This window comes from Flavobacterium sp., from assembly GCF_041911335.1.
Taxonomy (GTDB): Bacteria; Bacteroidota; Bacteroidia; order Flavobacteriales; family Flavobacteriaceae; genus Flavobacterium.
Window position 1 is genome coordinate 1 of record NZ_JAYRPD010000036.1, and the last position, 43560, is coordinate 43560.

At 32.7% G+C, this 43560-nt stretch carries 45 protein-coding genes, 4 tRNA genes and 1 riboswitch; of the genes, 32 read left to right on the forward strand and 17 right to left on the reverse strand.

The window, feature by feature from the left end; translation table 11 throughout:
* Positions 1-307 precede the first annotated feature (307 nt).
* The 4 genes from ACE3PD_RS05165 to ACE3PD_RS05180 all read left to right on the forward strand — a co-directional run bounded on the left by ACE3PD_RS05165 (position 308) and on the right by ACE3PD_RS05180 (position 4521).
* Positions 308-2773, forward strand: a complete 2466-nt coding sequence (locus tag ACE3PD_RS05165; protein ID WP_374400216.1) for a DUF5686 and carboxypeptidase regulatory-like domain-containing protein — start codon at positions 308-310, stop codon at positions 2771-2773.
* A gap of 74 nt (positions 2774-2847) precedes the next feature.
* On the forward strand, positions 2848-3066 hold the full coding sequence (locus ACE3PD_RS05170; RefSeq protein WP_026724783.1) for a DUF2281 domain-containing protein: 219 nt from the start codon (positions 2848-2850) through the stop codon (positions 3064-3066).
* Between the two features lie 47 nt (positions 3067-3113).
* Positions 3114-3365, forward strand: a complete 252-nt coding sequence (locus ACE3PD_RS05175) for a type II toxin-antitoxin system RelE/ParE family toxin (RefSeq protein ID WP_374400219.1) — start codon at positions 3114-3116, stop codon at positions 3363-3365.
* Between the two features lie 409 nt (positions 3366-3774).
* Entirely contained in the window at positions 3775-4521 is a 747-nt protein-coding gene (locus tag ACE3PD_RS05180) for a hypothetical protein (RefSeq protein WP_374400221.1), read from the forward strand.
* A 58-nt stretch (positions 4522-4579) separates the two neighbouring features.
* Here the strand turns inward: ACE3PD_RS05180 and ACE3PD_RS05185 are convergent, their stop codons facing one another.
* Positions 4580-6361 carry a tetratricopeptide repeat protein gene (locus ACE3PD_RS05185; RefSeq protein WP_374400224.1) on the reverse strand — a complete coding sequence of 594 codons (1782 nt, stop codon included), beginning with the start codon at positions 6359-6361 and terminating at the stop codon, positions 4580-4582.
* Positions 6362-6691: 330 nt separating this feature from the next.
* Between ACE3PD_RS05185 and ACE3PD_RS05190 the strand changes: the two genes are divergently transcribed.
* From ACE3PD_RS05190 to ACE3PD_RS05200, 3 genes are all read left to right on the forward strand, one after another.
* Positions 6692-9367: a hypothetical protein gene (locus ACE3PD_RS05190; RefSeq protein ID WP_374400226.1), complete on the forward strand. Its 2676-nt coding sequence runs from the start codon at positions 6692-6694 to the stop codon at positions 9365-9367.
* A gap of 104 nt (positions 9368-9471) precedes the next feature.
* Positions 9472-10458, forward strand: coding sequence for a LamG-like jellyroll fold domain-containing protein (locus ACE3PD_RS05195; protein WP_374400229.1), 987 nt, complete (start codon positions 9472-9474; stop codon positions 10456-10458).
* 1014 nt (positions 10459-11472) lie between these two features.
* Positions 11473-11757, forward strand: a complete 285-nt coding sequence (locus ACE3PD_RS05200) for a hypothetical protein (protein ID WP_374400231.1) — start codon at positions 11473-11475, stop codon at positions 11755-11757.
* A 115-nt stretch (positions 11758-11872) separates the two neighbouring features.
* Here ACE3PD_RS05200 and ACE3PD_RS05205 read toward each other — a convergent pair whose 3' ends face one another.
* The 3 genes from ACE3PD_RS05205 to ACE3PD_RS05215 form a co-directional block, all read right to left on the reverse strand.
* Positions 11873-12145, reverse strand: a complete 273-nt coding sequence (locus ACE3PD_RS05205) for a type II toxin-antitoxin system YafQ family toxin (protein ID WP_231843407.1) — start codon at positions 12143-12145, stop codon at positions 11873-11875.
* Positions 12145-12330: a hypothetical protein gene (locus ACE3PD_RS05210; protein WP_073584122.1), complete on the reverse strand. Its 186-nt coding sequence runs from the start codon at positions 12328-12330 to the stop codon at positions 12145-12147. The genes ACE3PD_RS05205 and ACE3PD_RS05210 overlap by 1 nt, the downstream gene beginning before the upstream one ends.
* A gap of 251 nt (positions 12331-12581) precedes the next feature.
* Positions 12582-12655, reverse strand: a tRNA-Met gene (locus ACE3PD_RS05215).
* A 155-nt stretch (positions 12656-12810) separates the two neighbouring features.
* On the opposite strand from ACE3PD_RS05215, the gene ACE3PD_RS05220 reads away from it, so the two are divergent.
* Positions 12811-13203 carry an START-like domain-containing protein gene (locus ACE3PD_RS05220; protein WP_374400235.1) on the forward strand — a complete coding sequence of 131 codons (393 nt, stop codon included), beginning with the start codon at positions 12811-12813 and terminating at the stop codon, positions 13201-13203.
* Positions 13204-13254: 51 nt separating this feature from the next.
* A complete protein-coding gene (locus tag ACE3PD_RS05225) occupies positions 13255-14097 on the forward strand; it encodes an aminotransferase class IV (protein WP_374400237.1) in 843 nt (280 codons plus the stop codon).
* On the opposite strand, the gene ACE3PD_RS05230 is transcribed toward ACE3PD_RS05225, so the two are convergent.
* From ACE3PD_RS05230 to ACE3PD_RS05250, 5 genes are all read right to left on the reverse strand, one after another.
* Complete coding sequence (locus ACE3PD_RS05230; protein WP_374400240.1) at positions 14086-14646, reverse strand: YqgE/AlgH family protein; 561 nt, start codon at positions 14644-14646, stop codon at positions 14086-14088. The genes ACE3PD_RS05225 and ACE3PD_RS05230 overlap by 12 nt on opposite strands.
* A gap of 124 nt (positions 14647-14770) precedes the next feature.
* Positions 14771-15046, reverse strand: coding sequence for an HU family DNA-binding protein (locus ACE3PD_RS05235; RefSeq protein WP_008256752.1), 276 nt, complete (start codon positions 15044-15046; stop codon positions 14771-14773).
* Between the two features lie 176 nt (positions 15047-15222).
* Complete coding sequence (gene fmt / locus ACE3PD_RS05240; RefSeq protein ID WP_374400242.1) at positions 15223-16170, reverse strand: methionyl-tRNA formyltransferase; 948 nt, start codon at positions 16168-16170, stop codon at positions 15223-15225.
* The gene (locus tag ACE3PD_RS05245) at positions 16170-18056 is read right to left on the reverse strand and encodes an ATP-dependent DNA helicase RecQ (protein WP_374400244.1); all 1887 of its coding nucleotides are present in this window, start codon (positions 18054-18056) and stop codon (positions 16170-16172) included. The genes fmt and ACE3PD_RS05245 overlap by 1 nt, the downstream gene beginning before the upstream one ends.
* A 38-nt stretch (positions 18057-18094) precedes the next feature.
* Positions 18095-18634, reverse strand: coding sequence for an AAA family ATPase (locus tag ACE3PD_RS05250; RefSeq protein WP_374400246.1), 540 nt, complete (start codon positions 18632-18634; stop codon positions 18095-18097).
* Positions 18635-18937: 303 nt separating this feature from the next.
* Here ACE3PD_RS05250 and ACE3PD_RS05255 point away from each other — a divergent pair, with 303 nt between their 5' ends.
* The 5 genes from ACE3PD_RS05255 to ACE3PD_RS05275 all read left to right on the forward strand — a co-directional run bounded on the left by ACE3PD_RS05255 (position 18938) and on the right by ACE3PD_RS05275 (position 22827).
* Entirely contained in the window at positions 18938-19222 is a 285-nt protein-coding gene (locus ACE3PD_RS05255) for a DUF493 family protein (protein WP_194097364.1), read from the forward strand.
* Between the two features lie 7 nt (positions 19223-19229).
* Complete coding sequence (locus ACE3PD_RS05260; protein ID WP_374400249.1) at positions 19230-19931, forward strand: DUF4290 domain-containing protein; 702 nt, start codon at positions 19230-19232, stop codon at positions 19929-19931.
* Between the two features lie 8 nt (positions 19932-19939).
* Entirely contained in the window at positions 19940-21250 is a 1311-nt protein-coding gene (gene murA / locus ACE3PD_RS05265; RefSeq protein WP_374400251.1) for a UDP-N-acetylglucosamine 1-carboxyvinyltransferase, read from the forward strand.
* Positions 21251-21303: 53 nt separating this feature from the next.
* Positions 21304-21747: a hypothetical protein gene (locus ACE3PD_RS05270; RefSeq protein ID WP_374400253.1), complete on the forward strand. Its 444-nt coding sequence runs from the start codon at positions 21304-21306 to the stop codon at positions 21745-21747.
* A 312-nt stretch (positions 21748-22059) separates the two neighbouring features.
* Complete coding sequence (locus ACE3PD_RS05275; RefSeq protein ID WP_374400256.1) at positions 22060-22827, forward strand: sulfite exporter TauE/SafE family protein; 768 nt, start codon at positions 22060-22062, stop codon at positions 22825-22827.
* Between the two features lie 182 nt (positions 22828-23009).
* Here the strand turns inward: ACE3PD_RS05275 and ACE3PD_RS05280 are convergent, their stop codons facing one another.
* Complete coding sequence (locus tag ACE3PD_RS05280; protein ID WP_374400258.1) at positions 23010-24068, reverse strand: FKBP-type peptidyl-prolyl cis-trans isomerase; 1059 nt, start codon at positions 24066-24068, stop codon at positions 23010-23012.
* An 80-nt stretch (positions 24069-24148) separates the two neighbouring features.
* Between ACE3PD_RS05280 and ACE3PD_RS05285 the strand changes: the two genes are divergently transcribed.
* The 3 genes from ACE3PD_RS05285 to ACE3PD_RS05295 are packed head-to-tail and all read left to right on the forward strand — an operon-like array spanning position 24149 to position 25609.
* On the forward strand, positions 24149-24538 hold the full coding sequence (locus ACE3PD_RS05285; protein WP_374400261.1) for an RNA-binding S4 domain-containing protein: 390 nt from the start codon (positions 24149-24151) through the stop codon (positions 24536-24538).
* Between the two features lies 1 nt (position 24539).
* Positions 24540-25106: a methyltransferase domain-containing protein gene (locus ACE3PD_RS05290; protein ID WP_374400264.1), complete on the forward strand. Its 567-nt coding sequence runs from the start codon at positions 24540-24542 to the stop codon at positions 25104-25106.
* A gap of 8 nt (positions 25107-25114) precedes the next feature.
* A complete protein-coding gene (locus tag ACE3PD_RS05295) occupies positions 25115-25609 on the forward strand; it encodes a phosphoribosyltransferase family protein (RefSeq protein ID WP_374400266.1) in 495 nt (164 codons plus the stop codon).
* On the opposite strand, the gene ACE3PD_RS05300 is transcribed toward ACE3PD_RS05295, so the two are convergent.
* Entirely contained in the window at positions 25601-26116 is a 516-nt protein-coding gene (locus tag ACE3PD_RS05300; RefSeq protein ID WP_374400268.1) for a shikimate kinase, read from the reverse strand. The genes ACE3PD_RS05295 and ACE3PD_RS05300 overlap by 9 nt on opposite strands.
* 125 nt (positions 26117-26241) lie before the next feature.
* On the opposite strand from ACE3PD_RS05300, the gene ACE3PD_RS05305 reads away from it, so the two are divergent.
* The 7 genes from ACE3PD_RS05305 to ACE3PD_RS05335 all read left to right on the forward strand — a co-directional run bounded on the left by ACE3PD_RS05305 (position 26242) and on the right by ACE3PD_RS05335 (position 30452).
* Positions 26242-26314: transfer RNA gene (locus ACE3PD_RS05305), tRNA-Lys, on the forward strand.
* A gap of 29 nt (positions 26315-26343) precedes the next feature.
* Positions 26344-26416 (forward strand) — tRNA-Lys (locus ACE3PD_RS05310).
* Positions 26417-26459: 43 nt separating this feature from the next.
* Positions 26460-26542: transfer RNA gene (locus ACE3PD_RS05315), tRNA-Leu, on the forward strand.
* Positions 26543-26684: 142 nt separating this feature from the next.
* The gene (locus tag ACE3PD_RS05320) at positions 26685-27584 is read left to right on the forward strand and encodes a MerR family transcriptional regulator (RefSeq protein WP_374400270.1); all 900 of its coding nucleotides are present in this window, start codon (positions 26685-26687) and stop codon (positions 27582-27584) included.
* A 55-nt stretch (positions 27585-27639) separates the two neighbouring features.
* On the forward strand, positions 27640-29100 hold the full coding sequence (locus ACE3PD_RS05325) for a phytoene desaturase family protein (RefSeq protein ID WP_374400272.1): 1461 nt from the start codon (positions 27640-27642) through the stop codon (positions 29098-29100).
* A gap of 1 nt (position 29101) precedes the next feature.
* Positions 29102-29941 carry a phytoene/squalene synthase family protein gene (locus ACE3PD_RS05330; RefSeq protein WP_374400274.1) on the forward strand — a complete coding sequence of 280 codons (840 nt, stop codon included), beginning with the start codon at positions 29102-29104 and terminating at the stop codon, positions 29939-29941.
* A 67-nt stretch (positions 29942-30008) separates the two neighbouring features.
* On the forward strand, positions 30009-30452 hold the full coding sequence (locus ACE3PD_RS05335; RefSeq protein ID WP_374400276.1) for a beta-carotene hydroxylase: 444 nt from the start codon (positions 30009-30011) through the stop codon (positions 30450-30452).
* A gap of 27 nt (positions 30453-30479) precedes the next feature.
* Here the strand turns inward: ACE3PD_RS05335 and ACE3PD_RS05340 are convergent, their stop codons facing one another.
* From ACE3PD_RS05340 to ACE3PD_RS05360, 5 genes are all read right to left on the reverse strand, one after another.
* A complete protein-coding gene (locus ACE3PD_RS05340; RefSeq protein ID WP_374400279.1) occupies positions 30480-31013 on the reverse strand; it encodes a DUF4252 domain-containing protein in 534 nt (177 codons plus the stop codon).
* A gap of 3 nt (positions 31014-31016) precedes the next feature.
* The gene (locus ACE3PD_RS05345; RefSeq protein WP_374400281.1) at positions 31017-31547 is read right to left on the reverse strand and encodes a DUF4252 domain-containing protein; all 531 of its coding nucleotides are present in this window, start codon (positions 31545-31547) and stop codon (positions 31017-31019) included.
* 8 nt (positions 31548-31555) lie between these two features.
* A complete protein-coding gene (locus tag ACE3PD_RS05350; RefSeq protein WP_374400283.1) occupies positions 31556-31999 on the reverse strand; it encodes a hypothetical protein in 444 nt (147 codons plus the stop codon).
* Positions 31980-32495 (reverse strand): RNA polymerase sigma factor, encoded by a 516-nt coding sequence (locus ACE3PD_RS05355; RefSeq protein ID WP_374400286.1) that lies wholly within the window; start codon positions 32493-32495, stop codon positions 31980-31982. Before ACE3PD_RS05355 ends, ACE3PD_RS05350 begins: the two co-directional genes overlap by 20 nt.
* Positions 32496-32609: 114 nt before the next feature.
* Entirely contained in the window at positions 32610-34550 is a 1941-nt protein-coding gene (locus tag ACE3PD_RS05360) for a TonB-dependent receptor plug domain-containing protein (protein ID WP_374400288.1), read from the reverse strand.
* Positions 34551-34629: 79 nt separating this feature from the next.
* Positions 34630-34889: riboswitch (cobalamin riboswitch) on the reverse strand.
* Positions 34890-35215: 326 nt separating this feature from the next.
* Between ACE3PD_RS05360 and ACE3PD_RS05365 the strand changes: the two genes are divergently transcribed.
* From ACE3PD_RS05365 to ACE3PD_RS05380, 4 genes are all read left to right on the forward strand, one after another.
* Positions 35216-36346, forward strand: a complete 1131-nt coding sequence (locus ACE3PD_RS05365) for an ABC transporter substrate-binding protein (RefSeq protein WP_374400290.1) — start codon at positions 35216-35218, stop codon at positions 36344-36346.
* Positions 36347-36458: 112 nt separating this feature from the next.
* Entirely contained in the window at positions 36459-37484 is a 1026-nt protein-coding gene (locus tag ACE3PD_RS05370; RefSeq protein WP_374400291.1) for a FecCD family ABC transporter permease, read from the forward strand.
* A 2-nt stretch (positions 37485-37486) separates the two neighbouring features.
* Positions 37487-38272, forward strand: a complete 786-nt coding sequence (locus ACE3PD_RS05375; protein WP_374400294.1) for an ABC transporter ATP-binding protein — start codon at positions 37487-37489, stop codon at positions 38270-38272.
* 69 nt (positions 38273-38341) lie between these two features.
* On the forward strand, positions 38342-39103 hold the full coding sequence (locus ACE3PD_RS05380; protein ID WP_374400296.1) for a dienelactone hydrolase family protein: 762 nt from the start codon (positions 38342-38344) through the stop codon (positions 39101-39103).
* Between the two features lie 59 nt (positions 39104-39162).
* Here the strand turns inward: ACE3PD_RS05380 and ACE3PD_RS05385 are convergent, their stop codons facing one another.
* Complete coding sequence (locus ACE3PD_RS05385) at positions 39163-39729, reverse strand: pseudouridine synthase (RefSeq protein ID WP_374400300.1); 567 nt, start codon at positions 39727-39729, stop codon at positions 39163-39165.
* 397 nt (positions 39730-40126) lie between these two features.
* Here ACE3PD_RS05385 and rmuC point away from each other — a divergent pair, with 397 nt between their 5' ends.
* The 4 genes from rmuC (at position 40127) to ACE3PD_RS05405 (ending at position 43387) form a co-directional block, all read left to right on the forward strand.
* Positions 40127-41515 (forward strand): DNA recombination protein RmuC, encoded by a 1389-nt coding sequence (gene rmuC / locus ACE3PD_RS05390; protein ID WP_374400303.1) that lies wholly within the window; start codon positions 40127-40129, stop codon positions 41513-41515.
* A gap of 11 nt (positions 41516-41526) precedes the next feature.
* Positions 41527-41877 (forward strand): 6-phosphogluconate dehydrogenase, encoded by a 351-nt coding sequence (locus tag ACE3PD_RS05395; protein WP_374400306.1) that lies wholly within the window; start codon positions 41527-41529, stop codon positions 41875-41877.
* Between the two features lie 5 nt (positions 41878-41882).
* Positions 41883-42434 carry an acyl-CoA thioesterase gene (locus ACE3PD_RS05400; protein WP_374400309.1) on the forward strand — a complete coding sequence of 184 codons (552 nt, stop codon included), beginning with the start codon at positions 41883-41885 and terminating at the stop codon, positions 42432-42434.
* Positions 42435-42712: 278 nt separating this feature from the next.
* Positions 42713-43387 (forward strand): hypothetical protein, encoded by a 675-nt coding sequence (locus tag ACE3PD_RS05405; RefSeq protein WP_374400311.1) that lies wholly within the window; start codon positions 42713-42715, stop codon positions 43385-43387.
* Positions 43388-43560 lie beyond the last annotated feature (173 nt).

Sequence of the window (43560 nt, forward strand, 5' to 3'; positions counted from 1 at the left end):
AAATCAAAAAAAGCTCTGTGAAGCTCTGTGCTAAAAACAAGTGAAACGCCTCGGTGTAGCTCTATAAAGACAAAGAAAATCAAAAAAAGCTCTGTGAAGCTCTGTGCTAAAAACAAGTGAAACGCCTCGGTGTAGCTCTATAAAGACAAAGAAAATCAAAAAAAGCTCTGTGAAGCTCTGTGTAATTAACTAGCTCGCAAAGTCGCTAAGACGCAAATTAAAATAATTTAAAAAAGAAACATCCTAAGCTACAAACTCAGTGTAACGCTAAAATCAAAAAAAGCTCTGTGTAATAAAACCAAACAACATGAAACAACAAATTACCCTACTCCTATTATTCTTAACTTTTATCTCATTTGCTCAAATAAAAGGAACCGTCAAAGATAAAGATGGAAATCCACTTCCTTTTGTAAATATTTATATTGAGAACACCTATATAGGTACCACTTCTAATGAATTAGGGAAGTATGAACTGAATACTACTGAGCAAAAGAATGTCCATTTGATATTTCAGTATTTGGGATTTAAAACTCAAAAGCATGTCTTAAACATTACGAGCTTTCCTTATGAGTTTGATGTTACTTTATATGAAGAAGATTTTCAATTGAAGGAAGTTGTTGTTATGAATGGCGAAAATCCTGCTAATGAAATTATTCGAAATGCGATTAAATCCAAAAAGAAAAATGCTGCCAAAACGGATAAGTTTGAAGCTGATTTTTATTCGAGAGGAATTTTTAAAGCCAAAGATATTCCTAAAAAATTCATGGGTGTTGAAATTGGTGATTTAGAAGGCAACTTAGATTCTACAAGAAGCGGTATTATTTACCAATCGGAAACCGTTTCAAAAATAAAATTTCAAAAACCAAATGATTTAAAAGAAGAAATTATTGCTTCTAAAATTGCTGGAGACGACAATGGTTTTAGTTACAACACGGCATTGAACACTAATTATGATTTTTACGAAAACTATGTTGATTTTGGTATTAACATGGTTTCGCCAATTGCAGACAATGCATTTAACTATTACAGATACAAATTAGAAAGTACTTTTTACGACGATAAAAACCAGTTAATCAATAAGATTTTGGTAACGCCGAAGCGCGATAAAGAGCCCGTTTTTGAAGGTTACTTATATATTGTTGAAGACAGTTGGGCTATTTACGGAATTAATCTAGATATCAAAGGTTATCGCATGCAACAGCCTATTTTAGAAACGATGAAGCTTACACAAAATTTCAGTTATAATAGTGAGAATAAGATTTGGGCTAAAAACATACAATCATTAGATTTTAGTGCTGGAATTTTCGGAATGAAGTTTACAGGTAAGTTTACTCATGTTTTCACAAATTACAACTTTAAGGATGCTTTCGAGAAGAAAACTTTTGGGAAAGAAATTGTCACCTTTGCTGAAAATGCCAATAAAAAAGAAATCTCTTTTTGGGAAGAAAATCGTCCGGTTCCTTTAACTGAAGAGGAAACTAGTAATTATGTAAAGAAAGACAGCATACAAACTATAAGAAAATCACAGGTGTATTTAGATTCGATTGATGCAAAAGGAAATAAGTTTAAGATTTATAAAATTCTTACGGGTTATACGTTTAAAAACACCTTTAAAAATTGGAGTTTTAACTATCAAGGATTAACCAATTTATCATCACTAAGTTACAATACTGTACAAGGTTACAATTTAGATAGTGGTTTTTCATTCAGAAAATGGAATGAAGAAACAGGAAAATTCACTTTAATTTCTTCCACCTTTAATTATGGTTTTGCCGAAGATAGATTGCGTGTAAATGGTCGTTTTTATCACCGATTTAACAATAAAAATAACGCTTACATTAGTTTAAGTGGTGGTAGCGCTATTAGTCAATTCAACCCAAATGAACCGATTAGTAATATAGTGAACTCGGTGGCGACTTTATTCTTTAAAAACAATTACATGAAATTGTATAACAAAGAATATGCTGAGATTAACTACGGTAGAGAAGTTACCAATGGCATTTTTGTTAATGGAAAAGTGTTGTACGAAAACCGTCATGCGTTATTCAATAATACCGATTATACTTTTATTAAAAATGATGATTTGTACTTTTCAAATGATCCGTTGCAACCTTATAATTATACTTCGGTTCCGTTTGAAAAGCATCATATTATGAAAGCGAGTTTAGGTACACGCATTCGTTTTGGTCAAAAATACATTTCACGCCCTAACGGAAAGATTAACATTCAGAACGATAATTATCCTATATTGAGTTTTTACTATGAAAAAGCATTTGGTGCTTCAAATAGTAACTACCATTACGATTTAATTAGTGGAACGATTGATTACAACAAAACTATTGGCAACAAAGGTGATTTTGGACTTCGTTTTAAAGCGGGTAAATTCTTTAATGCCGATAATATTTCGTTTGTAGATTATAAACACTTTAACGGAAATCAAACGCATGTGAACTTATTGAATAATTCTTTGAATGCGTTTAATTTGTTACCTTATTATAGTCATTCAACGAATGACGCGTATTTAGAAACGCATATTGAGCACAATTTCAAAGGCTATATTATGAATAAAATTCCGTTGTTGAACAAATTGCAATGGAATTTAATTGGAGGATTTCATCAATTGAACATTCCAAACATGAAACCGTATCAAGAGTTTACTGTAGGATTTGATAATATCGGTTGGGGTAAATTTAGATTCTTGCGTGTTGATTATGTAAGAAGTTACCAAAATGGTTATCAAGGTGATGGTGTGATGTTTGGGGTGAAGTTTTAAATCTTAAAGTTCCTTAATTAGAGGAAGTTGAATTGAATATTTATTATATTTGTATTCTGTAATTCTAATTTATTATGACAACATCAGCAATCAAACACGTAAATTCCAAACTCAAAAATTTACCTGATGCTTTGGTAGAAGAAGTGGAAAAATACATTGATTTTCTTGCATTTAAGTACTCCCAAGAAAGTCAAGATGTGCCTCAGTGGCACAAAGATGTTGTATTACAACGTATTGAAAATCAAGAACCTCCTGTTGATGCTTTTAAAATGATAGAAGAATTAGAAGGCTAACCATAATTAAGTACCAAATAGTTGCTGACCCAAGAGTTGCCAATGATTTGAAAGAAGCTCGTGATTTCTTAAATTCAAGAAGAAAAGGATTGGGAAGTAAATTTTTAAAAGAATACAAAGTGCTTTTAAAAACCTTACAAAGTAATCCAGATTTCCAAGTAAGATATAAGAACATCCATTGTTTAACACTGAAAACATTCAAGTATATGGTTCATTTTACTATTGATATCCCTAGCAAAACAGTTCACTTATACGCTGTACTTTCAACTCACCAAAATCCTAATAAACATTGGTTGTAAATTATTAAAGACATTTCTAAACGAAATGTCTTTTTTTATTGGTGTACTTTCCACTTTACTTTAATTAGATACTTCTTGTTTTAAATTTAATTTTATCCTTTGAGTATACTACAACAAATTGTAATTGTGGTAATTAAAATTACGTTTCTACGGTTCTCGATACATTTTACCTTTATAAATCTGAGGCTTTATAAAGGTAAAACACTTGAAGTGACGACGGTAGAATTACTTTTTGTAAAACATTAGAAATGTAGTGTTATTCCTTTTAAGTTATGCTTAACGCTACTTAAAGCTTTTATTTTTATTTTGTTTGTATTAATAAATAGTGCTATATTAGTGCTATATCTGTGCTATATCAGTGCTATATATATAAATAAAATTGTGAGTAACTATTTATAATGGATTGTTCATGGGAAAATTAAAAGGGATTATACAGTTAACTGGAAAATTTGATGGTTTATCATTTTATGAGATGAATGGTAAAATAGTAGTACGGAAAACAGGTGGTTTTGATGGCGAGAAAATTAAGAATAATGCTAATTATACTCGTGTTAGAGAAAACAGTTCTGAATTTGCGCATTGTGCTAAAGTGGGGAAATATTTTAGAAGCGCTTTTAGTTCTTGTTTGATGCCGCTACGTATACCTTATGTACACAACCATATTGTAAGTTTGTTTCAAGGGATTTTAAAATTAGATAGGATACAAAAAAGAGGAAATAGAACTGTTAAAAATGGTTTGCTTACCTCTGAAGGTAAAAAGGCACTTTTGGCTTTTGAATTTGATAAAACTCAAAAGTTTAGTCGTTACTTTCCTTTTAAAATGGAGGTTGATTTTACTGCCGGTAGTTTAAAGGTTTTAGATTTTTGCGCTTCTACTCTTATTGCCCCAAAGGGAGCTGACCAAGTACAATTACAATTACATGTTGCAAAATTAGATTTTGAACAATTTACAACACCAATAACTCAGACAAGTTCAATGACTTTAATTAACTTGAATGACGCCACTACATACGATTTAGTTTTATCCTATACCCCCACTCTACAGGATTCGAATATTCCTATAGCTGTATTGGAGGTAGTTTTTTTTCAAAAAGTAAACGGAAGTTTTGTACCACTTAAAGGCGGAGGAATGAAAATTGTGGGGATTGATAGCTAATTCGTTCTACTAGTTTTAGCTTGAGAATTGAAAAAAACACCTCTTTAAAAGAAGGTTTTTAGGTTTTCGTTTTTGTTGTTTCTTTTTGGGTAAAAAGGAGCAGGAGATCTTGATGGCCTCCGAGTTTTTTCTTTAAACGTTGTTTTGCTTTTTTAACGGCATCTGTAGTGATTCCTAGGGATTGAGAAATTTCGATATTGCTAAATCCTAATTTTTGTAAAAAAATAATTCTCTTATTGGAGTCAGTAAGTTCTGGAAAATTGGTTATTAGGTTTTGAGAAAAATCTGGGAATTCTTTTTCAAATTCTCGCTTAAATCTAATCCAATTGCTTTCGGTCATTAGATGTGATTCGAGAAGTGCATGGAGTTTTCCATTTTTCTTTTCTAAGTAAGAAGAGGAGGAAGTTTCAACGGTTTCAATTTCTTTCTTTAGTAGGTTTATTTGAACGTTTTTATTTTTAAGGTATTCCACTTGACTGCTAAGACTTTCATTTGAAGATTTGAATTTTTCTTCCATTTTTCGTTTCTGATCTTCCAGCGCTGCCACTTTAAGTTCATAAACTTTATGGCGTTTTTTATGCTTCTTTTTTTGATAAAAGAATAGCCCTATGGCTCCAAAAACTGATAATCCAATTAGAACCGCCAAAATATTTTTCACAACGATTTCCTTCTGATATTGTGTGTTAGCTTGAGTAATTTTTTGTTGGTATTTGTCTTTTTGTACTTGCCATTTAACTTGTAGAATTTGTTCATCACCATCTGTTGCTTTTAACGAATCTAGTAAGACCATCATGCGTCTGGTAGTGATCAATTCTTGATTGGCATTGGGTATTCTTTTTAGTAATTCGAGTTTTAACTTAATGATTTCCAGTTCTGATTTTCGAAAATAAGATTTCGAAACTGCAATTTTTTCTGCTTCCGTTAGTATTGCTTGTGCATCGGATAAATTATTATTTTTTAAATAAATTCGGGCTAGAGCAATAGAGGCAAACATTTTATTTTTAGACTCTTTTAACCGTTCCGATAAAGCAATGTCTTCTTTTAAAAGTTGTATGGCTTCAGCGTACTTATTTTGTTCTTCATAAACAAGGGCTTTGTTGCCTAATGTTTTAGCATATCGGAGACTATCATTAATTTTTAAGGCGATTAAACCCGATTTATGAAACTGTTTTAGGGCTTCCTGATAACGACGGGTTTTGTATAAATTTATTCCATAATTGTCCAGTATCGCAGCATAATTTACACTGTCTGATTTACAATATTTTAAAGCCCGTTTCAGATAGTAATCCGCTTCTGTATAATCGGAGAGCGTTTGCATGATCCAGCCGATAGTTTTATAGGTTTCTAAAGGATTGATTATTTCTGATTCCTTTGTTTGGCGAATGACTTTCATCAACTCTAACAAAACGGGTTGCATTTCTTGATAGTATCCATAATGATAAAGACGTTTTACATAGTTGAGTCGGGTCCAAATGATCAAATAGTTGTTGTTTGCTTGGTTGGCTTGTTCTATAGATTTTTGATAAAGTGCCTTACTTTTTTTTGAAATATTGTCATAAGCGCTTGCGTAGCCATTGGCTAACAAAGCATTATAAATGGGCAAATGAGATTCTGATTTTATTAGAGGTTGTAGGTATTTTTGTAGCGCAATAGTGTCCTTATCAAAATTTCTTTCCTGTTGAATGAGCTGTGTTGTTATTTGAAAATTGGTTCCATTATTAGGTATCTTAATGGTTTGAGCCTTAAGACTTGTAAAAATGCATACTAAAAGCAAATGAAAAAAATGAGATACATTCATGTGGGTGTTCTGCCTTTGGAGTGCTAAAGTAAGAAATCTCATTTGTTTTTTTATATAAAATGACTTGGATTTGTTATTTAATTTAGGAATAAAAAAAATATAATACGTTTCTATTTAAAAAACTTCAGTTTTGATTTTTTTTCTTAAATAAAAAGAAATGGTCGTTTAAGGTGTTCATTTCCGAAACGTTTTGCATCCATTTATTCATAATTTAAATTAAAACATTAATAATCAATATATTAAAATTTTAATTGTCCCCCATTTGTCCCCCTATCGGCAAGCGGAATTTCTAAACAATTCAGATAATTTTGTGCTAACCTGAAATCTTTTATTTGTAACCAATTATGTAACTCTTGTTGTTAGAAAAAAATTATGAATGTAAAAAAACTATTCTTTGTAGCCTGTCATTTATTCGGAGTGCTTTCCTTTGCACAAGTGGGCATTAACACCACCACTCCGAATGCCCAATTGGATATACGTGCTACCAGTGCAACTGCCCCAACCAACACCGACGGACTTTTAATACCGAAGGTAGATGTTTTTCCAGCCACCAACCCAACCGCTGCCCAACAAGGGATGTTGTTGTACCTAACCACCACTTCAGGAAGCAACGCACCGGGGTTTTATTATTGGGACAATCCTACTACCACATGGATTGGTTTAGGAAAAGATGTAAAAGCGTGGCAATTGAACGGCAATACCGTAAATGCTACCACCGATTTCATGGGTTCTACTAACGATGCTGATGTGATTTTTAAACGCAATAACGTTCGTGCCGGGCGTATCGGTGCCACCAATACTTCGTTTGGGGTTGATGCTTTGAATCCTGCTTCCACAGGTTCTCGAAACACTGCTACTGGAGTTAGTTCATTGTCATCAAATACCTCAGGTACTGATAACACTGCTACTGGAGCTTTATCATTGCGATCTAATACCACAGGTTATCAAAATACTGCTTCTGGAAGTGCTTCATTGTTGTATAATACCACAGGTTATCAAAACACTGCTTCCGGAACTGCTTCATTGTATTCTAATACCACAGGTTATCAAAATACTGCTTCTGGAAGTGCTTCATTGTATTCTAATACCACAGGTTATCTAAATACTGCTTCTGGAAGTGCTTCATTGCGAGCTAATACCACAGGTTCCAATAACACTGCTAGTGGAGTTTTTTCATTGTTTTCTAATACCACAGGTTATCAAAACACTGCTTCCGGAACTTCTTCATTGTATTCTAATACCACAGGTAGTAACAACACCGGCTTAGGCTATAACACCCAAACCGGAACTAATTTAACCAATGCCTCCGCAATAGGTGCCAACGCCTCAGCAACCACCTCCAACAGCTTGGTTTTGGGGAGTATCAATGGCGTAAATGGAGCAACAGCTTCCGCCAATGTAGGTATCGGCACGACAGCACCCAATGCTGCTTTAGAGGTAAAAGCTGTTAACCCTGCGGCTCCTACGAACACCGAGGGCTTATTGATTCCGAGAATAAATGTTTTTCCGGCCACTAACCCAACTGCGGCTCAACAAGGGATGTTAGTGTACTTAACCACCACTGTTGGTAGCAATACTCCCGGTTTTTATTATTGGGATAATCCTACCACTAGCTGGGTGGGCATAGGAGGCAGTGCCTCAGGCAACAATTGGGCGTTAGCGGGCAATACCGTAAATGCTACCACCGATTTCATGGGCTCGACCAACAATGCCGATGTGATTTTTAAACGCAATAACGTTCGTGCCGGGCGTATCGGTGCCAACAATACTTCGTTTGGGGTGTATGCTTTAAATCCTGCTTCCACAGGTTCTCTAAACACTGCTACTGGAGTTAGTTCATTGTCATCAAATACCTCAGGTACTAGTAACACTGCTACTGGAGCTTTATCATTGCGATCTAATACCACAGGGAGTAATAATACTGCTTCCGGAGCTTCTTCATTGAATTTTAATACCACAGGTACTAGTAACACTGCTACTGGAGCTTTATCATTGCGATCTAATACCACAGGGAGTAATAACACTGCTTCCGGAGCTTCTTCATTGAATTTTAATACCACAGGTTTTAATAACACTGCTTCCGGAGCTTCTTCATTGTATTTTAATACCACAGGTTTTAGTAACACTGCTTCCGGAACTTCTTCATTGTATTTTAATACCACAGGTTCTCAAAACACTGCTTCCGGAGCTTATTCATTGCGAGATAATACCACAGGTTATCAAAATACTGCTTCCGGAAATTCTTCATTGTTGTTTAATACCACAGGGAATTTTAACTCTGCTTTTGGAAATACTTCATTACCTTTTAATACCACAGGTATTAGTAACAGTGCTTCCGGAGCTTATTCATTGTATTCTAATACCACAGGGAATAATAACACTGCTTCCGGAACTTCTTCATTGTATGCTAATACCACAGGTTCTCAAAACACTGCTATAGGGTACTATGCCTTTTTTTCAGGAGCAAGTTTTTCAAACTCAACCGCTCTTGGGGCTAATACCGTTATCTCCGACAGCAACCAAGTGCGCTTAGGCAACAATGCCGTAACCAGCATTGGCGGGCAAGTGGATTGGACGACCTTATCCGATTCGCGTTTTAAAACGGAAAATGCTGCAAAAGTGCCGGGTATCGATTTTATCAAGAAACTGCGTCCGGTAACGTATTATGTAAACCACGAGGCAATGAATACCTATTTGAATGTTGGTAAAGAAAATGGAGATCAAAATAATGGTGATAAAGCTCCTTCTTCAGGAAGCAACGCTTATAAACCAACCTACACCAAAACCTTAGAATCCGGTTTCATGGCGCAGGAAGTAGAGCAAGCTGCTAAAGAACTAGGTTACGAATTCAACGGTGTAGATGCGCCTAAAAACGATAAAGATTACTACGGTTTGCGTTACGGTCAATTCGTGGTACCGTTGGTCAAAGCGGTACAGGAGCTCAATGAAAAGTTAGAGCAAAAACAAGCCGAAAACGATCAACTGAAAGCGATGTTGCTGGAACTGGAAAAACGTATCGCTAAACTTGAAAAAAATGCTTCTAATTAAATAATTAAATTTTATCATGTTAAAAAAGTACCTTTTTGTGTTGCCTTTTACTTTGGCAGGATTAGTATCGAATGCTCAGACTATTTTGGAAAATAAAACTGTCAATGCTGTGGCCGGCAACGCATTTGGATTTTGACGGTATTAACGATTATGTGAACTGTGGTAATGCTCCTGCGGTGCAAATTTCAGGGAATGCCATCACATTAGAAGCCAGAGTTAAGTTCAAATCTTTTGCAGGTTCTTTTAATGACGGAAGTATCATTAATAAAGAACAAAACAGTCCTGATTATGGTTACATGTTGCGTGCCGGATCGTCTGGAATTGTGAATTTTAATTTAGGTAATGGTTGGTGGAATGAATTGTCTTCCCCTAGCTATTCGGTAACTACAGGAGTGTGGCATCATATTGCGGCAACTTATGATGGGTCGACCATGAAAATTTATGTAGATGGGGTGTTAGTAGCTTCTCAAGTAAGAGCCAATATTTATTTTAGTAGTACAAACCAAAATCTAATGATTGGCTCTTGGAGTAATATTGGTAGGTATTTAAATGCAGCGGTAGACGAAGTGCGTGTTTGGAATGTGTCTCGTACAGCAGCAGAAATACAGCATTATATGAATTGTGAATTAAGTAATCCGACTTCTCAAACCGGTTTGGTTGCGTATTACCAATTTAACCAAGGCATTGATAGTGCAGATAACACAGCTCTGACTACTTTAGCGGATAGTTCTGCAACGGCATACACAGCAACATTAAATAATTTTACCTTAAACGGAACAACTTCGAACTGGTTGTCTGGCTCAAGTGTGGTAACTGGCAGTACTTGTTCCATTTTAAGTTCGAATGATTTTGCATTCAATTTTGAGAATGTAAAAGTATATCCTAATCCTTCATCTGGTATTTTTCAACTACAAATTCAAGAAGAAGTACAGCTAGAAGTATATGATTTAATGGGGAAAATGGTTTTACAAAAAAACGTACAAGCTGGTGCCGCTTTTTTTGATCTTTCACAATATGCTTCTGGAGTATATATATTGAAGGCTACGAATGTTTTTGGAGATACAATTGTTTCAAAAATAGTGAAAGAATAATTCAATAAACTATTTTAAAATTAGAATTTGAATGTGTTTTTTAAATAGAATGATTTATTCGTTGTCATTGACGATGAGTAAACTTCTCATAAGTATTACTTTAATTAAGTAATCTTATTACCGTTTTTTTTAGTTTTTCTTTGTGACATCGTAAAGGCAGTTACAATTATACTGCTTTTACGCTTGTCTTTTTTTTTGTTTTATTGTTCTTCTAATTGTGTTGACTATGAAGTTTTAAAATCTATTCTTTTCTAAGGATTGATCTTTTAGATGACGCTAGTTTTTTTTATAAATAGAAAGATTCACCTTACTCTAATAATCAACTAGTAATCAATGTGTTGTTTTTTTTGTCCCCTATTTGTCCCCCCTTTGTTTTTCGTTTTTTTAGTTAAAAAAGTAATTTTGACTTTCTTCAATTATTGTTTTAACAAAAGCCAATGTTGTGTTATTTAGATTAAAAACTTAGATTTAATATGGAAAATAAAATAAAATATAGTTTTGCGGTGGTAATTCTTATGGCTTTTGCCTTGGTTGGTATTGTATTAAACGTATATGCCTTACTATTGACATAGAGATTGAAATTTGAATACGATGATAGGCAGTAAATACTTAATGTAATTTCTATAAACCTTCTATATTATCTATTATCATATTTGATAATTAAGACATTAAGTTCTTGTTTTTGAGTTAATTTCACATCAAAATACATTATACCACATCAAATACCCTCTTTAAACTTTGAATAAATAACGAAATACTTTCTTAGCAAAAGTCCAATTTGGTTTTGAGACGTAAATTTTGGATATCTATTTTGTATGTAATTGAAATTTATTTGAGATTAAAAATATTGAACGATAGTCCAGAATAATATCCAAAGTCGTATACATTTTTAGTAAAGCTGTTCACATTGTTTAAATTCGTATGATCACCCACTTGTAAACCATTTGTTATTTATTACCTTATATAGAATCTGCTATGATTTATTGAGAAGGAAAGCCTTATAACATTTGTATTGTGATACCTGACAAAGCCATTTTACAAAAAACGGCTGAAATACTTGACGTAAAAACAGATGTTGACATGTTAATTCATTCTCCTATTGTACAAGAGTTTGTAGCCATTGAGATTAGAAAAAGTCTGAAAGAGAAATATGGAGGTTATGAAATACCAAAGAAATTTATTTTCTTTGACACTCCTTTTACTGTAGAAAATGGTTTTTTAACCCAAACTTTAAAATTAAAAAGACGATTGGCTGTTGAGAAATTTAAAAATCAGATCGATGGTTTATATCAAGGGTAATTTTGATATAAAATTTGAAAAAATACTTACAAGAAGCACTTCGGTTAAATGAAGTGCTTCTTTTATTTAAAAAACACATCATATCCAAAACGAAGCATCAGAATATGTAAAAAAACTAAAACAAATCGCTATGCGTACCTGTATCTAAAAGAAGTAGTATGAGTTCCGTATCGTTTTGTTTCCAAACTAAAAGCCAATCTGGCTTTATGTGACATTCCCAACAATCCTTGTAATTTCCTGATAATTTGTGTGGTTTGTATTTTTGTGGTAGCTTACCTTCTTTTTGAAGTAAATCAATTACTACTTGTAACAAAGACAAATCATAATTTCTCTTTTTACAAAGTTTTAAACTTTTGTCAAATTTGTTGGTTGTAGTTATTGTGTACATTAACCCAATACTTTTTTGAACAAATCCTCGCTATTTTTATATTTTTTCACTTTACCTTTCTTTTCATCTTCAAGCGCTTGATCTAAGCCTGAAACTTTTTTAAAAACTCCAAGTGAAAGAACATAATCTATCGTTTTTTTTGCAATTGGGTTTCTTGCATCGAATTTTAATGTTATTTCTGCCATGATTATATTATTTAAATACAAATATACAAAAATCGTGCTAGTTAAATTAATTCTTTATTAAATGATAAATTATTTAAAAAACACATCATATCCAAAACGAAGTAATGCTAATGCTATTACAATTAAAAAGAATAGGTAATGTTTTAGAGTGTGTTCAAAAAAGTGTTTATTTTTCAAATATCGTAATTTTTTGACATAAAAAAACGGATTAATAAACACTAATCCGTTGATTTTAAAAAAATTAATTTTCGTAGCGAAGACGGGAGTTGAACCCGTGACCTCAGGGTTATGAATCCTGCGCTCTAACCAACTGAGCTACCTCGCCAAATGTTGGTCTCACATCCTTGCTGAATGCGGGTGCAAATATAAAACTAATTCTTTTGTTTGCAAATATTTTTTGACTAAAATAAATTAAAATATTTTTTTTGTTTATTCGATTAATTCTATATATATTTCCAAACTGAAAAATAAAAACGAACTATGAGTGTAAAAGTAAAATACGAATTAGAATTTCCCATACAATCTTCGCCACAATTACTATATCAATATATTTCTACTCCTTCTGGATTATCGGAATGGTTTGCAGATAATGTTAATTCGAGAGGAGAGTTTTTTACTTTTATTTGGGATGATTCCGAAGAAAAAGCAAGATTAGCGTCAAAAAAATCAGGTGAAAGAATTAAATTCAAATGGTTAGATGAAGAGGGTAATGAAACAGATTATTTTTTCGAAATGAAAATAATGGAAGATGAAATCACTAAAGATGTCTCTATCGTAATTTCTGATTTTGCTCATTCAGATGAAATTGAAGAGTCAAAGTTATTGTGGGAAAATCAAATCTCAGACCTAAAACATGTGTTGGGTTCCGTTTAAAAACTCAATAATATCAACTATATTTGTCCCGATTTAAAGTCGGGATTTTTTATGGTAAATTTTAACGGAAATATTCAGGAAAACAGTTCAATTTTGATTGAAAACAATAGAGGATTTTTATTTGGAGATAGCATTTTTGAGACCATCAAAGTATTAGACAATAAAGTGATATTTCTTGAAGATCACTATTTTAGATTGATGGCTTCGATGCGTATTTGTAGAATGGAAATTCCTATGAATTTTACGATGGATTATTTCGAATCTCAAATTTTAAATCTAATTCAATCCTTAAAGAATTCAAATTCTTTTCGCGTTCGTTTTACGGTTTATAGAGATTCGGAAGGATTTTATTTACCAAAATCGAGAAATGTACAATTTATAGTAACGGCATCTTCATTAGATTCGAATTTGTATGTTTTTGGAAAAGAAAACTATGAAGTGGAATTGTACAAGGATTTTTATGTTACCAAACAATTGCTTTCTACTTTAAAAACCAATAATAAAATGCTTCAAATTACTGGAAGTATTTTTGCAAACGAAAACGGTTACGACAACTGCTTGGTTTTAAATGATGAAAAAAATGTAGTGGAGGCATTACAAAGTAATATATTCATGAAAACAGGGAATGTTGTGGTTACTCCACCAGTTTCAGATGGTTGCTTAAACGGAATTATGCGCAAACAAGTACTTGAAATCCTAAAAAAAATGGAAGATATTGAGGTGAAAGAAACTTCAATTTCTCCTTTCGATTTACAAAAAGCAGATGAATTGTTCTTAACGAACGTAATTTCAGGAATTCAACCGATTACCAAATACCGCAAGAAAGAATACTCTACGAATTTCGCCGCAGATGTATTAAAAAGATTAAATGCTAAATCCGCCTTAGTTAAGTAAAGGGTTTTCAGGTGCGTTTGAAAATAAAACATATTCGCCACCTTGTTCTATGATTTTTTCTTTCCAAAATAAGGGACTCGCTTTTGAAAGTAACTTATTTTTAAGCGTATTTTCGGTAACAATCCACGCGTTCTCTTGAAGTTCCATTTCTAGTTGATTAACACCCCATCCGCTGTATCCTAAAAAGAAACGAATCTGATTTTTCGAAATTTTACCCTCATTTATAAGTTGCTTGGTAGTTTCAAAATCGCCTCCCCAATAAATTCCATTAGAAATTTCAACACTATTTGGTATTACATCTGGAATGGTATGAATAAAATATAAATTATCCTGTTCTACCGGACCTCCATTATAAATTTTAAAAGAAGCTTCGATTTCGGGAAGCAAATCATTGATGGTATAGTTCAAAGGTTTGTTTAAGATAAAACCTAAGGAACCTTCATCGTTATGCTCTGCTAATAATACCACAGAGCGATTAAAAGAAACATCGCCTAAAATCGAAGGCTCTGCAATTAGCAAATGACCTTTTTTGGGTAAAGTTGATATCATAATTTCTGTAGTTTATTAACTAAAGTTATTAAAAAAAAAGTAAAGAATCAAAAAAATATCGATAAAGTGCAAAAAAAAGTCCCGAAATACATCGGGACTCTCTTATTTTGATATAAACAAAATATTATTTGTTTACTGCTCCTTCTAATTCAGCACCAGCTTTGAATTTTACTACGTTTTTAGCAGCAATTTTGATAGTTTTACCAGTTTGTGGGTTTCTTCCATCTCTTGCAGCTCTTTTAGATACTGACCAAGAACCAAAACCTACTAAAGATACTCTTCCACCTTTGTTTAAAGTTCCTTCAACATTGCTTAAAAATGATTCTAAAGCTAATTTAGCAGCTGCTTTTGTAATACCAGCAGAAGCTGCCATTGCATCGATTAATTCTGATTTGTTCATGATTAAAGTTATTTATAATTGGTTAAACTTAATTATTTATCACAAATTTAGCGGTATTATTGAGCTATGCAAGTATTCGTCTTATTTTTCGACTAAAATGTTAATAAATTAGACTAAATGTTAATAACATTGTTTGTTTTTTTGAATTTCACGCTCAAATATAGTGTTTTCAAGGCTTACAGCACAATCGCGTTTTCAGTTAGCTTAACACCATTTAATAATTCATGTGCCAACATCCTTTTCTTTCCCGGAAATTGTAAACTTTCTATTTTTAAAACACCATCTTTTACCATCACGAAAATCTCTTTCTTAGTTGTCGTAATTTTTCCAACAGCATCAGTATGTGCTTTTTCTTCAAAATTAGCCAAATAGATTTTAACATTCCATTCGTTTTCACCATCTTTTATAAACGTCCAAGCGGCTGGATAAGGCGATAATCCTCTTATTAAATTAAAAATTGTTTGTCCTGATTGCGACCAATCAATTTTACAATTTTCTTTATTTAATTTATATGCCGTTTTAACATCTGGATTGTTTTCCTGTATTGTTGTTGTGGCTTTTCCGGATTCAATTAATTGTAAAGTTTCTAAAACAGTTTCGCTTCCTAAATGCATCAAACGATCATGTAACTCACCAGCAGTTTCGTTGGCTCCGATTTCCGTTTCTTTACTTAAAATCATCGCACCGGTATCAATTTTATCATCAATAAAGAAAGAAGTAACCCCTGTTTTAGTTTCGCCATTAATGATAGCCCAATTAATAGGAGCAGCCCCACGATATTCTGGTAATAAAGAAGCATGTAAATTGAACGTTCCTAACTTTGGCATTTTCCAAACCACTTCAGGCAACATTCTAAAAGCTACAACTACTTGTAAATTCGCCTCTAAACTTTTTAATTCAGCTAAAAATTCTTCCGATTTTAAATTGGTAGGTTGCAACAAACGCAAGTTTTTTTCTAACGCATATTCTTTAACTGCACTCATGCTTACTTTTTGTCCACGACCTGCTGGTTTGTCGGGTGCGGTGATAACACCAACAATGTCATAGTTGTTTTTGTAAATAGTATCCAAAATCCCAACAGCAAAATCGGGTGTTCCCATGAATACAATTCGTAATTTTTCCATTATATAAGGTAATATTGATTGTTTGAATTGATTTTGATTCGATTGTTCTCTAACAACAATTGAATCGCAAAGATAGTCGCTTCTGAAGAAATGTGAAGTTGGTTTTCAATTTCTCTTGAAGTTAATGGACTTTTTGTTAATAATTGAAGAACCGATTGCGTTATTTCAACAGGCTGGACTTTTTTTTTAGAAGTACAGTGCGAGCAAATACCACAATCCTCTTTCGCAATTTCATCAAAATAGGCTAATAGCATTTTATTTTTGCAAGTATCTTCATTCGTAATATAGTTCACCACGCTTTGAAATTGCTCTTCTTTCAACTGGTTTTGATGTTCTAAAAACTTCGCCACGCGATTAATAGTTAAATCATCTTCTCGAGCTTCGTTAAACGTGATGGAACTGTCATTGTTTTTCGCATGTAAAATGATACACTGGCTTTCGGCTAGTTTATCAATTACTTCTTCTACATGTTTTTCTGATGTGTTTGCTTTTTTGGCAACCAGATGCGGATTAATTGTGGTTTCTACATCAAAAATTCCAGAATAGGTTCTTAATATAGTAGTAATTACAGGTTCGTCATGCGGATGCAAACTGATATAACGAATCACTTCTTTACTAGGAATAATAAATTGCAAACTTATTTTTTCTGTCGATTCACTTTGGAAAGTAATGATTCCTTGACGGTCTAAAAATTGCAAACTATTAAAAGCTTTAATTACTGGAAAATGGTAATGCGCACAAAACTGATTCAAATTGAATGCAAAACTTTCGTTGTAACCTTCTCCGTAAGCAATTTGAAAGTAATTGTTCAATTTGATGTAAATGTCTTTTACGAATTTCTTATCGGGTAAAACATCAATAAATTGAGCTTTGGTGTAAGCAATATCAGAAGGATTGGTAACGATGATTCCAAATGCTTTTTCACCATTTCGACCCGCTCTTCCAGCTTCTTGATAGTAATTTTCTAGATTTTCGGGAAGTTGAATATGAATTACGGTTTTTACATCAGGCTTATCAATTCCCATTCCAAAAGCATTGGTGGCTACCATGACTTGTGATTTATTCTCTAACCACGATTGCATGTTTTTCTCTTTCTCTTTTGTAGGCAAACCACCATGGTAAATTGTTGACGTAAATCCCAATTGATTCAATTGTTGCGAAGTTTCAATACACGATTTACGATTACGGACATAAATAATAGAAGATTGCGGATTTTTTGTTAAAATCTGCTGTATTTTGAAAAGCTTATCTTCGGTTTTTATGACATGATAGGCTAAGTTTTCTCGAGTAAATGACTTTGTAAATACTTTCGGATTAACCAAAGCTAAATTCGTACAAATATCTTCTTGAACTCTCTTATTGGCAGTAGCCGTCAAAGCTAGAAAAGGAGTTGTTGGGAAATGCTCTTTTAAAGCCGAAATTTTCAAATAAGCCGGTCTAAAATCATGACCCCATTGGCTCACACAATGCGCTTCGTCAATAGCGATAAGGTTGATGGGTAATTGTTTCAAACGTTCCACAATCCAATCGTGTTGTAAACGTTCGGGAGAAAGATATAAGAATTTGTAATTTCCGAATTGGCAATTGTCTAAAATATCAATTACATCATCTTGGGAAACGCCACCAGTTAAAGCAATCGCTTTGATATTTTTGCTTTGTAAATTCTGAACTTGGTCTTTCATTAAAGCAATCAAAGGCGAAATCACCAAGCAAATACCATTCAACATCATCGCCGGAATTTGAAAACACACAGATTTTCCTCCTCCTGTTGGTAATAGCGCAAACGTATCATTTCCACTTAAAACCGACTGAATGATTTCTTCTTGAGGTTCCCTAAAACTATCGTGTTTCCAATATTTTTGAAGAATTTGTAAGGCTTCCGACATGTGAATTGGCTTTTAGAAACACTAAATTACAAAAAAAATTATTTAACAAGATGTTTCATAATAAAATCCACACGATTTTCAACCGTATCTTTTGGGACTTCTGTTATAGAGTAACCGTATTTCTTGTAGGTTTCCATCAAATGTTCATGAATTAAAACGGCCTGTTCGTAAGTTTCATAGCGCTCTGCATCACTCACATAGATTTCTTTCCAAGGAGGTAAAACAAAAATGGCTGAATATTTATGATCATGACAAGCTTTATCAAAAAAAGCAGGATAGGAATCACCAATATAATGCATGTAGGCTAAAACATCTGGAATACCTCGGTCTAAAAAAACGATATTCGCTTCTTCATCCAAAGCTTCTTTGTATTGTCTTTTTCTGCCTTCAAGCAGCAATTCACTGAATAAAAGTGGTTTTTCAAGAAACAATTGTTCAATGCCTTGTTCTTGCGCTTCACGAATAACTTCGCGCGAAACCTCAGGGTAACAAGTGTGTCCTTTTTCTTTTAATGCTTCGATTAAGGTGGTTTTTCCAGAGCTTGGACCACCAATTAAAACCACAATTTCTTTATTCATATTGGAAATACTAAGGCGCAAAAGTAAGTTTTTTTCAAAATCTAATCAACTTTAAACCTAGAATCCGTATTGGACTTCGTAGCGAAACTGAATTATTCAATAAAATCAAGAGCTCACGGACTATTTTTAAAGATGTAATACTAATGTATTTTGAATTTAAAAATGGGAGTAAGTTCTTGTTTTTGAAGAAGAATTTAGTTGGAGTAGATTTCTAATGCGGAATCTAGGTTGAAAATTATAAGTTACTACAATACAATTCTAAAGAGAATAAAGTATATTTGCTTTTCCTAATACGAAATGATGATGGATAAGAAAACAGAAGATTTTTACGCAAGATTAAAAGAAGAATTAACAAACTCAACGCTTTGGCCTTCAGAGTATTTGTATAAATTTATTATGCCGTCTGATGTGCATAGTATTGCAAAAGTAGAAGCGGCTTTTAATAATATGGGAGCGGTTATCACAACGCAACAATCGAAAACAGGTAAGTTTACGAGTGTTTCTGTAAGTGTAAATATGCCAAATCCTCAAAGTGTAATTGATAAATACATTGAGGTTTCGGACATTGAAGGCATCATTTCATTATAAAATAAACATGCAAGAAGAAGTAAGTTATTTAGAATATAATTCGCAACGTCCGCATTTGATTATTCCGGAATACGGAAGACATTTGCAGAAATTAATCGATCAAGCTACATCAATAGAAGATCGTGAGGAGCGAAACAAGGCGGCAAAATACATTATTTCGGTGATGGGTTCGTTGAATCCGCATTTACGAGATGTGTTGGATTTCCAGCATAAATTGTGGGATCAGTTGTTTATAATGTCCGATTTTAAATTGGATGTCGATTCGCCTTATCCAATTCCATCAAAAGATATTTTGACTCAAAAGCCAGAACGATTAAAATATCCGCAAAATTTCCCGAAATATCGTTTTTACGGAAATAACATCAAATACATGATTGATGTAGCGAACAGTTGGGAAGAAAGCGAACTCAAAAACGCTTTAGTTCTAGTAATCGCAAATCACATGAAAAAGTGTTATTTGAGTTGGAACAAAGACACGGTAACGGATGAAGTTATTTTCGAGCATTTATTAGAGCTTTCAGGAGGAAAATTAAATCTTTCGAAATCCAATGAAGAACTTTCGAATACACACGATTTAATGAAAGTGAACAAGAAAGTTTCGAATAAAACCCAATTTGGTACAAGTAAACCTGGGATTGTTAAGAAAAACGGTAACAACAAAGGACATATGAATAAAAACAATCAAAATAAAAATACATTTAAAAAATAAGTAGTTGCATGGGAACATTTAAAATTGAAGGAGGAAAAGCATTAAAAGGAGAAATTACACCACAAGGCGCTAAAAATGAGGCGTTACAAGTGTTATGTCCTGTTTTGTTAACTTCTGAAAAAGTTAGAGTAACGAATATTCCAGATATTATTGATGTTAACAAATTGATTACGCTTTTAGGTAATTTAGGAGTTAAAATTCAAAAAAATGGACCTGGCGATTATACGTTTCAAGCAGATGAAGTAAATGTAAACTACTTAAAAACGGAAGCGTTCAAAAAAGAAGGGGGAAGTTTGAGAGGTTCTATTATGATTGTGGGACCTTTATTAGCGCGTTTTGGTTGCGGATATATTCCAAAACCAGGAGGAGATAAAATTGGGCGTCGTCGTTTAGATACACACTTTGAAGGTTTTATTAACCTTGGAGCAAAATTCAGATACGAAAGAGAAGACCATTTCTACGGAGTGGAAATCGACGGAAGATTACAAGGTTCTTATATGTTGTTAGACGAAGCTTCGGTAACCGGAACTGCAAATATTGTTATGGCAGCCGTTTTAGCAGAAGGAACAACAACAATTTATAACGCAGCTTGCGAACCATACTTACAGCAATTGTGTAAAATGTTAAACTCTATGGGTGCGAAAATCACCGGTGTTGGGTCAAACTTATTAACGATTGAAGGAGTAGAAAGTTTAGGTGGTTGTGAACACCGTATTTTACCTGACATGATTGAAATCGGTTCTTGGATTGGTCTTGCAGCTATGACAAGAAGCGAAATTACAATTAAAAATGTGAGTTGGGAGAACTTAGGACAAATTCCAAACGTGTTTAGAAAATTAGGAATTACGTTAGAAAGAAAAGGCGATGATATTTACATTCCTGCTCACAAAGATGGATACGAAATCAAGACCGATATCGATGGTTCTATCTTAACCGTTTCTGATGCTCCATGGCCAGGATTTACACCAGATTTATTGAGTATCGTTTTAGTAGTTTGTACACAAGCAAAAGGCGATGTGTTAATTCACCAAAAGATGTTTGAAAGCCGTTTGTTCTTCGTAGATAAATTAATTGATATGGGTGCAAAAATTATGTTATGTGATCCGCACAGAGCTGTGGTTATGGGGCATAATTTCCAATCGCAACTAAAAGCTACAACTATGAGTTCGCCAGACATTCGTGCCGGAATCTCATTGTTAATTGCAGCTTTAACAGCTAAAGGTACTTCAACTATCCAAAATATCGAACAAATCGACAGAGGTTACGAAAGAATTGATGAAAGGTTAAGAGTTATCGGAGCTAATATCGTAAGAGTATAATTTAGTGTTCAGTTTGTAAATATTAGTATCTTTTTTTAATACCATATCTTTTAATGAAAAATGTTTTATTATTAGTGTTTGTTGTTTTGCTAACTTCTTGTAAAACAACTTATCCAAAATTATCATTAAATGCTGTTTCGGAAAATGAAAAGCAAAGAGTTTATGATTTTGGGAAAAGAATTTTAGAAACATGTATTACTAGAGAGTTTATTCAGTTAAGTACAAAAGAAGTTTCAGAGGGTTTAGCGAAACTCTCATTAGCTGAAATGCAAAAAGCTTGTGATCATTTAGATAAAAATCATGGTAAGTTTATTGATATGAAGCTTATTGAAATTATAGACAATACTTACAGAGATAATTGTTTAATTTATAGATATAAAGCTAATTTTGAGAAAAATGTACCGTTAAAAGAAATACGAATCTGGGTTCAAAAAAATGGTAAATTTGCTGGAATAGTTTATAAAAATTGGCAAGATCAATACATAACTTATAAATAATAATTAAAATCCCAATTAATAATAAAATTGGGATTTTTTATTGTAATCAAATAAACTACTACTTGTCAAGCTGAACTTATTTCAGCTTCTCATTAAACCATATAAGTCATATAATTTTTAAGTTGAATGGTTTACTTTTAAAAGTTCATAAAAGAATTATATCTGTCAACTTTATAATAATTCCGTTAGGAATCTCTTCAACACTTGATTTATTAATTTAAAAATAATATAGAGATTTTTTCAATTTCTCCAATCAGTGTTCCTATTTTTGCAATTGAATTTGATTTTTGCCCTTGAACTTGATATTTTAAAATGGAAACCTTCATCATTATTTTTCTCTGCACAGCATCCTTCTTAGCGGGTTTTATCGATGCTATTGTAGGTGGAGGAGGTTTGATTCAAACTCCAGCAGCTTTAATTTTATTGCCTAATGTACCTGTTGCTTCCATTATTGGAACGCTAAAAATACCAGGGTTTAGTGGAACAAGTATGGCAACCTATCACTATTTGAAATCGGCAAAAGTGAATTGGAAGTTGTTTTTTGTATTAGCAATTGTTTCTTTCATATTTGCTTATTTAGGTTCGAGTTTACTCAACGTAATGCAAAACGATTTCATGAAACCCTTACTGTTTGTAGTTTTGATTTTGCTATTGCTTTATACTTATTTTAAAAAAGATTTTGGACAATTTCAAATTAATAAACTGACTCAAAAGCAAACCTATATTTACGGAATTATAATTTCAATTTTTTTAGGTTTCTACGATGGATTCATTGGTCCAGGAACAGGAAGTTTACTAATTATGGCGTTTATTGCTATTCTAGGGTTCGATTTTTTAAAAGCGAATATCTATGCGAAATTAGTCAATTTGGCGACCAACATTGGTTCCATAACTTTATTCGTTTTAAAAGGAAAAATCATTTGGACAATTGCAATTCCAATGGCAATTTGCAACGTTACAGGTTCTTGGTTAGGAGCCCGATTAGCCATTTCAAAAGGCAACGGATTTATTCGCGTTTTCTTTTTGATTGTGGTAGGATTGGCGTTGTTGCGTTTTGGTTATGATGTGTTTTTGAAATAGCAATAGAGTTTGTCTTTTCTCTCGCTTTATTTCATTTATTACACAAAATTTATCCGTTTTACTTGATAGTTTATAATTAAAACATATCTCTGATACTTTTTATTTAAAAAAAGAGAGGTAATAAAAAAAGCAACTCCTAAAAGTTGCTTTTTTTATTTTCAAACTAATTTGTTTGAATATTTTTAATTTTGATAAGGTGGCTTGCACGTCTTATCTAAATGTCTTCTCAATCTAGCAACATCCGTAAAATCGGCTTCAATAGGTGAAGGTAATGTTGAAGGTGAAACAATTGGACCCGTGAATTTTCTTGGTATGCCTCTTCTATCATCATATGGCGTTGATGGATCATCTGTTGTTGCTCCTTGAAATGGATAATAACTAGTTATTGTCTGACCTCCATCTACATACGTAAACCTAACTTCAGTCTTCGTTAAATAACCATCTCCATCGTCATCAATGTCTAAATAGTCTGGCCTTCCATCACCATCAGTATCAATTGCATCTTTTTTAAATCTATCTTCATCCAAAGGATTACCATACTCATGCATTGACAAAATACCATCCTGATCATGATCTCTTCGTCTTAAATTATGAAGTTTAAAAGTAAAAATGGTTGGTGTATAGGAAGGAATTGTTAAAGTACCAGTACTAAAATAAGCTAAACCTGAAGGAATAAACATCACTCCTGCACCATAATTATTATATGAAATTGAACCATCTGTTTGCGTTGTAAAATCGCCTGTTTTAAACAAAGGAATAATTTCAGACCATCCTCTGATTACTTCATCTAAAGATAACCAAATTGGAGTTTGCTTATTATCAAAAACAGTCTGATTATAGGTTACTTCATCATCAGTGGTAGTTTTGTTAAAAATAACTCCCTTGTATGAAACAAATGAAGAATCTACCCTTGTTATATTTTCGCCTGTACCTTCTCTTAATTTTAAATAATAGATAACATAGGTAATATCATGTATTTTTCTTTGAATAGTATCCAATTCATTCATTTCTGAAATAGGGGTTTGAGTTCCTCCATCTGGAATTTGAGTAAAAGTAACATTATAATCAGAATCATACGTAATATAATGACTATTCATAAAATCTCTAATCTTAGTACTATCTTCTACAAAGACCTCATCATAGGGTCTAACCGGAGTCAAAGAAACACCATCATCTTCTTCACACGAAAAAAGACTAACAATTAGTGCAAAAGTCAAAAGTGTTTTTAAAAGGCTTTTCATTATTATAAAATTTATAGGGCGCAAGATACAATTTTCATTTATTTTTGTAGAAATATTAACAAGGTTTTTTGATTTATATTATGCGTATAGATAAACTTTTATGGTGCTTACGATATTACAAAACCCGAAGCATTGCAGCAGAAGCAGTAAAAAAAGGTCATGTAACTGTGAACGGTCAAGTTGCAAAAGCATCTCGAGAAATATTCCCAACCGATAAAATTACATTAAGAAAAGACCAAATCAATTATAAATTAACCATTTTAGATGTCCCTCAAAATCGTTTGGGAGCTAAATTGTTAGACATATATCGAAAAGACGAAACTCCGAAAGAAGCTTTTGAACATTTGGAATTACTAAAATTATCAAAAGAACACTACCGAGCAAATGGAACGGGTCGTCCTACTAAAAAAGAACGTAGAGATATCGACGACTATTTAGATGACAATATCGAGACTGAAGAATTTGAATAAGATGAATTACTGGGAAGAACGCTATCAAAAAGGAGAAACGGGTTGGGATGCTGGAGCCATCACTACTCCAATAAAGGAATATATCGACCAATTGACCGATAAAAATCTGAAAATTTTAATTCCAGGAGCAGGAAATGGTTATGAATTTGACTATTTAATTGAAAACGGATTTCAAAATGTTTTTGTTGTTGATATTGCAGAAACTCCTTTGGAAAATATTAAAAAAAGAAAACCAGAATTTGTTTCTCATTTAATCCATTCCGATTTTTTTGCCTTGGATATGACTTTCGATTTAATCTTAGAACAAACGTTTTTCTGCGCTTTACCTCCTGAAATGCGTCCGCAATATGTTGAAAAAATGGCTTCGCTTTTAAATCTAAAAGGAAAATTAGCGGGATTATTATTTGACTTCCAATTAACAACAGAAGGTCCACCATTTGGGGGTTCGACAGCTGAATATCTGAATCTATTTTCAGATAAATTCACCATCAAAACACTAGAAAAAGCACATAATTCAATAAAGCCGCGAGAAAATAAAGAACTCTTTTTTATCTTTGAAGTCAAATAACAACACACATGGAAAATATTATTTTAACGCACGAAGAAATCAAACACAAAACCAAACGAATTGCTTACCAAATTTACGAAACCTTCGTTAATGAAGAAGAAGTAATTTTGGCTGGAATTGCTAACAACGGATTTATTTTTGCTGAAAAAATAGCTACAGAATTAGCTTTAATTTCGGATTTAAATGTAACGCTTTGTGAAGTTAAAATCAATAAGCAAAAGCCACAAGATGTTGTAACGACTTCTATAACTCCCGAAGATTATAAAAACAAAGCCTTAGTCTTAATTGACGATGTCTTGAGTTCTGGAACTACCTTAATTTATGGTGTGAAACACTTTTTAGAAGTTCCTTTAAGCAAATTTAAAACAGCTGTTTTAGTAGACCGAAATCACAAAAAATACCCCGTAAAGGCTGATTTTAAAGGATTATCATTATCGACTTCTCTACAAGAACACATTCAAGTGGTTTTTGAAGAAAACAACTCGTATGCTTACTTAAGCTAACAAGTTCTTTATTTCATTTGCAATATGATCTACCGACTTATCATCTACGGTAACTATTTTCGTTGCCTGATGATAATAAAAGTTTCGGTCGAATAAATGTTTATTGATAAAATCTTTCAAACTAACCTCATCTTGATTGTGAAGCAATGGACGTTGGGCTTTCTCTTTTATCAATCGACTTACCAATGTATCAACTGATGCTTTTAAATAAATAGAAAACACATCCTCTTGAAGCAATAATTCATGATTGTTATAATAACAAGGTGTTCCTCCACCTAAACTTAAAACTAAGTCATTTTCTTTCGCTAAAAAAGTTTTCAGAATTTCATTTTCTTTTTTACGAAAATAAATTTCACCTCTGGTTTGAAACGATTCAGCAATTGAAACTTGAGTTTCTTTTTCTATTTCTTGGTCTAAATCAAAAAAAGGAATTTGAAGCTTCTCTGCTAAAAAAGCACCTATTACCGACTTACCACAACCCATGTAACCTAATAATATTATTTTCATAAATAATCCCTTATAAATTAAAGGGTTAAGAAATTAATTGTAAAAAAAGACAAATTTATAAGAAATTCCCATTGCAAAATAAATAAATGTTTATATATTTGCACCCGCATTCAAGGAAATAAAATGACTTGGTAGCTCAGCTGGTAGAGCACATCACTTTTAATGATGGGGTCCTGGGTTCGAATCCCAGCCAGGTCACTACATAAAACTTATTTCTTGAACGCACCGACTTGGTAGCTCAGCTGGTAGAGCACATCACTTTTAATGATGGGGTCCTGGGTTCGAATCCCAGCCAGGTCACAAAAAATTAAAGACGTTGCAATGCAACGTCTTTGTTGTTTAAGGCCAAGTGGAGAAACGGTAGACTCGCCATCTTGAGGGGGTGGTGCTCGTAAGGGCGTGAGGGTTCAAATCCCTCCTTGGTCACTTTTGTTTCAATTTTCTCACAATCCTATCCCCTATATCTTATTTGTTTAACCAAATTCAGACTATCGTTAAACATTTTTACCAAAATACTTTTTTTGTTCACTTTTTTTATTACTTTTGTTAAACAAAAATGCAATCAGAGATGAACAACGTTAAAAATGTATTCAGTATCAAAGATTTAGAAAATCTTTCAGGCATAAAAGCACATACTATTCGTATTTGGGAAAAACGTTATAATGTTTTAGAACCTATGCGCTCTGATACTAACATTCGTTCGTATGATATTAAGAATTTACAAAAACTATTAAACATCGTTTTGCTTCATAATTACGGATATAAAATATCTAAAATTGGTTCGTTAACTCAAGAGCAGATTAACAAACTAGCTAACGATATTATTTCCGAAAAAAGTGCTAAAAATCATGCTATTAGTACTTTTAAAATGGCGATGATGAATTTTGATCAATCTTTGTTTTTTAATACTTATAACCAATTACTAAGTGAAAAATCATTTCGTGAAGTATTTTATACCGTTTTCATACCACTTATGCAAGAAATTGGATTTCTTTGGCAAACCGAGACCATTTCTCCAGCACACGAACATTTCATTAGTTATTTAATCAAACAAAAACTTTTAATAAATACAGAAAAAGTACAAATACAAGAACCAACAAGAACAGACAAAGTTTTTGTGTTATTTCTTCCATTAAATGAAGTTCATGAACTTGGATTGATGTATTTGAATTACGAAATCTTATTAAAAGGCTACCAAACCATCTATCTTGGAGAAAGTATTCCAACTGACAGCTTGTTAGATTTAATTAATTCGTACGAAAAAATATCTTTTGTTAGTTATTTAACCGTTGAACCAAATCAGGAAGAAATTGACAATTATATAATTGATATTCAAGCGAAACTAATTGAAAACACCAATCATGAATTGTTATTATTAGGTAGAATGACGCAATCCATATCATCCAAAGTCATCAAAAATAACGTACGTGTATTTGATAGTATAGAAGAACTTTCAAATACTTTGTAAAAAGATTTGTTTTGTTTAACTTTTTTACTATTTTTGTTAAACAAAATAAAAACAAGTGAGTAAAAAAATTGTCATAATCGGTTCAGGATTTTCTTCGTTAGCTGCAGCTTGCTATTTAGCAAAACAAGGTAACGATGTGACTGTTTACGAAAAAAATAGTACCATAGGAGGAAGAGCTCGTCAACTTAAAAAGGAAGGCTTTACTTTCGATATTGGGCCAACATGGTATTGGATGCCTGATGTATTCGAACGTTTCTTTGCTGATTTCAACAAGAAACCGTCAGATTATTACGAGTTAATTAAGCTTTCTCCGGCCTACCAAGTCTATTTTGGACATTTAGATTTTGTAACCATTGCCGATAACTTACCCGAAATTGTAAAAACTTTTGAATCCATTGAGAAAGGAAGCGGAAAACAATTAGAGCAATTTATGGCAGAAGCTAAAAGCAATTATGATATTGCCATTAAGGATTTAGTTTATCGTCCGGGAGAATCACCATTAGAACTAATTACGTTAGAAACCGCTAAAAAAGTGAATCAATTCTTCAGTAACATCAAAAAAGATGTTCGTAAAAGATTCAAAAACATAAAACTAGTTCAAATTTTAGAATTTCCAGTTTTATTTTTAGGTGCTAAACCAAGCGACACGCCTTCTTTTTACAACTTTATGAATTTTGCCGATTTTGGTTTAGGAACTTGGCATCCTAAAAACGGAATGTATTCGGTAATTTTAGCTATGGAAACTTTAGCTAAAGAATTAGGTGTAAAAATCGAAACCAATGCTAATGTTCAGAAAATTGATGTTACTAATGGAAAAGCTTCTGGTTTATTAGTAAATAATAAAATTATCACAGCAGATGTAATTCTAAGTGGTGCCGATTATCATCATTCAGAAACCTTATTGGATAAGAAATATCGTCAATATTCTGAGAAATATTGGGAAAACAAAACGTTTGCTCCTTCTTCGCTCCTATTTTATGTTGGGTTTGATAAGAAAATTGAAAACGTAGAACATCATTCTTTATTCTTCGATGTTGATTTCGATATTCATGCCGAGGCTATTTATGATAATCCAAAATGGCCTGAAGAACCTTTGTTTTACGCAAGTTTTCCATCAAAAACCGATGAAAATTCAGCTCCAGAAGGAAAAGAAGCAGGAATATTTCTGATTCCATTAGCACCAGGATTAGAAGATACTCTGGAACTAAGAGAACTTTATTTTGAAAAAATAATAACACGATTAGAACAGCTAACTAATCAAAGTGTGAAAAATAATATTATCTTTAAAGAATCGTTTTGTGTAAATGATTTTGTTAAAGAATATAATTCGTACAAAGGGAATGCGTATGGTATGGCCAATACCTTATTGCAAACCGCTTTTTTAAGACCTAAATTGAAAAGTAAAAAAGTACAAAATTTGTATTTTACTGGACAGTTAACCGTACCAGGACCAGGAGTTCCGCCGTCCTTAATTTCAGGAAAATTAGTTGCCGATTTAATAAAAAAGTATCAATAATATGAAGTCCATTTTTGATAACGTTTCATTTGATTGTAGCATAAAAGTTACTAAAGCGTACAGTACGTCATTTTCATCTGCTGTAAAAATGTTAGCACCAAGCATCCGTCAGGATATTTATAATATTTACGGATTTGTTCGATTTGCTGACGAAATTGTTGACACTTTTCACGACTACGATAAAGAAGCTTTGTTTTCGCAATTTGAAAACGAATTAAGCTTAGCGCTTTCGCAAAAGATAAGTTTAAACCCTATTTTAAATTCATTTCAACATACGGTAAACAAATACAACATTCCAATGGAATTGATTGATGCGTTTATGCACAGTATGAAATTAGATTTACACAAATCGGTTTACACTACTGTGGAAGAATACAATCAATACATTTATGGTTCGGCTGATGTTGTGGGTTTAATGTGTTTGAAGGTTTTTGTAAACGGAAATGATGAAAAATACGAAGAATTAAAACACAGCGCTATGCGATTAGGTTCGGCATTTCAAAAAGTAAATTTCTTACGCGATTTAAAAGCTGATTTTGAGGATTTAAGCAGAACCTATTTTCCAAATACTGATTTATCGCGATTGGATGAAGCATCTAAACAACAAATTATAGCTGAAATTCAAGCCGATTTTGATGCTGGATTCGAAGGAATTCAAAAATTACCAATCGAAGCTAAATTTGGAGTTTACACTGCTTACATTTACTACAAGAAATTATTGAGTAAATTGAAGAAAACACCTTCTGTGGAAATCAAAAATACGAGAATTCGTGTTCCTGATTACGAAAAAGTAGGTCTTTTAGCAAAATGCTATTTGAATTACAGATTGAATATTTTGTAACTATTTTTGTCTTACTGAACTCGTTTCAGCATCTTAAATAAAATTAATTATTGAAATTTAAAATATTATGTGGATACATATCTTAGTTTTTTTAACCACTTTTTGCTTTATGGAATTCATGGCATGGTTTAGTCACAAATACATCATGCATGGTTTTTTATGGAGTTTACACGCCGATCATCACAAGAAAGATCACGATTCATGGTTTGAACGAAATGATGCTTTCTTTATTTTCTATGCAATTGTAAGTATCGGTTGTTTCCTATTATGGAAATATGATATTTTCATTTACGGTTTAGCAATTGGACTTGGAATTTTAGCTTATGGAATAGCTTATTTCTTAGTACATGATATTTTTATTCACCAACGATTTAAATTATTCAGAAACGCCAATAATCGTTATGCTAAAGCTGTTAGAAGAGCTCACAAAATGCATCACAAACACATTGGAAAAGAACATGGAGAGTGTTTCGGAATGTTAATCGTTCCATTGAAATATTTCAAAAACTAAAAAATCCCGCGGCTGCGGGATTTTTTTTTATTTCATAAGTTGTTGCAAGGGTTTCAATTGCTCCATATCAACTTGAGATTTTTGGAGTAAACTCAGCATATTCATGATATGAGTCGGATTCATATCGTTTCCTAAAACACGAACTACTGCAAAACCATTTTCTTTCTTTCCAGCTAAAACAACAAACTCCTCAATATGTTCGTCATCATTTCCTACAAAATAAATAGCGGCACCATCATTTCCAGAACCAGCTTTCATTAATTGTTGATAGCTTTCGTCTTTCAAAATAGCTTTCACTTCTTTGATTTCTTTATCATATCCGGCAATATCAGTTGAATCAGCTCTGAAAGCTAAAATATTCATTTTTTCAAACGACTCTAATGCTGCTTTTTCTGTTTCAGATAATGCAACTTTATCCGTTTTAATGATATTGGAAGCTAAGTCTAATGCAATAAACTTAGGCGATTCCGTATTTTTTACAAAATACTTTTGAAGTGTGGGTTTGTCTTCACAACTCCAAAGTAAAATCACACTTGAAACAAGTAATAGAAACTTTTTCATAGTTTATTTTTTTGAAGCTTTTTTCAAATCATCACCACCAGGTAAATTCATTTTTTCAGTTAACATAGAAATTTCATCTAAGCTAAAGTTTCCAGTTAATGATAAAACAATTGTACTAGCATCTTTCATATTAGCCCCTTCTATAAACATTAAAAGTTCTTTTACAATGTTTTCGTTAGCACCTGATTTTACATAAATTTTTACATTTTTACCATCGCCATTCACACGCATCAATTCTTCTAAAGGATTCGATTTTAAGTAACTATTTACAGTTGCTTTCATATCGGCACCTAATTTTGAATTACTAGTTGTAAACACTTTTAAGTTATCTAATTTTTTAAGCAAGTTAAAATATTGTTGCAATTCTTTATCTTTTGGATCAGCTTTTACTTTACTCATCATTTGGAACATTGTTTTGTTAACAATAACAGATTGAACCAATGGATTATCCTCAAACTTATCAAATGCTGTATTTTGAGCAAATGAAGAGATTGATGCCATTAAAAAAGCTATAACTACTACTAAATTTTTCATTTTTCTTATTATTTAAAAATTGTTTTTTTTGTTTTTTCGTATTCTTCTAAATATACTACACTTTCCATGCCAATGTTAACTTGTTCTGAAACCATCAACAAAGCTTTTTGTGTGGCGGCAAAGGCTTCTTCTGGATTATCATATGTTCCTAAATCTTCATGCTTAGGTTCGGATGGATAAAAATAGAAGGTTGCCAATCCAAAAAGTACAACAAAACTTGCTGCGATGCCTATCCATTTTACAGTATTTTGTTTTCTAGGTTGTAATGGAAGTTTTTGCTCGAATTGCGTTTCTTTTTGGGTTTCAAAGTAACCAAATAGCGATTGATATTTTGCCAAATATGGCGCCACATCGTTGGAAGAAAAATAGGCCTTTAATTGTTTTTCTTCTGCTATTGTAGTTTCTCCTTGAAAGTATTTTTCCAATAATTGTTCAACTAACTTGAGTTCCATAATTATGTGTTTTTTCAATTTGTTCTCTTAAGGTTTTTCGTGCTCTTGATAAAGCCACTCGAACCGCTGTTTCATTCATTTCTAATACTTGAGCAATTTCCGAAAATTCGTATTCTTCAATTTCTCTTAGTTGTAATATTAATCGTTGTTGTTCTGGTAAATCGTTCATTAACTTTTCGGCCCATTGCAACGTATTTTGATGCTCTATTTGTGTTTCAACACTCGCTTGCTTGTCTTGATAGTTGTTATGCACAATTTGCAAATTCGTAGCTCTTTTGCTCTTGAGTTGATCCAAACAATAATTCTTGGTCATCGTCATCGCTAAAGCTTCAACACTATTGTATTGTTCTAAAGCACTATTTTTATTCCACAACCTCATTAAAACCTCCTGAGTGGCATCTTCTGCTTCCTCTGTACTAACGAGCATTCGCTTCGCTAAACGAAATAACTTATCCTTAAAAGGAGTAATTATTTGTACAAACTCGTTTTGGTTCATTTTAGTTAGTTGGTTTATAATGAAGACGAATGTAATTTAATTTTGTTACAAATAAAAAAAAGGTTTTGGCAAAAAACTACCAAAACCTTTTAAAATCAAATAATTAAACTTTAGTTAAAACATGAAATTCAAACCTAATTTATAATTTCTTCCTCTTGTATTATAACCAATTACTTCTTGGAAATCTTCGTTTAAAATATTGGTTACAGTTCCAAAAATATGCAAACGCTTTGGTAATAATTCATATGAAATATTCGAATTAACCAACTGATAAGCAGCTAAATTAACAGCCTGTGTTGCCCAAATATTCATATCATAAAAAGCATCGCTTCTATGATCTACATATTGATAATTGATACCGAAAGTTCCTCTTTTGAATTTGTAATTCAAATCGACATTTCCTTTGTGTTTTGGAATTAATCGGTTTAATTGCTCTTCAACTTGAGTAAACGTATAATTTCCTCCAATATTGAATCTTTCAGATAATGTATAACGAACACTTGCTTCAACTCCTTTAGCATTGTAAGTTCCGTCAATATTAATATAATAGGATTCAAATGTTGCTGAATTGTAATAGAATCCAAAAGTATTTTCTTCTTCTCTATAAAAACCAACCGCATTAATTGTTAATTTTTTATCCAATAATTGCGATTCAAAACCAAATTCTACCGTAGCATTTTCTTCTGGAGTTAAATCTAAATTTCCATAAGGACCATATAATTGGTATAAACTTGGCGTGATGTAAGCCGTACTATACGAAGCTAAAACTTTCAATGGTAAGTTCTCAAATGAATAACTCGGATTAAAGTTATACACTACTTGATTTCCGTATTCGCTGTGTATATTGAAACGAGCTCCTGCGTTAATGTTCAAACCAAATTCAGAGTTAAATACAACCGTTGCATAAGGATCAAATAAATTGAATTTCGCCTTTTCTTTAACCGCATCCACTACTCCATTAGTATTTTGTGCCATATCGAAATACTGATATTGCGTACCTAAAACTAAATATACTTGTTTGCTAAAATTGTATTTATTGAAAGCATCAATCGAAGCACTTCTTCCTGAATAATTGTAATTATCAATAGTTCCCGACCAAGAATTTGAAATATTTAAAACTCTATCAATAGTTGAAGCACCCGCATTGATTGCAAATTCTCCTTTGTTGTATTTATACTTTGGCAAGAATCCGATTCTGAACTGTTCTGAAAAACTATTGTTGTTCAAATCATCTGCATTAGCGATAATTCCGTCAAAAGAATTGTCAAACGTATTTTTAATTCGGTCGTAATTTCCAAAAAACTCAAAACTTAATTTATCGTTTGCTTTGAAACCAATTTTTTGCAACACATTCACTCTCGAAAACGTATCTTCTTCAAAATTTTCTCCAGCAGCTTCGGACATACCTTTGGTTTCGGTACTGTTTAAAGTCGTCATGTAGGAAACTTTATTAATCGTTCCATTTACCGATAATCCTTGATTGAAATCTTGAGCACTTGTTTTTGAAGTTTCCGAAGTATTTTGCGTCCCCATATGGATGTACGCATTTCCAGAAATTTCCTTTTTAGCTGATTTTTTCAACGTAATATTGATAACTCCAGTCGCAGCTCCTGTTCCGTATAACGTACTCGAAGCGCCTTTCATGACTTCAATTTTCTCAATTTGTTCTACAGGAATCAAACGCAAATCGTATTCTAAATTAATACCCGAAGCATCCGTTACTGGAACACCATCAATATAAATGGCTACTTGACGATTACGACCACCACGAATGTAATAGCCTAAATTTTTTCCGTTAAACGACTGATTCCCGTTGATTTCCACTCCAGCAACCTGACTCAAAACGTTAGCCAAATTTTGACCTTTTTTAGCTTCTAAGTCTTGAGCGGTAATCACTTCAATAATTTTACCTGATTTTTCTTTGCTTTGTGCAAATTTAGTGTCTGAAACAACAACTTCTTTTAAATTAGTAACTTTTAGCGTATCTGATTCTTGAGCATACGCAAAAGCAGTAGCAAGTGTAAAAACACTTAAGCCAATAAACTTTTTGTTCATTTTAAGGTTAATAAAAATTTTAATAAATTGGGGAGAAAAGCACAGAATTTACCCATACTCAAACTTTTTTTCCCGAAAGTTTGTTACTCAACGAATTGGCAGGTCTCCTGGCTTGCGTCTTGTTATCAACCTTCCCATCGAAAGTTAGAAATTAGAAGTTAGAAGTTAGAAATTTTCTAAATTCAGAATTCTTAATTCTAAATTAACAACAGTGGTAATGTAGATAATAACAAGCTTTATAGCTTACAGTTGCGGGTACAGCTTAGGTCTTACACCTAATTCCCTTTTAATGTTGTTTTGAAAAAATCAGAAACAACAACCAAAATTCGGGTGCAAATTTACATTAATTTTAATAGAATGCAATTTTTAAAAAACATTCTACAACAAATAACAATTTACTTCTTCTTATTCATCTTACGCCACAACCAAATAAAACCAATAACAAAGTGTGCAATTACAATCGTGGCTACTGCATAAATGAAAGCGTTTGAATCTGTTCTCATGTTTTTTTTATGGCAAATTTAATGATTTTGTCAGTTTCTTTCTGTCTTATTTGTTACACAAAGCTACACGAAGTTTTCACAAAGTATCACAAATAAAATCCTTTTTAATCTTTATAATCCGTGGCAAAAAAATAAAAAACTACTTTTGCAAAAAACATTTTCATGCGTCATTATTTCTTTTTAGTCATTTTATTTTTAGGATTTATTCAATGTAAAGAATCGGAAAACTCAGTAAATCTTACTACTTCTGTAGAAAATAGCATTCAACATGCGGAAGGATTTTCTATTGAAAAATACGATGGTTTTTCGGTTGTAAAAGTTTCGAATGTGTATCCTGAAGCTAAAAATGAATACACTTACATACTTCATAAAAAAGGTGTTCAAATACCAGATAGTTTACAACAATTTACTTCGATTGAAGTACCAATTAAAAAAGTAATCGTTACTTCAACGACGCATATTCCTGCTCTAGAAGCTTTAGGCGTTGAAAATACTTTAATTGGTTTCCCAACAACAGAGTATATATCATCTGAGAAAACAAGAGCTTTAATTGATGCAGGAAAAGTAAGGGATTTAGGCTCCAATCAAGGATTAAACACCGAAGTCATTTTAGACATTCAACCTGATGTCATTGTTGGTTTTAGTGTAGATGGCGATTTGAAAACCTACAAAAACTTAGAAAAAAATGGTCAAAAATTCATCTTCAATGGCGATTGGACTGAAAAAACACCATTAGGAAAAGCCGAATGGATTAAGTTCTTTGGTGCATTATATGATTTAGACGAAAAAGCCAGCGAGATTTTCAATTCGATAGAGAAAGAATACAATTCCGTATTAGCTTTAGCGAAAAATGCCAAAACCCAACCTACCATTTTTGCCGGCGCTATTTACGAAGACCAATGGTTTTTACCACAAGGCGATAGTTGGGCAGCCTATTTTTTAAAAGAAGCCAACGGAAATTATTTATGGAAAGATTCCAAAGGAACGGGAAGTTTAGCTTTATCGTTCGAAAGCGTTTTAGACAAAGCCAAAGATGCTGATTTTTGGATTGGTCCAGGGCAATTTGGCTCTATCAAACAAATTTTAGAAAGCAACCCCAATTACATTCATTTCAAAGCCGTAAAGAACAAAAACGTGTATTCGTTTAGTACTAAAAAAGGAAAAACAGGCGGTGTTATTTATTACGAATTAGCACAAAATCGACCTGATTTGGTTTTGAAAGACATTGTAAAGATTTTACATCCTGAAGTATTACCGGATTATGAGTTGTTCTTTTTTGAGAAGTTGAAATAGACACGAATTTCACGAATTAACAGGAATTACATTTCTTTAAATTTCTCACATTTCTTTAATCTGTGTTCCAAAAATAGATTCTAAAAATGTAATTTAGCCAAAAATTCAACGCATGCCATTAACCAAAAAACAGAATCTTCTTTTTATCATCTTGCTTTTAGTAATGGTGTTTTTGTTTTTGGTGAATATCAGTCTAGGTTCGGTTTCTATTCCTTTGAAAGAAGTAGTTAACGGACTTTTATCGCAAGAAATGAGTAAGGAAAGTTGGGAAATTATTCTGTGGAATTTCCGCTTTCCAAAAGCCGTAACCGCAATTTTAGTAGGAATCGGACTTTCAATGAGCGGCTTGTTGATGCAAACATTATTTCGAAATCCATTAGCTGGACCTTATGTTTTGGGATTGAGTTCGGGTGCGAGTTTGGGTGTGGCGTTTATCATTTTAGGTACAGGATTTTTACCCACCTTTATCTCATCCTTCTTTTTATCGAATTACGGATTAATTCTAGCTTCGAGTTTAGGAAGTTTATTGGTTTTTATGGCCGTTTTATTGGTTTCCCAAAAATTAAAAGACACTATGGCTATTCTAATTGTCGGATTGATGTTTGGAAGTTTCACTAGTGCTATAGTTTCGGTTTTATCGTATTTTACTTCGGCTGAAAAATTACAAAAATTCACTTTTTGGTCGATGGGAAGCATTTCAAATTTATCCTGGAATGAAATTTCGCTTTTATCCGTTTTTGTTATCATCGGAATCGGAATCAGTTTCATGGTAATCAAACCTTTGAATGCTTTATTATTAGGAGAAAAATACGCTCAAAGTATAGGAATCAACTATAAGAAAACGCATTTTTTAATTATTATTGCCACCAGTATTTTAGCAGGCAGTATTACCGCTTTTGCTGGACCAATTGCTTTTATTGGGTTGGCAGTTCCTCATATGGCGAAATTATTGTTTCAAACGAGTAATCATTTTGTGTTGTTTTGGAGCACGCTTTTACTTGGCGCAATTGTCATGCTGTGTTGTGATACGATTGCGCAAGTTCCAGGAAATGATATTACCTTACCAATAAATGCCATAACATCAGTAATTGGAGCGCCAGTAGTGATTTGGTTGTTAGTTAAGAAGAAACGATTTTAACCATGAGTAAACAAAATTTCACCATACAAACCTCAAATCTTTCGATTGGCTACAAATCCAAATCGGAAACGATTACTATTGCTCAAAACATCAATCTAAATTTAGAAAAAGGTAAATTAATCGCATTAATTGGTGAAAACGGAATTGGAAAATCTACTTTATTAAAAACAATAACTGGAATTATTCCACCATTAACAGGTGAAGTTAATTTACTCAATAAATCCCTTCAAAGTTACAAACCGCTTGATTTAGCTCAAGAGTTAAGCATCGTTTTGACTGAAAAATTACCGCCAAGCAACTTAACCGTTTTCGAAATCATTGCTTTAGGAAGACAGCCTTACACCAATTGGCTAGGAACATTATCTGAAGAAGACAAAATCAAAATTGAAGAAGCAATTTCCTTAACAGAAATCCAACATTTGGTTCACAAAAAACATGATGAAATCAGTGATGGCCAATTGCAAATTGCTTTAATTGCTCGTGCTTTGGCACAAGATACTTCGATTATCATTTTGGATGAACCTACAACCCATTTAGACTTGGTTCACAAAGCTACTTTATTAAAACTGTTGCAAAAACTCACGCACGAAACTGGTAAAACCATCCTCTACTCTACACATGACATCGATTTAGCGATTCAAATGACAGACGAAATGATTGTGTTTACACCAACTCAAATTGTACAAGATCAACCTTGTAATTTAATTCAAACTGGGATTTTTAATACGTTGTTTGATACCGAACATTTGACTTTTGATGCTACTATTGGCAAGTTCAAAATCAAATAATTTATTCCAATTTTACCTTTTGTTTAACGCTTCGTGTTTTCAATTTTCATAATTTTACTAAAAAAAGTTATGAAGTACCTTTATTTAACCTTAATCCTAGCTACTATGAATAGCTTCGGACAATTAGTAAAAGTAGATTACACAGATGGTAATCAAAATTTAGAAGGCTATTTTGCCAAAGCACAAAAAGCAAATCCAAAGAAAATTGGCATAATCGTTTTACCCGCTTGGATGGGTGTTGATGCTCACGCTAAAGAATCAGCGGAAGCCTTAGCTAAATTAGGTTATCATGCTTTTGTAGCAGATATTTACGGCGTTGGAAACAATCCGAAAAATACAGGAGAAGCTGGAAAAAATGCAGGTTTCTATAAAAACAATCCTGCGGAATATCAAAAAAGAATTCAATTGGCGATTGACCAATTAGTAAAAGCGGGTGCCGATAAAAATCAAATTGCAGTAATTGGCTATTGTTTTGGTGGAACTGGCGCAATCGAAGCGGCTCGTGGCAACTTAAATGTAAAAGGTGTGGTTTCTTTTCATGGTGGTTTAGGAAAAGCTACGAATAGTCCAACTAATGAAATTAAAGCAAAAGTTTTAGTTTTACATGGAGCAGATGATCCTTATGTTCCTACAAAAGAAGTAGAAGCCTTCCAAAACGAAATGAGAACTTCAAAAGCCGATTGGCAAATGATTTATTATGCGAATTCTGTTCACGCATTCACACATAAAGATGCAGGAAGCGATAACAGCAAAGGCGCTGCTTACAACGAATTAGCTGATAAAAGAAGTTGGGAAGCTATGAAAACGTTTTTCAGGGAGATTTTCAAATAATCGTTATAGTATTTCAAAAATATAAAAACAGTTATTTCGCTTGAAGTAACTGTTTTTTTTTATACATCAAAACTACTCACCTCGATAACTTCACCCGCTTTTAAATCATTCAAATGAATGTTTCCTACACGTACACGAACCAATCGCAATGTAGGAAAACCAACTGCAGAAGTCATTTTTCGAACTTGACGAAATTTTCCTTCGGTTAAAGTAATCGAAACCCAAGACGTTGGTCCGTGGCGTTCATCGCGAATCTTTTTGCCACGCTCTCCTAAATTGGGAATAGATTCTAATTTGAAAGCTTTACACTTTTTAGTTTTGTATTTTTTACCGTGTAAGCCGATTTCAACTCCGTTTCTTAATTGTTCTAAGGCTTCTTCGGTAATCAATCCATCGACTTGAGCGTAATATTCTTTTTCTACTTTTTTACTTCGGACAATTTCGCTCATCATACCATCGGTAGTCAATAAAAGTAAGCCTTCTGAATCTTCATCTAAACGACCAATAGCCATGGTGTTTTCGGGAAAATCGTATAATTCGCCTAACAACTTTTTCTTGCGTTTTAATTGGTAAATAAACTGCGATAAATATCCGTAAGGCTTGTGAATAAGAAAGTGATGATGCATTTAGAAATTCCGTTTTAAGTGTGGCGAAGATAGTAAAAACTGTTGGAGTGATACAAAAATAAGGAGGCCTTGTGTAAGACCTCCCTGTGTCGATTTTGATTTATTACGTTTTTCTGATCTGCTATAACTTGAGAGGAATAAACGACTGAATCTCTTTTTAGATATGTAACTAACGATATATTCAATAACTAATCAAAATCACATTTTAAATGTACGATATATTTTTAGTCAAGTCACTTGTTTTTAATAGTTTAACAAACAATTAGCTTTACAAATCGACGAATGAAATATTTAATCGATAAAGATACTTTTAATAAAATTTAGAAGAGTTTTAGTAGCTAAGTTGTCTTAAAATTTTATTTTTTGCTACCTTTACCATATTAAAAAATCAATCACCATGTCACAAACCCTTTTAGTACTTGCCGCATTTATTATTGCCTTAGGAATTGGAATTTTTATTGGAAAAATAATATTCGCATCCCAATCTCAATCCGAAAAATCAGGTTTAGAAGAACGAATTAACGGACTTTTGAATCAAATGGAGCAATTGAAAGTACAATTTCAAACCGAAAGAAATCAGTTTGAAAAATCGTTTTTGCAACTTACTTCCGAAAAAGAAAATCTGCAAAAAGAAAAGGAATCTTTAGCGATTCATTTGGCTAAAAAAGAAAACGATTTCGATAATTTATTGGAACGAAACAAAGAACAAAAGCAAGAAGTAGAACAACTTCAAGAGAAATTCACCAAAGAATTTGAAAACTTAGCCAACAAAATTCTGGAAGAGAAAACGGTTAAATTCACCGAGCAAAACAAGGAGAATTTAAAAAATATTTTGTCGCCTTTACAAGATAAAATCCAGCTTTTCGAAAAGAAAGTCGAAGATACGCATAAAGAAAGTATCGATTATCATGCCGCGTTACGCCAACAAATTTTGGGACTTCGTGAAATGAACGAACAAATGAGTAAGGAAACCATCAATTTAACCAAAGCTTTAAAAGGTGATAGCAAAATGCAAGGAAATTGGGGAGAATTAGTCTTAGAACGCGTTTTAGAAAAATCGGGATTAGAGAAAGACAGAGAATATTTTGTACAACAAAGTCACGTAACGGAAGACGGTAATCGTGTGTTTCCCGATGTTATCATCAATCTTCCTGATGGCAAGAAAATGATTATCGATTCGAAAGTAACCTTAACCGCTTACGAACGCTACATCAACGAAGAAGATTCTGAGGTAAAAAATCAACATTTAAAAGAACATATTGTTTCGATAAATCGTCATGTGGAGCAATTGGGTAGCAAAAATTACCACGATTTGTACCACATGGAAAGTCCAGATTTTGTGTTGTTATTTATTCCGATAGAATCCGCTTTTGCAGTAGCTTTGAATGAAGATACCAGCTTATATAACAAAGCTTTCGAGAAAAATATTGTGATTGTAACACCTTCTACTCTTTTGGCTACTTTACGTACGATTGACAGCATGTGGACGAATCAAAAACAACAAGAAAATGCAATTGAAATTGCGCGTCAGGCTGGAGCTTTGTATGATAAATTTGAAGGTTTTGTTTCCGATTTGATTAAAATTGGGAAGAAAATGGACGAAGCCAAAATTGAATATGGTAACGCTATGAATAAACTAGTTGACGGAAAAGGAAATCTGATTACAAGCGTTGAAAAACTGAAAAAAATGGGAGCTAAAGCTAAAAAAGCACTTCCAGAAGCTGTTCTAAAAAGAGCTAATGAAACAGATGAAATTTCATTACTTTCTGAAAACAACAACGACTAAAAAAGAAAATTATGATACGAAAAATTGTTCTTTATATTGCTTTATCACTAACTCTAATAACGGTGGGTTACTTCAGTTTTATTTATTATGTACCATATAGTGACGGAGTCCGCTCGGGCGAATTAATTAAAATCAGTCATAAAGGATTAGTAATAAAAACGTGGGAAGGCGAACTGAGTCAAGGAATTTCTGGAGCTCAAATTTTTGCTTTTTCAGTGATGGAAGATGAAGTAGTAGTGATTGAAAATCTAAAAAAATGGCAAGGTAAAAAAGTGACTTTAGAATATGAAGAACGTTTCAAAACCTTCTTCTGGTGGGGCGATACTCGTTATTTTGTTACCAAAGTTTCACTTGAAAAATAAATTTTATGGAAATTGTCAATACAGTAGATGCATCAAGAATTACGCTATCCGAATTAATGCTTCCTTCCCACTCCAACTTTAGTGGAAAAATTCACGGTGGTTATTTATTAAAACTAATGGACCAAATAGCTTTTGCCTGTGCCTCGAAATACTCAGGTTGCTATTGTGTCACGGCTTCTGTGGATACGGTTGACTTTTTAAATCCGGTTGATGTTGGCGAATTGGTAACCTTGAAAGCATCCGTAAATTACGTTGGAAAAACTTCGATGGTTGTGGGTATTCGCGTAACATCGGAACATATACAAACTGGAGTTAAAAAACATTGCAATTCGAGTTATTTCACCATGGTAGCGAAAGATGAAAACGGAAAAAACGTACAAGTTCCTAAACTTATTTTATCCAATTTAGAAGAAGTTCGCCGCTTTTACGATAGTATCAATCGCATCGAAAACAAAAAAAGAGCTAAAGAAATTGAGACCAATTTTGATCACAAATCAAAAGAAGCGATTGATAATTTAAAAAATTATAATGTTGTAATTTCTGATAATTTGAAATAAAAAACTCTAACTAAATTAAACCCAAAATCAAACTCATCTTTAATCCAATGCCAAATGCCGATTTCAACATAATACAAAATTATAATGACAAAGAAATCTTTAAAAAAAAAGACGGCATGGAAATTGTTTGAGAATTTATTGCATATACAAATGATTCTGACATTGAAATCTCGAGTGTGATTAGCAAAAAAAACACCCCGAAAGTAAATGTACGTTTTGAATTTGCATTGAATTAGTATTTTATTATATTTACATTCTTATACAAACAAAAAACTCACATGAAAAAAATCACACAAATTGCATTAACAGCGTTGTTATTTGTAGGAATTACAGCTAATGCACAAACACAATTAAAAAAAGGTTCTGTAACCTATAACATGACAATGCCTGGTGCAAGTGAAGAAATGGCTGTCATGGGTGAAAGCATTATCACTGTTCATTTTAATGAAACCATTCAAGCTACCGATATGAGTATGATGGGTGGTATGATGATGATGAAAACTATTGTTCCTAATGAGAATAAAAAAGATTCTAAAATGACAATGGAAGTAATGGGCATGAAATATGAAATTACTGATGTAGGCGAAGAAGCTTCAAAAACCTCTAAAGGTCTTAGCAATTTAGATGACGCTAAAGAAATTGTTTACGATAAAAAAGACACTAAAGAAATCGTAGGTTTTAAATGCTACAAAGCGGCTATTACAATGAATGATGGAACTAAAAGTACGTTCTATGTTACAGATGCAATTGCACCACAAGCACCATCATCTCCTGAAGCTAAAGTTAAATTAGCAGGATATCCATTAGAAATGACGATTCAAACTGCACAAGGCAACATGGTTATGACGGCTACAAAATTTTCAAAAGAAATTCCTGCAGATGCTTTTAAAGTAGGCGAAGGTTTTACTAAAGTAACAATGGAAGAATTCCAAAAACAAATGGGTGGTATGTAATACTAACTCTTTTATGATAATAAAAAGCACTGAAAAATAGACTGCCCCCAAAAAGTTAGACACTATTTGGGGGTATTTTTATGGAAAGAAAAGTCAAGTATGATTATGCATTTAAGTTAGAATGCGTAGAATTAGTTTTAAAGAAGCATTATTCTTGTGAATTGGTTTCTAAA

Bases quoted from the DNA above. Each gene is read 5' to 3' on its own strand.
- ACE3PD_RS05380 (WP_374400296.1), top strand. From the start codon at position 38,342: ATGAAGTACCTTTATTTAACCTTAATCCTAGCTACTATGAATAGCTTC.
- ACE3PD_RS05395 (WP_374400306.1), top strand. From the start codon at position 41,527: ATGATACGAAAAATTGTTCTTTATATTGCTTTATCACTAACTCTAATA.
- ACE3PD_RS05205 (WP_231843407.1), bottom strand. From the start codon at position 12,145: ATGTACACAATAACTACAACCAACAAATTTGACAAAAGTTTAAAACTT.
- ACE3PD_RS05210 (WP_073584122.1), bottom strand. From the start codon at position 12,330: ATGGCAGAAATAACATTAAAATTCGATGCAAGAAACCCAATTGCAAAA.
- ACE3PD_RS05185 (WP_374400224.1), bottom strand. From the start codon at position 6,361: ATGAGATTTCTTACTTTAGCACTCCAAAGGCAGAACACCCACATGAAT.
- ACE3PD_RS05400 (WP_374400309.1), top strand. From the start codon at position 41,883: ATGGAAATTGTCAATACAGTAGATGCATCAAGAATTACGCTATCCGAA.
- murA (WP_374400251.1), top strand. From the start codon at position 19,940: ATGGGAACATTTAAAATTGAAGGAGGAAAAGCATTAAAAGGAGAAATT.
- ACE3PD_RS05195 (WP_374400229.1), top strand. From the start codon at position 9,472: ATGCTGTGGCCGGCAACGCATTTGGATTTTGACGGTATTAACGATTAT.
- ACE3PD_RS05345 (WP_374400281.1), bottom strand. From the start codon at position 31,547: ATGAAAAATTTAGTAGTAGTTATAGCTTTTTTAATGGCATCAATCTCT.
- ACE3PD_RS05290 (WP_374400264.1), top strand. From the start codon at position 24,540: ATGAATTACTGGGAAGAACGCTATCAAAAAGGAGAAACGGGTTGGGAT.
- ACE3PD_RS05280 (WP_374400258.1), bottom strand. From the start codon at position 24,068: ATGAAAAGCCTTTTAAAAACACTTTTGACTTTTGCACTAATTGTTAGT.
- ACE3PD_RS05250 (WP_374400246.1), bottom strand. From the start codon at position 18,634: ATGAATAAAGAAATTGTGGTTTTAATTGGTGGTCCAAGCTCTGGAAAA.
- ACE3PD_RS05230 (WP_374400240.1), bottom strand. From the start codon at position 14,646: ATGATATCAACTTTACCCAAAAAAGGTCATTTGCTAATTGCAGAGCCT.
- ACE3PD_RS05320 (WP_374400270.1), top strand. From the start codon at position 26,685: ATGAACAACGTTAAAAATGTATTCAGTATCAAAGATTTAGAAAATCTT.
- ACE3PD_RS05180 (WP_374400221.1), top strand. From the start codon at position 3,775: ATGGGAAAATTAAAAGGGATTATACAGTTAACTGGAAAATTTGATGGT.
- ACE3PD_RS05170 (WP_026724783.1), top strand. From the start codon at position 2,848: ATGACAACATCAGCAATCAAACACGTAAATTCCAAACTCAAAAATTTA.
- ACE3PD_RS05190 (WP_374400226.1), top strand. From the start codon at position 6,692: ATGAATGTAAAAAAACTATTCTTTGTAGCCTGTCATTTATTCGGAGTG.
- ACE3PD_RS05275 (WP_374400256.1), top strand. From the start codon at position 22,060: ATGGAAACCTTCATCATTATTTTTCTCTGCACAGCATCCTTCTTAGCG.
- ACE3PD_RS05330 (WP_374400274.1), top strand. From the start codon at position 29,102: ATGAAGTCCATTTTTGATAACGTTTCATTTGATTGTAGCATAAAAGTT.
- ACE3PD_RS05360 (WP_374400288.1), bottom strand. From the start codon at position 34,550: ATGAACAAAAAGTTTATTGGCTTAAGTGTTTTTACACTTGCTACTGCT.
- ACE3PD_RS05405 (WP_374400311.1), top strand. From the start codon at position 42,713: ATGAAAAAAATCACACAAATTGCATTAACAGCGTTGTTATTTGTAGGA.
- ACE3PD_RS05385 (WP_374400300.1), bottom strand. From the start codon at position 39,729: ATGCATCATCACTTTCTTATTCACAAGCCTTACGGATATTTATCGCAG.
- ACE3PD_RS05355 (WP_374400286.1), bottom strand. From the start codon at position 32,495: ATGAACCAAAACGAGTTTGTACAAATAATTACTCCTTTTAAGGATAAG.
- ACE3PD_RS05335 (WP_374400276.1), top strand. From the start codon at position 30,009: ATGTGGATACATATCTTAGTTTTTTTAACCACTTTTTGCTTTATGGAA.
- ACE3PD_RS05300 (WP_374400268.1), bottom strand. From the start codon at position 26,116: ATGAAAATAATATTATTAGGTTACATGGGTTGTGGTAAGTCGGTAATA.
- ACE3PD_RS05365 (WP_374400290.1), top strand. From the start codon at position 35,216: ATGCGTCATTATTTCTTTTTAGTCATTTTATTTTTAGGATTTATTCAA.
- ACE3PD_RS05225 (WP_374400237.1), top strand. From the start codon at position 13,255: ATGGTAAATTTTAACGGAAATATTCAGGAAAACAGTTCAATTTTGATT.
- ACE3PD_RS05255 (WP_194097364.1), top strand. From the start codon at position 18,938: ATGGATAAGAAAACAGAAGATTTTTACGCAAGATTAAAAGAAGAATTA.
- ACE3PD_RS05245 (WP_374400244.1), bottom strand. From the start codon at position 18,056: ATGTCGGAAGCCTTACAAATTCTTCAAAAATATTGGAAACACGATAGT.
- ACE3PD_RS05285 (WP_374400261.1), top strand. From the start codon at position 24,149: ATGCGTATAGATAAACTTTTATGGTGCTTACGATATTACAAAACCCGA.
- fmt (WP_374400242.1), bottom strand. From the start codon at position 16,170: ATGGAAAAATTACGAATTGTATTCATGGGAACACCCGATTTTGCTGTT.
- ACE3PD_RS05235 (WP_008256752.1), bottom strand. From the start codon at position 15,046: ATGAACAAATCAGAATTAATCGATGCAATGGCAGCTTCTGCTGGTATT.
- ACE3PD_RS05220 (WP_374400235.1), top strand. From the start codon at position 12,811: ATGAGTGTAAAAGTAAAATACGAATTAGAATTTCCCATACAATCTTCG.
- ACE3PD_RS05260 (WP_374400249.1), top strand. From the start codon at position 19,230: ATGCAAGAAGAAGTAAGTTATTTAGAATATAATTCGCAACGTCCGCAT.
- ACE3PD_RS05295 (WP_374400266.1), top strand. From the start codon at position 25,115: ATGGAAAATATTATTTTAACGCACGAAGAAATCAAACACAAAACCAAA.
- ACE3PD_RS05340 (WP_374400279.1), bottom strand. From the start codon at position 31,013: ATGAAAAAGTTTCTATTACTTGTTTCAAGTGTGATTTTACTTTGGAGT.
- ACE3PD_RS05350 (WP_374400283.1), bottom strand. From the start codon at position 31,999: ATGGAACTCAAGTTAGTTGAACAATTATTGGAAAAATACTTTCAAGGA.
- ACE3PD_RS05270 (WP_374400253.1), top strand. From the start codon at position 21,304: ATGAAAAATGTTTTATTATTAGTGTTTGTTGTTTTGCTAACTTCTTGT.
- ACE3PD_RS05370 (WP_374400291.1), top strand. From the start codon at position 36,459: ATGCCATTAACCAAAAAACAGAATCTTCTTTTTATCATCTTGCTTTTA.
- ACE3PD_RS05375 (WP_374400294.1), top strand. From the start codon at position 37,487: ATGAGTAAACAAAATTTCACCATACAAACCTCAAATCTTTCGATTGGC.
- rmuC (WP_374400303.1), top strand. From the start codon at position 40,127: ATGTCACAAACCCTTTTAGTACTTGCCGCATTTATTATTGCCTTAGGA.
- ACE3PD_RS05165 (WP_374400216.1), top strand. From the start codon at position 308: ATGAAACAACAAATTACCCTACTCCTATTATTCTTAACTTTTATCTCA.